54 protein-coding genes (1 of these 54 cut by a window edge) are annotated in these 55015 nt (G+C 68.4%); 34 read left to right on the top strand and 20 right to left on the bottom strand.

Going from position 1 to position 55015, the window contains the following annotated elements:
* On the top strand, positions 1-1005 hold the 3' portion of the coding sequence (locus AVMA1855_RS07065; protein WP_284425155.1) for a carboxylesterase family protein. It extends 996 nt beyond the left edge of the window; only the last 1005 of its 2001 coding nucleotides appear in the window; its start codon lies beyond the left edge, outside the window; its stop codon occupies positions 1003-1005.
* Between the two features lie 88 nt (positions 1006-1093).
* Here AVMA1855_RS07065 and AVMA1855_RS07060 read toward each other — a convergent pair whose 3' ends face one another.
* Complete coding sequence (locus AVMA1855_RS07060; protein ID WP_284397188.1) at positions 1094-2167, bottom strand: peptidoglycan-binding domain-containing protein; 1074 nt, start codon at positions 2165-2167, stop codon at positions 1094-1096.
* A 105-nt stretch (positions 2168-2272) separates the two neighbouring features.
* Entirely contained in the window at positions 2273-3028 is a 756-nt protein-coding gene (locus tag AVMA1855_RS07055) for a class I SAM-dependent methyltransferase (protein WP_284425154.1), read from the bottom strand.
* A 222-nt stretch (positions 3029-3250) separates the two neighbouring features.
* On the opposite strand from AVMA1855_RS07055, the gene AVMA1855_RS07050 reads away from it, so the two are divergent.
* From AVMA1855_RS07050 to AVMA1855_RS06970, 17 genes are all read left to right on the top strand, one after another.
* Complete coding sequence (locus AVMA1855_RS07050) at positions 3251-4219, top strand: Bug family tripartite tricarboxylate transporter substrate binding protein (protein ID WP_284410125.1); 969 nt, start codon at positions 3251-3253, stop codon at positions 4217-4219.
* Positions 4220-4234: 15 nt separating this feature from the next.
* The gene (locus AVMA1855_RS07045) at positions 4235-5281 is read left to right on the top strand and encodes a 4-hydroxythreonine-4-phosphate dehydrogenase PdxA (RefSeq protein ID WP_284425153.1); all 1047 of its coding nucleotides are present in this window, start codon (positions 4235-4237) and stop codon (positions 5279-5281) included.
* A gap of 29 nt (positions 5282-5310) precedes the next feature.
* Positions 5311-6483 carry an L-rhamnonate dehydratase gene (locus tag AVMA1855_RS07040; RefSeq protein WP_284425152.1) on the top strand — a complete coding sequence of 391 codons (1173 nt, stop codon included), beginning with the start codon at positions 5311-5313 and terminating at the stop codon, positions 6481-6483.
* 11 nt (positions 6484-6494) lie between these two features.
* Positions 6495-7424 (top strand): dihydrodipicolinate synthase family protein, encoded by a 930-nt coding sequence (locus AVMA1855_RS07035; protein WP_284405576.1) that lies wholly within the window; start codon positions 6495-6497, stop codon positions 7422-7424.
* Between the two features lie 81 nt (positions 7425-7505).
* The gene (locus tag AVMA1855_RS07030; protein ID WP_284425151.1) at positions 7506-8531 is read left to right on the top strand and encodes a YncE family protein; all 1026 of its coding nucleotides are present in this window, start codon (positions 7506-7508) and stop codon (positions 8529-8531) included.
* 183 nt (positions 8532-8714) lie between these two features.
* The gene (locus tag AVMA1855_RS07025) at positions 8715-10190 is read left to right on the top strand and encodes a UbiA family prenyltransferase (protein ID WP_284425150.1); all 1476 of its coding nucleotides are present in this window, start codon (positions 8715-8717) and stop codon (positions 10188-10190) included.
* Positions 10184-11497, top strand: coding sequence for an FAD-binding oxidoreductase (locus AVMA1855_RS07020; protein WP_284425149.1), 1314 nt, complete (start codon positions 10184-10186; stop codon positions 11495-11497). The genes AVMA1855_RS07025 and AVMA1855_RS07020 overlap by 7 nt, the downstream gene beginning before the upstream one ends.
* Before the next feature lie 43 nt (positions 11498-11540).
* On the top strand, positions 11541-12317 hold the full coding sequence (locus AVMA1855_RS07015) for an SDR family NAD(P)-dependent oxidoreductase (RefSeq protein WP_284425148.1): 777 nt from the start codon (positions 11541-11543) through the stop codon (positions 12315-12317).
* A gap of 3 nt (positions 12318-12320) precedes the next feature.
* On the top strand, positions 12321-14030 hold the full coding sequence (locus AVMA1855_RS07010) for a hypothetical protein (RefSeq protein ID WP_284425147.1): 1710 nt from the start codon (positions 12321-12323) through the stop codon (positions 14028-14030).
* A 32-nt stretch (positions 14031-14062) separates the two neighbouring features.
* Complete coding sequence (locus AVMA1855_RS07005) at positions 14063-15001, top strand: NAD-dependent epimerase/dehydratase family protein (RefSeq protein ID WP_284425146.1); 939 nt, start codon at positions 14063-14065, stop codon at positions 14999-15001.
* On the top strand, positions 15001-16341 hold the full coding sequence (locus tag AVMA1855_RS07000; RefSeq protein ID WP_284425145.1) for an NAD(P)/FAD-dependent oxidoreductase: 1341 nt from the start codon (positions 15001-15003) through the stop codon (positions 16339-16341). Before AVMA1855_RS07005 ends, AVMA1855_RS07000 begins: the two co-directional genes overlap by 1 nt.
* A 114-nt stretch (positions 16342-16455) precedes the next feature.
* A complete protein-coding gene (locus AVMA1855_RS06995; protein WP_284425144.1) occupies positions 16456-17484 on the top strand; it encodes a DUF2169 family type VI secretion system accessory protein in 1029 nt (342 codons plus the stop codon).
* On the top strand, positions 17484-17828 hold the full coding sequence (locus AVMA1855_RS06990; protein WP_284425143.1) for a PAAR-like domain-containing protein: 345 nt from the start codon (positions 17484-17486) through the stop codon (positions 17826-17828). The genes AVMA1855_RS06995 and AVMA1855_RS06990 overlap by 1 nt, the downstream gene beginning before the upstream one ends.
* A complete protein-coding gene (locus AVMA1855_RS06985; protein ID WP_284425142.1) occupies positions 17828-18676 on the top strand; it encodes a hypothetical protein in 849 nt (282 codons plus the stop codon). Before AVMA1855_RS06990 ends, AVMA1855_RS06985 begins: the two co-directional genes overlap by 1 nt.
* Before the next feature lie 3 nt (positions 18677-18679).
* Positions 18680-19114, top strand: a complete 435-nt coding sequence (locus AVMA1855_RS06980; RefSeq protein WP_284425141.1) for a hypothetical protein — start codon at positions 18680-18682, stop codon at positions 19112-19114.
* Positions 19115-19250: 136 nt separating this feature from the next.
* Entirely contained in the window at positions 19251-19661 is a 411-nt protein-coding gene (locus AVMA1855_RS06975; protein WP_272566270.1) for a GtrA family protein, read from the top strand.
* A complete protein-coding gene (locus AVMA1855_RS06970; protein ID WP_284425140.1) occupies positions 19658-20602 on the top strand; it encodes a lysylphosphatidylglycerol synthase transmembrane domain-containing protein in 945 nt (314 codons plus the stop codon). Before AVMA1855_RS06975 ends, AVMA1855_RS06970 begins: the two co-directional genes overlap by 4 nt.
* A gap of 18 nt (positions 20603-20620) precedes the next feature.
* On the opposite strand, the gene AVMA1855_RS06965 is transcribed toward AVMA1855_RS06970, so the two are convergent.
* The 8 genes from AVMA1855_RS06965 to mnmG form a co-directional block, all read right to left on the bottom strand.
* On the bottom strand, positions 20621-22597 hold the full coding sequence (locus AVMA1855_RS06965) for a gamma-glutamyl-gamma-aminobutyrate hydrolase family protein (protein ID WP_284425139.1): 1977 nt from the start codon (positions 22595-22597) through the stop codon (positions 20621-20623).
* Between the two features lie 163 nt (positions 22598-22760).
* The gene (locus AVMA1855_RS06960) at positions 22761-23681 is read right to left on the bottom strand and encodes a ParB/RepB/Spo0J family partition protein (RefSeq protein WP_284397235.1); all 921 of its coding nucleotides are present in this window, start codon (positions 23679-23681) and stop codon (positions 22761-22763) included.
* A 20-nt stretch (positions 23682-23701) separates the two neighbouring features.
* A complete protein-coding gene (locus tag AVMA1855_RS06955; protein ID WP_284425138.1) occupies positions 23702-24172 on the bottom strand; it encodes a hypothetical protein in 471 nt (156 codons plus the stop codon).
* A 70-nt stretch (positions 24173-24242) separates the two neighbouring features.
* Complete coding sequence (locus tag AVMA1855_RS06950; RefSeq protein WP_284397241.1) at positions 24243-24779, bottom strand: RBBP9/YdeN family alpha/beta hydrolase; 537 nt, start codon at positions 24777-24779, stop codon at positions 24243-24245.
* 75 nt (positions 24780-24854) lie between these two features.
* Positions 24855-25625 carry a ParA family protein gene (locus tag AVMA1855_RS06945; protein ID WP_284397247.1) on the bottom strand — a complete coding sequence of 257 codons (771 nt, stop codon included), beginning with the start codon at positions 25623-25625 and terminating at the stop codon, positions 24855-24857.
* A 22-nt stretch (positions 25626-25647) separates the two neighbouring features.
* The gene (locus tag AVMA1855_RS06940) at positions 25648-26262 is read right to left on the bottom strand and encodes a LysE family transporter (RefSeq protein ID WP_284410096.1); all 615 of its coding nucleotides are present in this window, start codon (positions 26260-26262) and stop codon (positions 25648-25650) included.
* A gap of 30 nt (positions 26263-26292) precedes the next feature.
* Positions 26293-26991, bottom strand: a complete 699-nt coding sequence (gene rsmG / locus AVMA1855_RS06935) for a 16S rRNA (guanine(527)-N(7))-methyltransferase RsmG (RefSeq protein ID WP_284425137.1) — start codon at positions 26989-26991, stop codon at positions 26293-26295.
* Positions 26988-28994, bottom strand: coding sequence for a tRNA uridine-5-carboxymethylaminomethyl(34) synthesis enzyme MnmG (gene mnmG / locus AVMA1855_RS06930; protein ID WP_284425136.1), 2007 nt, complete (start codon positions 28992-28994; stop codon positions 26988-26990). Before mnmG ends, rsmG begins: the two co-directional genes overlap by 4 nt.
* 233 nt (positions 28995-29227) lie before the next feature.
* On the opposite strand from mnmG, the gene AVMA1855_RS06925 reads away from it, so the two are divergent.
* From AVMA1855_RS06925 to AVMA1855_RS06905, 5 genes are all read left to right on the top strand, one after another.
* Entirely contained in the window at positions 29228-29824 is a 597-nt protein-coding gene (locus tag AVMA1855_RS06925) for an NADPH-dependent FMN reductase (RefSeq protein WP_284425135.1), read from the top strand.
* A gap of 181 nt (positions 29825-30005) precedes the next feature.
* Positions 30006-30272 carry a YkgJ family cysteine cluster protein gene (locus tag AVMA1855_RS06920; RefSeq protein ID WP_284425288.1) on the top strand — a complete coding sequence of 89 codons (267 nt, stop codon included), beginning with the start codon at positions 30006-30008 and terminating at the stop codon, positions 30270-30272.
* Between the two features lie 353 nt (positions 30273-30625).
* A complete protein-coding gene (locus tag AVMA1855_RS06915) occupies positions 30626-31939 on the top strand; it encodes a DNA cytosine methyltransferase (RefSeq protein WP_284425134.1) in 1314 nt (437 codons plus the stop codon).
* Entirely contained in the window at positions 31936-32703 is a 768-nt protein-coding gene (locus AVMA1855_RS06910) for an ApaLI family restriction endonuclease (protein WP_284425133.1), read from the top strand. Before AVMA1855_RS06915 ends, AVMA1855_RS06910 begins: the two co-directional genes overlap by 4 nt.
* Positions 32664-33167 (top strand): ApaLI family restriction endonuclease, encoded by a 504-nt coding sequence (locus AVMA1855_RS06905; protein ID WP_502870284.1) that lies wholly within the window; start codon positions 32664-32666, stop codon positions 33165-33167. The genes AVMA1855_RS06910 and AVMA1855_RS06905 overlap by 40 nt, the downstream gene beginning before the upstream one ends.
* 194 nt (positions 33168-33361) lie before the next feature.
* Here AVMA1855_RS06905 and AVMA1855_RS06900 read toward each other — a convergent pair whose 3' ends face one another.
* From AVMA1855_RS06900 to AVMA1855_RS26605, 3 genes are all read right to left on the bottom strand, one after another.
* Positions 33362-33541, bottom strand: coding sequence for a hypothetical protein (locus AVMA1855_RS06900; RefSeq protein WP_284425131.1), 180 nt, complete (start codon positions 33539-33541; stop codon positions 33362-33364).
* 187 nt (positions 33542-33728) lie between these two features.
* A complete protein-coding gene (locus tag AVMA1855_RS06895) occupies positions 33729-33989 on the bottom strand; it encodes a hypothetical protein (protein WP_284425130.1) in 261 nt (86 codons plus the stop codon).
* Positions 33990-34092: 103 nt separating this feature from the next.
* Entirely contained in the window at positions 34093-34245 is a 153-nt protein-coding gene (locus AVMA1855_RS26605; RefSeq protein WP_349817096.1) for a helix-turn-helix transcriptional regulator, read from the bottom strand.
* Between the two features lie 154 nt (positions 34246-34399).
* On the opposite strand from AVMA1855_RS26605, the gene gstA reads away from it, so the two are divergent.
* Positions 34400-35008 carry a glutathione transferase GstA gene (gstA, locus tag AVMA1855_RS06890; protein WP_284425129.1) on the top strand — a complete coding sequence of 203 codons (609 nt, stop codon included), beginning with the start codon at positions 34400-34402 and terminating at the stop codon, positions 35006-35008.
* A 44-nt stretch (positions 35009-35052) separates the two neighbouring features.
* Here the strand turns inward: gstA and AVMA1855_RS06885 are convergent, their stop codons facing one another.
* Genes AVMA1855_RS06885 through tauA form a run of 3 tightly spaced genes read right to left on the bottom strand, consistent with a single transcriptional unit; the run spans position 35053 to position 37830 of the window.
* A complete protein-coding gene (locus tag AVMA1855_RS06885) occupies positions 35053-35922 on the bottom strand; it encodes an ABC transporter permease subunit (protein ID WP_284425128.1) in 870 nt (289 codons plus the stop codon).
* 8 nt (positions 35923-35930) lie between these two features.
* Positions 35931-36755, bottom strand: coding sequence for a taurine ABC transporter ATP-binding protein (locus tag AVMA1855_RS06880; RefSeq protein WP_502870296.1), 825 nt, complete (start codon positions 36753-36755; stop codon positions 35931-35933).
* A gap of 40 nt (positions 36756-36795) precedes the next feature.
* Positions 36796-37830, bottom strand: a complete 1035-nt coding sequence (gene tauA, locus AVMA1855_RS06875) for a taurine ABC transporter substrate-binding protein (protein ID WP_284425127.1) — start codon at positions 37828-37830, stop codon at positions 36796-36798.
* Between the two features lie 365 nt (positions 37831-38195).
* On the opposite strand from tauA, the gene AVMA1855_RS06870 reads away from it, so the two are divergent.
* From AVMA1855_RS06870 to AVMA1855_RS06855, 4 genes are all read left to right on the top strand, one after another.
* Positions 38196-39320 carry an alkene reductase gene (locus tag AVMA1855_RS06870; RefSeq protein ID WP_284397273.1) on the top strand — a complete coding sequence of 375 codons (1125 nt, stop codon included), beginning with the start codon at positions 38196-38198 and terminating at the stop codon, positions 39318-39320.
* Positions 39321-39415: 95 nt separating this feature from the next.
* Entirely contained in the window at positions 39416-39721 is a 306-nt protein-coding gene (locus tag AVMA1855_RS06865; RefSeq protein ID WP_284425126.1) for an NIPSNAP family protein, read from the top strand.
* Positions 39722-39843: 122 nt separating this feature from the next.
* Positions 39844-40221 carry a hypothetical protein gene (locus AVMA1855_RS06860; RefSeq protein WP_284407815.1) on the top strand — a complete coding sequence of 126 codons (378 nt, stop codon included), beginning with the start codon at positions 39844-39846 and terminating at the stop codon, positions 40219-40221.
* Positions 40212-40832, top strand: a complete 621-nt coding sequence (locus tag AVMA1855_RS06855; protein ID WP_284407814.1) for a hypothetical protein — start codon at positions 40212-40214, stop codon at positions 40830-40832. The genes AVMA1855_RS06860 and AVMA1855_RS06855 overlap by 10 nt, the downstream gene beginning before the upstream one ends.
* 43 nt (positions 40833-40875) lie before the next feature.
* Here AVMA1855_RS06855 and AVMA1855_RS06850 read toward each other — a convergent pair whose 3' ends face one another.
* Positions 40876-42312 carry a sensor histidine kinase gene (locus tag AVMA1855_RS06850; RefSeq protein WP_284425125.1) on the bottom strand — a complete coding sequence of 479 codons (1437 nt, stop codon included), beginning with the start codon at positions 42310-42312 and terminating at the stop codon, positions 40876-40878.
* A complete protein-coding gene (locus AVMA1855_RS06845; RefSeq protein ID WP_284397288.1) occupies positions 42309-43028 on the bottom strand; it encodes a response regulator transcription factor in 720 nt (239 codons plus the stop codon). The genes AVMA1855_RS06850 and AVMA1855_RS06845 overlap by 4 nt, the downstream gene beginning before the upstream one ends.
* Positions 43029-43140: 112 nt before the next feature.
* On the opposite strand from AVMA1855_RS06845, the gene AVMA1855_RS06840 reads away from it, so the two are divergent.
* The 3 genes from AVMA1855_RS06840 (at position 43141) to AVMA1855_RS06830 (ending at position 48928) form a co-directional block, all read left to right on the top strand.
* Positions 43141-44499: a TolC family protein gene (locus AVMA1855_RS06840; RefSeq protein ID WP_284425124.1), complete on the top strand. Its 1359-nt coding sequence runs from the start codon at positions 43141-43143 to the stop codon at positions 44497-44499.
* A gap of 77 nt (positions 44500-44576) precedes the next feature.
* Positions 44577-45821, top strand: coding sequence for an efflux RND transporter periplasmic adaptor subunit (locus tag AVMA1855_RS06835; protein WP_502870295.1), 1245 nt, complete (start codon positions 44577-44579; stop codon positions 45819-45821).
* Entirely contained in the window at positions 45818-48928 is a 3111-nt protein-coding gene (locus tag AVMA1855_RS06830; protein WP_284410071.1) for an efflux RND transporter permease subunit, read from the top strand. The genes AVMA1855_RS06835 and AVMA1855_RS06830 overlap by 4 nt, the downstream gene beginning before the upstream one ends.
* A gap of 83 nt (positions 48929-49011) precedes the next feature.
* Here AVMA1855_RS06830 and AVMA1855_RS06825 read toward each other — a convergent pair whose 3' ends face one another.
* Both AVMA1855_RS06825 and AVMA1855_RS06820 read right to left on the bottom strand, forming a co-directional pair.
* Positions 49012-50667 carry a methyl-accepting chemotaxis protein gene (locus AVMA1855_RS06825; protein ID WP_284425122.1) on the bottom strand — a complete coding sequence of 552 codons (1656 nt, stop codon included), beginning with the start codon at positions 50665-50667 and terminating at the stop codon, positions 49012-49014.
* Between the two features lie 106 nt (positions 50668-50773).
* The gene (locus tag AVMA1855_RS06820; protein WP_284425121.1) at positions 50774-53119 is read right to left on the bottom strand and encodes a heavy metal translocating P-type ATPase; all 2346 of its coding nucleotides are present in this window, start codon (positions 53117-53119) and stop codon (positions 50774-50776) included.
* 143 nt (positions 53120-53262) lie between these two features.
* Between AVMA1855_RS06820 and AVMA1855_RS06815 the strand changes: the two genes are divergently transcribed.
* The 3 genes from AVMA1855_RS06815 to AVMA1855_RS06805 all read left to right on the top strand — a co-directional run bounded on the left by AVMA1855_RS06815 (position 53263) and on the right by AVMA1855_RS06805 (position 54901).
* Positions 53263-53460 carry a heavy-metal-associated domain-containing protein gene (locus AVMA1855_RS06815; protein WP_272566301.1) on the top strand — a complete coding sequence of 66 codons (198 nt, stop codon included), beginning with the start codon at positions 53263-53265 and terminating at the stop codon, positions 53458-53460.
* Complete coding sequence (gene cueR / locus AVMA1855_RS06810) at positions 53457-53888, top strand: Cu(I)-responsive transcriptional regulator (RefSeq protein WP_284425120.1); 432 nt, start codon at positions 53457-53459, stop codon at positions 53886-53888. The genes AVMA1855_RS06815 and cueR overlap by 4 nt, the downstream gene beginning before the upstream one ends.
* 254 nt (positions 53889-54142) lie before the next feature.
* Positions 54143-54901 (top strand): AlbA family DNA-binding domain-containing protein, encoded by a 759-nt coding sequence (locus AVMA1855_RS06805; protein ID WP_284425119.1) that lies wholly within the window; start codon positions 54143-54145, stop codon positions 54899-54901.
* Positions 54902-55015: the final 114 nt, after the last annotated feature.

Below are 55015 nucleotides of genomic sequence, written 5' to 3'. Positions count from 1 at the left end.
CTGTTCGGCACCCGGGGCAAGGCCGGCAACCCCAAGGCCCTCGCCGCCGCCGAACGCGAGGCCGCCACGCGCCCGCTGGTGGGGCTTCTGGCCCAGGCGTCGCCCCAGGTCAACGATGGCCTGCCCTGGTCGCCCACCGTGGACGGCAAGGTCATCGTGGGCCAGCCCCTGGCCGGCTACAACGCGGTGTCCGCCACGGCCTCGATGCCGCCCAAGCCCTTCGTCTTCGGCGTGAACCGCGACGAGGGCGCCGTCTTCGCCAACCTGGCCTTCCTGAAGCTGGGGGTGGGGCTCAATCCCGTGGTCTTCAACGAGGGGCTGGTGCCGAAGGTCTGGCCGGACGACGCCAAGACCATTCTGGGCTACAGCACCACGGCACAAGGCCAGCCGGTCTTCCCGTACCGCGCGCCCACCCGGCCCGCGCCGAGCTACATGAACGGCACGGCGGCGACGCTGTCCGGCGTGATCAACGACTTCGCGTTCCGCTGCGGCAACCTGGCCATGGCGAACCGGGCGGCCGCCCGCAACGCGCAGGCGAGCCCCGCGCTGCCGGCCTTCGGCTACCTGTTCGCCCAGCCGCCGCTGATCGACCTCTACAGCGCCGGCAAGCCGCCCACGGAAGTCGCGGCCTGCGCACCGGGCCAGGACGGCAACGTCTGCCACGGCAACGAACTGCCCTATGTGTTCAACACCCTGGGAACGGCCTACGCGGTGTACACCCGGGGCAGCCAGCCGCCGCCGCCCGCCGACCAGGCCCTGGCCCAGACCATGGCCGCCGCCTGGGCGAGCTTCGTGAACAGCCCCGCCAGCCCGGCGCCATGGACGCCGGTGGCCGCCAGCGGCGCGCAGCTGCCGACGGCCTGGACGCCCTATGCCGGCCTGTCCTCGTCGCTTTCGCAATGGAGCACCGCGGGCAGCCCCAGCAGCCTCCCGGCATCGTCCATCGATTCGGCGGCCCACTGCACCGCGCTGTGGAACACGGTGGCGCCCATCGGGGGGCAGTGACCGGGGTGGCATGGCGGCGCCGGGGCCCGGCGCCGCGCAAAAGGGGACGGGCAGGCGCGGGCCTGCGGTCCCCTTCGCGCTTTTGGCCTCAGCGCGAGAGCGCGTCGGCCGTGGCGGCGTCCACGCGGCCCGTGATCGGCAGGCCCTTCGATTTTTGGAAGTTGCGCAGCGCGGTGGCCGTGCGGGCGCCGGCAGCGCCATCGGGCGTGCCCACGTTGTAGCCCAGGGCGTTCAAGCGCTCCTGCGCCTCGCGCACCGACATGGCAGGGGCGCCAGCCGGGGCCCCGGCGGGCGCGGGAACGCCGGCACGGGTCTGCGACGGTGCGGCACCGCCGTCCACGCCCAGGCGGCCGCCGCCGCCCAGGCCCTGGCCCTGCACGCTTTGCGCCTTGTAGTTGCGCAGCGCCACGACCATCTGGTTGTACGCGTCCATGAACGCGGCGGTGAGCACCTTGCCCTGCGCCGTGTTCTGGTAGCCGCCCAGCGAGCCGCCGGCCGAGCCGCCGAACAGGCTGCCGAAGCCGGCGAAATCGCTCTTGGAGGCGCTGCCTTCGGAGGCCGAGATCTGCACGCCCGAGCGGTTGTCCACGAGGGTCAGCATGGCGCTGGCCTCGCGCGTCTTGAGCCCGCCGCCCAGGGCGCCGATGGCCCGGCCGCTGCCGCCGCCGATGAGCCCGCCCAGCACGCCGCCGATGCCGCCGGCATCGCTGTTGGAGAACACGATCTCGGGCGACAGGCCGTAGTCGGAGGCGACCATCTGGCCCTTGCCGAAGTTGCTGCCGCCGCGCATTTCGCCGGACTGCATGAGCGCGCGCTCGCGGTCCATGGCCGTCATGCCCGAGGCGCTGCGCTCCACCACGATGAAGCAGTTCGATTGCTGGATCAGCAGGCGCAGCAGGTTGGCCGTGGGCGGCAGGCGGTATTCGTTGCGCAGGATGGTGTACCAGCCGGCCTGCTGGTTTTCCACCAGCGACACGGTGCCCAGGGGCGAGGCGCACTTTTGCAGGTCGCTGCTTTCATTGGCCGTGGCACCGCCGGCGGCCGCGCCGGTGGCGACCGTCTTGGACTCGGCGCTGCCCATTTTCATGTTGGTGGTTTCGCAGCCCGTCAGCAGGACGGCGGCACAGGCGGCGGCCAGCAGTGGCAAGGTCTTCTTGGACATTGGAGGGTACCTCTCAGGGAAAAGGGTGGAGACGCCACCTTGCGGCGAAAGGGCGCGAGCAAGGGCGTCGGCCGGAACGCCCGGCCTGCCAGGGGCGGCGACGGATCATAGCGCCGCGGCCGGTCGGCTGGCCAACGGCGCGGGCCCCATGCGGTAGATCCACACCGCATGCCCGCCGTCCGGCTGCAGGCGGGCATGCGGCGTCGCCCCCGGCACCTCGAACGCCAGGCTGACCAGCCAGGTGCCCGGCGCCATTTCCGCCTGCGCCTTGGCCGCGGCGCGGGCCATGCTCTCGGGGCGCTGGAACAAATACACCATCGTGCAGCCGCTCCAGTCGGCACGCCACAGGTCGCCCCGCCGCACCTCGGCCCACGGGCAGCGCAGCGCGCACAGCAGTCGCAGCGGCAGGCTCCATTCCACGCCCGCCAGCCGCGCCTGCGGGTAGGCCCGGCGCAGGGCGAGCAGGCCGTCGCCCAGGCCGCAGCCGGCGTCCAGCACCCGCGCGCCCGCCGGCAGCGCCACCGCGCGGGCCAGGCCGAGCAGCGCATCGTGCGGCGTGGGAAACAGGGGTGCATCGCGCCAGGCGTTGAGCGGGTACACCAGCAGCAGCAGCGCGAGCGGCACCAGCCAGGCCCAGGCCGGCACGCTGGCCGCGCCGGACAGCGCCAGCGACAGCGGAAACCCCGCCGCGATCAGCCCGCGGCGCCACCAGCCCGTGCCCAGCACGCTGGCCGCGGTGCCCACGGCACAGGCCGCGATCAGCGCCGCCACCGGCGCCACCCGGCCCTGCAGGCCCAGGTACGCCAGCCATGCGGCGGCCCAGGCCAGGAGGGCGGGCAGGGGCCAGGGCAGTCGGTGCATGGAGGGTGGGATCCGGTGGGGAGGGAGCAGCGCCGAGTTTAGTGAGCCGCGCGCGGGGCGTTCAACCGCAGGCCCCCATTCCGGCGGCATCAAGACGCGACCGGAAACGATAACCAATGGGTATCAATCCATCATTTCATTTCAATTTACGGCCCGCAGGCTGCGCCCTAGGATGCCCCTCAATGCCCGGTCCATGGGCATGCATACAACAGGAGACAAACCATGTGGTGCCGCATCCCCCTGCCCGGCCTGGCCTTGGCCGCCGCCGTCCTCATCCCCCTGGGCGCCAGCGCCCAGGATTGGCCGACCCGGCCCGTCCGCATCCTGGTGGGCTCGGCCCCCGGCGGCGGCACCGATGCCATGGCCCGCGCCGTGGCCGACCGGCTGGGCCCGCTGCTCAAGCAGCCCACGGTGGTGGAAAACCGCCCGGGAGCCTCCAACACGCTGGCGGCCGATGCCACCGCCAAGTCCACCGACGGCCACACGATGGTGATGGGCGTGGTCACCGCGCACGCCATCGCCCCGCACCTCTTGAAGCTGGCCTACGACAACAACCGCGACCTGGTGCCGGTGGCGTTCGTGGGCGCGGTGCCCAACGTGCTGGTGGTGACCAACGCCCTGCCCGCGCAGTCGGTCAAGGAGCTGGTGGCCCTGGCGAAGAAAGCGCCCGGCACCATCAACTTCGCCAGCAGCGGCGCGGGCAGCACGCAGCACATCGCGGCCGAGATGTTCAAGGACGCGGCCGGCATCGACCTGATGCACGTGCCGTACAAGGGCAGCGGCACCGCGCTGGTCGACCTGGTGGGCGGCCAGGTGCAGATGAGCTTCGACACCATGCCCTCGGTGCTGGGCCAGATCAAGTCCGCCAAGATGCGCGCCCTGGCCGTGACCACGCCGCAGCGCAACCCGCAGCTGCCGCAGGTGCCCACCATGGCCGAGGCCGGCCTGCCGCAGGTGGACATCAGCGCCTGGTACGGCATCTACATGCCCGCCGCCACGCCCAAGGCGGTGCAGCAGAAGGTGCACGACGCGGTGAACGAGGTGCTGGCCATGCCCGAGACGCAGACCCGCCTGGGCGCCGTCGGGGCCGAACTCAAGCCGATCTCGCAGGCCGAGTTCATCGCCTTCCAGAACGCCGAGTTCAAGCGCTACGGCGACCTCATCCGCAAGAACAACATCCGCATCGACTAGCAGGACAAGCCGCCCATGAACACGCAAGACCGCCCCGTGGTGGCCCTCACGCTCGGCGACCCCGCCGGCATCGGCCCCGAACTCATCGCCCGCCTGCTGGCCAGGCCCGAAACCGCGCAGCGGGCCAACACCGTGCTGGTGGGCGACCCCTGGCTGTGGGAAGACGGCCAGCGCATCGCCGGCGTGCAGGTGGCGACCGATGCCGTGGGCGCGCTGGCCGATGTGCGGGGCCGCGCCGGCACCACCCGGCCTGCCTTCCTGGCCCTGGACACGGTGGCCCCGGCCGACGTGCAGCGCAGCCGCGCCGGGGCGGCCGGGGGCCGCTCGGTGCTGCAGGTGCTGGACCGCTGCATGGACGCGGCGCTGGCCGGCGACATCGACGCCATCTGCTTTGCGCCGCTGAACAAGCAGGCCATGAAGATCGGCGGCATGCAGCACGAGGACGAGCTGCACCACTTCGCCCGGCACCTGGGCGTGACCGGCTACTTCTGCGAGTTCAACACGCTGGGCGACCTGTGGACCTCGCGCATCTCCTCGCACGTGCCGCTCAAGGACGTGGCGAGCTACCTGAGCGTGGAGCGCATCCAGCAGGCGGCTGAGCTGATCTACCGCTCGCTGCTCGCCAGCGGCGTGGCGGCACCGAAGGTGGCGGTGGCCGCCTTCAACCCGCACGGCGGCGACGGCGGCGTGTGCGGCCGCGAAGAGATCGACACCATCGCGCCCGCCGTGCAGGCGCTGCAGGCGCGCGACTGGCCCACGCCGGCGCCTTTTCACGGCCCGTTTCCGGCCGACACCATCTTCCTGAAGGCGCAGGCCGGCGAGTACCAGGCCATCGTGACCATGTACCACGACCAGGGCCAGATCGCGATCAAGCTGCTGGGTTTCTCGCGCGGGGTCACGGTGCAGGGCGGCCTGCCGATCCCGATCACCACGCCCGCGCACGGCACGGCCTACGACATCGCCGGCCAGGGCCGGGCCAGCGCCGAGGCGACCTGGCAGGCCTTCCAGATCGCTTGCCGCATGGGCAGCGCGCAGCGCGCCAAGGCGCTGGCCGCCGCCTGACCCCCTTCCCACCATTCAGAGACACCGCCATGAAAATCCAATCCGTCCGCGCCCGTGTGTTCCAGTGGAAGGGCCAGACCGTGCCGCCGCAGGGCCACTTCTGCTCCAACGCCATGGACCTGCTGTATTCGCCATCCGAGAGCATGAGCACCTTCCGTTTCCATTCATGGACGGTGGTCGAGATCGAGACCGACGACGGGATCGTGGGCCTCGGCAACGTGGCACTGGCGCCGAAGATCGCCAAGGCCATCATCGACGAGTACCTCGCGCCCCTGGTCATCGGGCACGACCCGTGGGACTACGAGTACCTGTGGCAGCGCATGTACCGCAGCACGCACGCCTGGGGCCGCAAGGGCGTGGCCATGGCGGCGATCTCGGCGGTGGACCTGGCGATCTGGGACATCCTGGGCAAGAGCGTGGACAAGCCCGTGTTCAAGCTGCTGGGCGGCCGCACCAAGGAGAAGATCCCCTGCTACTACAGCAAGCTCTACCGCACCGACCTGAAGGCGATGCAGGACGAGGCGCAAACCTTCCTCGACCAGGGCTTCAAGGCCTTCAAGATGCGTTTCGGCTACGGCCCCGCGCACCTGCAGCACGGCGTGCAGGAGAACCTGAAATCGGTCGAAGCCATCCGCGAAGTCATCGGCTACGACACCGACCTGATGCTCGAGTGCTACATGGGCTGGAACCTCGAATACGCCAAGCGCATGCTGCCCAAGCTCGCGAAGTTCGAGCCGCGCTGGCTGGAAGAACCCGTGATCGCCGACGACATCGATGGCTATGCCGAACTGAACGCGATGAACATCATCCCCATCTCGGGCGGCGAGCACGAGTTCGGCCTGTACGGCTTCAAGCAGCTGCTGGACAAAAAAGCCGTGAGCGTCGTGCAGTACGACACCAACCGGGTGGGCGGCATCACCGCCGCGCACAAGATCAACGCGCTGTGCGAGGCGCATTCCGTGCCGGTGATTCCGCACGCGGGCCAGATGCACAACTACCACCTGACCATGAGCACGCTGGCCTCGCCCATGGCGGAGTACTTTCCGATCTTCGACGTGGAGGTGGGCAACGAACTGTTCTGGTACCTCTTCGACGGCGAGCCCATCGCCGAGAACGGCTTCCTGCAGCTCCAGGACGACGTGCCGGGCCTGGGCCTTTCGCTCAAGACCGAGTACCTCGACCAGTTCGACATCATCGAGTAAGGCGGCGTCCCATGGCCAGTCTCTCCCACCCCCGCTACCGCGGCATCTTCCCCGTCGCGCCCACCCCGTTCCACGAAGACGGCACGCTGGACCTGGCCAGCCAGAGGCGCTGCCTGGACTTCATGATCGACTCGGGCGTGGACGGCCTGTGCATCCTGGCCAATTTCTCCGAGCAGTTCCTGCTGTCGGACGACGAACGCGAGGTGCTGACGCGCACCGCGCTGGAACACGTCGCCGGCCGCGTTCCGGTGATCGTCACCACCACGCACACCAGCACCGCCGTCTGCGCCGCCCGCAGCCGTCGCGCGCAGGACATGGGCGCGGCGATGGTCATGGTCATGCCGCCCTACCACGGCGCCACCTTCCGCTTCGGCGAGGCGCCGGTGCGCGCCTTCTACCAGGGCGTGTCGGACGCCATCGGCATTCCCATCATGGTCCAGGACGCACCGGCGGCCGGCACGCCGCTGTCGCCCGCCTTCCTGGCCGACATGGCGACGACGATCGAGCAGGTGTGCTACTTCAAGATGGAGACGGCCGGCGCCGCAACGAAGCTGCGCGAGCTGATCGCCCTGGGCGGCGAGGCCATCGAAGGCCCGTGGGACGGCGAGGAAGCCATCACCCTGCTGGCCGACCTGGAGGCCGGCGCCACCGGCGCCATGACCGGCGCGGGCTTTGCCGACGGCATCCGCCCCATCCTGGAGGCGCACCGCCAGGGCGATGCGGACGCGGCCTTCGCCCACTACCAGCGCTGGCTGCCGCTCATCAACCACGAGAACCGCCAGGCGGGCTTCCTGGCCGCCAAGGCGCTCATGAAGGAAGGCGGCGTGATCGCCTGCGAGGCGCCGCGCGCGCCCTGGCCGCCGATGCACCCCGAGGTGCGCCGCCAGCTCATCGGCATCGCGCGGCGGCTCGATCCGCTGGTGCTGCGCTGGGGGCGCTGAAAGCGCGCAAGAAAAGCGGCGATGCGCCCGCCGCGCGACCGCCAGGGCGCTATTCGATCCACACCAAGGGAGACCACCACCATGCAACGTCGGGAGCTTCTGAAGACCGCCGGCCTTTCGCTGGCCGCATCCACCCTGGGGCCGGCCACGGTCCTCGCCCAGGCCCCGGCGGGGCGCGCGCCGCGCGAGGTGCTGCTGCTGATCGAGAAATCGAGCCACTGCATCAGCCACTACGACATCGCCAGCGGCGAGCGGCTGCACACCATCGCCCTGCCCCCGTTCCCGCACGAATTCGTGGTGGACGCGGCGCAGCGGTACGCCTACGTGGGCCACTACGGCGTGGAGACCTCGGGGCACCCGGGCCCGGGCGGCACCAGCGTGCTGCAGATCGACCTGGCCACGCGCACGCTGGCGCGCACCATCGACCTGGCGCCCTTCAACCGCCTGCACGGCATCCAGATGGACCAGTCGGGCCGCCTCTACGTGCTGAGCGAGGACCGCGCGCAGCTGGCCGTGCTGGACCGGCCCGAGACCGACACCGCCGTGCGGCGCGCGGTGCCGGTGGGCGGCATCAAGAGCCACCTGTTCGCGCTCACCCGGGACGGCCAGACGGCCTACGCGATGAACCTGCTCACGCACTCGGTGACGCAGTTCAGGCCGCACGACGCCGCGTTCGCGCCCGTGGCCTGCGTGCCCGGCGACAAGCCCGAAGGCAATGCGCTCAGCGCGGACGAGCGCACGCTGTACGTCACCTGCCGCTGGAGCAACACGCTGTGCGCCATCGACACGGCCACCATGAAGGTCGTGCGCAGCGCGCCCGCGCGCAACGACCCCACGCGCATCTACCGCTGCCGCGACGGTCGGCTGCTGGTGTCCCACTATGGCGACCGCAGCCTGTCCATCGTGGACCCGGCGACGCTCTCCGAGCAGGCCCACATTCCCATGGATGCGCGCCCCATCGCGGTCAGCCTGCATCCCACCCGGCCCTGGGCCTTCGTGAGCCAGGACGACGACCGGGTCGGGATCTTCCACCTGGAATCGCGCCGGTTCGAGCGCTTCATCGCCACGCAGCGCGAACCGGACGTGTCGTACACGCTGCAGGGCTGAGCGCGGCGAGGGTGGCGGGCGGGCTGCGGCATCTTCGCCACACCCGTGCGGGCAGGGTGTAACGCCGGGGCGGCGGTGCCGGCGGCGTGGATGGCGGCTTTTACAATGTCCTGTTGCCATTGCGCACAGAGCGTTACCAATGCGCCGCGCCTTCCCATCACGCCATTCCACCAAAGGTTCCTTTTGCGCCCGCCCCTCGATTCGTCCCGGCCCACCCCGGGCCCGTCCTCGGAACCGCCCCTGGTGGTGGACCTGGACGGCACGCTCATCCTGACGGACATGCTGCACGAATCGTCGCTGCAGCTGCTGCGGGACGGGCCGTGGCGCGCGCTGGCCCTGCCCGTGTGGCTGGCGCGGGGCAAGGCGGCGCTCAAGCAGGAGATCGGGCAGCGGGTGCAGATGGACGTGGCCACGCTGCCCTACAACGTGCCTTTCGTGCAGTGGCTGCGCAACCAGCACGCGGCCGGGCGGCGCACCGTGCTGTGCACGGCCTCCGACCGCTCGGTGGCGCAGGCCATCGCCGCCCACCTGGGGTGCTTCGACCAAGTGATGGCCAGCGATGGCGCCACCAACCTCGCCGGGCGGGCCAAGGCCGCCGCGCTGGTGCAGGCCTTTGGCGAGCGCGGCTTCGACTACGCCGGCAACTCGCAGGCGGACGTGCCGGTATGGCAGGCCGCGCGCTCGGCCATCGTGGTCAATGCCTCGGGCGCCGTCACCCGGCGGGCCGAGGCGCACGGCAACGTGGCCGAACGCTTTCCCCGCGAGCCCGCGGGCCTCAAGCCCTGGCGCAAGGCCCTGCGACTGCACCAGTGGCTCAAGAACCTGCTGCTGTTCGTTCCGCTGGTGGCCGCCCACCGCGTGGCCGACGGCGAGGCCTGGGGCCTGCTGCTGGTGGCCTTCCTGGCCTTCAGCCTGTGCGCCTCGTCGGTCTACGTGGCCAACGACCTGCTCGATCTGGAAAGCGACCGCCGGCACCCGCGCAAGCGCCTGCGACCCTTCGCCTCGGGCGCGCTGGCTGCCTGGCAGGGCGTGGCCCTGGTGCCGGTGCTCACGGCGGCGAGCTTCGCGCTGGCCTGGCAGGTGGGCCAGGGGTTCTTCGGCTGGCTGCTGGGGTACTTCGCCATCACCTGGGCGTATTCGCTCGCGCTCAAGCGCTGGGTGCTGGTCGATTGCATCGCGCTGGCGGTGCTCTACACGCTGCGCATCGTGGCGGGCGCCTACGCCATCACGCAGCCGCTGTCGTTCTGGCTGCTGGCGTTCTCGGGCTTTCTCTTCCTGTCGCTGGCCTTCGTCAAGCGCTATGCCGAGCTGATGGTGCAGCAGGCCGCGGGCAAGACGCAGGCGCACGGGCGCGGCTACCTCACCTCGGACGCACCCATCGTGCAGAACCTGGGCATCGCCGCCGGCTACACGGCCGTGGTGGTGCTGGCGCTGTACCTCAACAGCGAATCGGTGCTGCTGATGTACCGCGCGCCGGAGATGATCTGGGCCGCCGTGCCCGTGATGGTGTTCTGGGTCAGCTGGATGTGGCTGCGCGCGGTGCGCGGGCAGATGCACGACGACCCGCTGGTCTTCGCCTTCAAGGACCGCGCCAGCCTGGCCGCGGGCGCGCTGTTCAGCCTGGCGATGGTCGCCGCCGCCCTGGGACTGCCGTGGTAGCCGTGCGCTCCTGGGGCCGCCTGAGCGCCGACGACCACGATCTGCGCATCCTGGCCGAGCGCCCGCTCGCGCACCTGCCGCGCGAGCCCGGTCAGCACGGGCTGGCGTTCGGCATGGGCCGCAGCTACGGCGACGTGTGCCTGAACCCCGGCGGGGCGCTGTGGTCGCTGCGCGGGCTGGACCGCTTCATCGCCTGGGACGAGGCCACCGGCGACCTGACCTGCGAGGCCGGCATGCTGCTGCGCGACATCCAGCGCACCTTCGCGCCGCGCGGCTGGATGCTGCCCGTGACCCCGGGCACCCAGTTGGCCACCGTGGGCGGCGCCATCGCCAACGACGTGCACGGCAAGAACCACCACGTACATGGCTCCTTCGGCGACCACGTGCAGGAACTGCGGCTGCTGCGCACCGACGGGCTGTCGATCCGCTGCGGCCCGCAGTTGCACCCCGACTGGTTCGCCGCCACGGTGGGCGGCCTGGGCCTGACCGGCGTGGTCACCCAGGCCACGCTGCGGCTGCGGCGGGTGCCCGGCCCCTGGCTCGACACCGAGACCCTGCCCTACGGCTCGCTGGGCGAGTTCTTCGCCCTCGCCGATGCCTCCGAGGCCGGCTGGGAGCACACCGTCTCGTGGATCGACTGCCTCTCGGGCGCCCGGGCCGGCGCCACGCGCGGCATCTTCCTGCGCGCCAATGCCGCCGCGCCCGAATCCCAGCACGGCCCCGCCCCGAAGGACCGCCAGCGCACCGTGCCGTTCGCGCCGCCCGTCTCGCTCGTCAACCGCCTGAGCCTGCGCCCCTTCAACGCGGCGTACTACCACCTGAACCGCCGCCGCGCCGGCCGCGCGCTGCAGCACTACGAGCCGTTCTCCTACCCGCTGGACAACCTGCAGGAATGGAACCGCATCTACGGCCGCCGGGGCTTCTACCAGTACCAGTGCGTGGTGCCCCGCCCGCACGGCCCCGATGCCGTCGGCGCCCTGCTGCGCGAGATCACCGCGTCGGGCCAGGGCAGCTTCCTGGGCGTGCTCAAGACCTTCGGCGACCGCGAATCGGTGGGCCTGCTGAGCTTTCCGCAGCCGGGCGTCACGCTGGCGCTCGACTTTCCCAACCTCGGCGAGCGCACGCTGCGGCTGTTCGAGCGGCTCGATGCCGTCGTGGCCGAGGCCGGCGGGCGCCTGTACCCCGCCAAGGACGCGCGCATGCCACGCGCCCTGTTCGAGGCCGGCTACCCGAAGCTCGCCCAATTCCTTCCGTACCGCGACCCGAACATCCGGTCCGCGATGTCGCGGCGCTTGATGGGCGACTGACCTGCGGCTTTTTCTCCAAGACAAGAACGAACTCACCGCCAACATGCACAACAACAACAACGCCAGCAACGCACCGCAGACCCTCGTGATCGTCGGCGCCACCTCGCTGATCGCGCAGCACTGCGCGCGCCAATGGCTGCAGGCCGGCGGCATCGGCCGCGTGGTGCTCGTGGGTCGCGACGCGGCCCGTCTGCAGGGCGTGGCCGACGACCTGCAGGTGCGCCAGCCCCAGGCCCGCATCGACGTGATGGCCGGCGACGTGACGCAGGCGGCCTCCATCGCCGCGCTGGTGCAGCACCTGGTGGCGCAGGGTGTGCCGGACACCGTGCTCATCGCCCACGGCAGCCTGCCCGACCAGGCCCGGTGCCAGGGCGACCTGGCCAGCGCCGAGCAGGCCATGGCCGTCAACGGCCTGTCGCCCGCGCTGTGCGCGGAGGCGTTCGCCGGCGCGATGCAGGTGGCGGGGCGGGGCACGATCGGCATCATCGGTTCGGTGGCCGGCGACCGCGGCCGCAAATCCAACTACGTGTACGGCGCCGCCAAGGGCCTGGTGGAGCGCTACGCCGAAGGCCTGCAGCACCGCTTGGCGGGCTCGGGCGTGAAGGTGGTGCTCATCAAGCCGGGCCCCACCGACACGCCGATGACGGCGCACCTCAAGGCGCGCGGCGCCAAGCTCGCCAGCGTGGAGCAGGTGGCCCAGGCGGTGGTGCGCGGCATGGCCCGCGGCACGCCCGTGGTCTATGCCCCGGCGAAATGGGCGCTCATCATGGCCGTGATCCGCAACCTGCCGCGCGCGGTCTTCCACAAGATGGACATCTGACCCATGCCATGGATCCCTGAACGCCGCCGCCTCTGGGCGGCGGTGGCCCTTGCGGGCTATGCCACGCTCTTTGCCCTGGCGACGGCCGTGGCGGCCTGGCGCACCTTCACGTCCGTGCCGATCTGGGACATGTGGGGCGCACTGGAGTTCTATGCCGATGTGCGCGATGGCGCCGGCTGGCAGGCCTGGTGGCGGCTCTTCAACGAGCATCGCATCGTGCTGTCCAAGGCCTTGTTCTGGATGGAATACCGCTGGTTCGGCGGCACCCAGGCCTTCCTGATCGCGGTCAACTACCTGCTGGTGGCGGGCAGCATCGCCACCTTCTGGGCCTTCCTGAAGGCGCGCCTGGGGCCGATGACCCGCACGGCGTCGGTGGCGGCCCTGGCGCTGCTGTCCGTCTGGCTGCTGTCGTGGGTGCAGCAGGAAAACCTCACCTGGGCGTTCCAGAGCCAGTTCTTCCTGGCCCAGTGGCTGCCGCTGGCCGGGCTGTACTGCCTGTACCGCGCCACGCAGGCGCCGCAGGACGTGGGCTGGTTCGCCGGCGGCTGCGCCCTGGGCGTGCTGAGCATCGGCAGCATGGCCAACGGCATCATGGCGCTGCCCATGATGGCGCTCTACGCCGCCGTGGCGCGCATGGGCTGGCGCCGCGTGGCGCTGCTGGCGCTGCTGGGCGCCGCGGGCATCGGCGTGTACATGGCGGACTTCGCCGCGCCCACGCCCCGCCCCGGCCTGCTGGCCATGCTGCAGAGCCGGCCGCTGGGCCTGCTGCAGTACACGCTGCAGTACCTGGGCAGCCCGTTCCAGCACCTGGCGCGCAAGATGGAGACGATGTGGATCAGCCAGGCCTTCGGCGTGCTGTTCACCGTGCTGGCGCTGGCCCGCCTGGTGCCCGCGCTGCGCGCCCCGCGCACGCACGCGCTGGAGCTGTCGCTGCTCACCTTCGTGGCCTTCGTGGCGGGCATCGCCTTCGCCACCGCCAGCGGCCGGCTGCAGTTCAGCATGGAGGGCTCGCTGGCCAGCCGCTACACCACGCCCACGATGATGGCCTGGGTCGCCCTGGGCGTGCTGTACGCCCCGCGCGTGCTGGCCCTGCGCGGCCTCGCGCGCGCCGGCGCCGCCGTGCTGCTGGTGATCGTGCTGGTGCAGATGCTGTCGGTGCAGCTGCGCGAGACCCGGCGCAGCGATGTCGCGCACCTGCGCATGACCGGCGCGCTGGCGCTGGCGATGGGCGTGCACGACGAACGGCGCATCGGCATGCTGATCTGGGACCGGGCCCTGGGCGAGCGCATCGTCGCCAAGGCCCGCCAGCACGGCCACTCGATCTTCGGCCGGCCGCCGCTCGCCGACGCCGCCACGGCCCTGGGCTCGCACACGGACGTGCCGCCCGCCCGCTGCACGGCCTTCGTGGACTGGGTGCAGCGCGTGCCCGGCGACCCGCGCTTCGTCTCGGTGAGTGGCGCGCTGCTGCCCTCCGAAGGCGACGCGCCGCCGCCATCGATGCGCCTCGTCGCGCCCGATGGCACCGTGGTGGGCCTGGGCGTTCCCCACCGCTGGCGCAAGCTGAGCGCGCCGGGCGGCCCCCATGCGCCCGCACGCTACCTGACCTTCACCGCCTACCTGCAGGCCGCGCCCGAGGCGCTGCCCACCGCCGTGACCCTGACCGCACCCGGCACCGACTGCTCGGTGGCCCTGCAGATACCGGCGCCGCAATGAGCGCCCCGAACCCGACGAGAAAAACCAACACCATGAAGAACGCCAAAATCATCCTGCCGGGAGGCGCCGGCCTCGTGGGCCAGAACCTCGTGGCCCACCTGAAGCTGCACGGCTATCACAACCTCGTCGTGCTGGACAAGCACGCGAGCAACCTCGCCATCCTGCGCCAGGTGCACCCCGACATCGTGGCCGAGGACGCCGACCTGGCCGAGCCCGGCACATGGGAGCGCCACTTCGAAGGCGCGGACGTGGTGGTCATGCTGCAGGCGCAGATCGGCGCGCCGCAGGCCGACCCGTTCGTGCGCAACAACCTCACCTCCACCGGCCGCATCCTCGATCTGATCCAGCGCCACCGCATCGCGCAGACGGTGCACATCAGCTCCTCGGTGGTCGAGTCGGTCGCCCAGGACCACTACACCGAGACCAAGCGCGCGCAGGAAAAGATGGTGCTGGACAGCGGCATTCCCTGCGTAGTGCTGCGGCCCACGCTGATGTTCGGCTGGTTCGACCGCAAGCACCTGGGCTGGCTGTCGCGTTTCATGCGCAAGGTGCCGGTGTTCCCCATTCCGGGCAGCGGCCGCTACATGCGCCAGCCGCTGTACGCGGCGGACTTCTGCCGCATCATCGTGCGATGCATCGAGGAGCGCCGCGTGGGCGGCGTGTTCAACATCACGGGGCTGGAGAAGGTGGACTACATCGACATCATTCGCCAGATCAAGGCCGCCACGGGCGCGGGCGCCTGGATCGTGAAGATCCCCTACGGCCTTTTCTACCTGCTGCTCAAGGTGTGGGCGCTGTTCGACAAGGACCCGCCGTTCACCGCCGACCAGCTCAAGGCGCTGGTGGCCCACGACGAGTTCGAGGTGATCGACTGGCCCGGCATCTTCGGCGTGCGCGCCACGCCCTTCGCCGAGGCCATCCACGAAACCTTCAACCACCCGGAATACAGCCGCGTGGTGCTGGAGTTCTGATGAGCGCGCAGACCCCCTCTCCTTCCGCATCCACGGCCGCCGCGCCGGGCCAGCGCATCGCCGTGCTGGGCGCCGGCCCCATGGGCCTGGCGGTGGCCTACCAGCTCGCGCGCGACGGCCACCGGCCCGTGGTCTTCGAGGCCGCCGACCGCGTGGGCGGCATGACCGCGATGTTCGACTTCGACGGCCTGCCCATCGAGCGCTACTACCACTTCCACTGCACCTCCGACCACGCCTTCCTGCAGATGCTCGACGAGCTGGGGCTCTCGGACAAGATGCGCTGGCGCGCCACGCGCATGGGCTACTGGTTCCAAAAGCGCCTGCAGCCCTGGGGCAATCCGGTGGCGCTGCTGCGCTTTCAGGGTTTGGGGCTGGTCGCCAAGTTCCGCTACGGCCTGCACGCCTTCCTGTCCACGAAGCGCACCGACTGGAAGCCCCTGGACGGCGAAGAGGCCACGGGCTGGATCCGCCGCTGGGTGGGCAAGGAGGCCTACGAGGTGCTGTGGCGGCGCCTGTTCGACTACAAGTTCTACGACCATGCCGGCAACCTGTCGGCCGCGTGGATCTGGAGCCGCATCCGCCGCATCGGCCGCTCGCGCTACAGCCTGATGCGCGAAAAGCTCGGCCACCTCGATGGCGGCTCGGCCACGCTGCTGGACGGCATGGTGGCCGACATCCAGCGCCACGGCGGCGAGATCCGCCTGTCCACGCCCGTCACCCGCGTGCGCATGGACGCCACGCGCGTGCAGGGCGTGGAAACGGCGCAGGGCTTCGAGGCCTTCGACAAGGTGGTGAGCACCATTCCCCTGCCCTACGTGCCGCGCACCATGCCCGACCTGCCGCCCGCGCTGCTGGCGCAGTACGGCGCGCTGCAGAACATCGCCGTGGTCTGCGTGATCGCCAAGCTGCGCCAGCCGCTGACCGAGAACTTCTGGCTCAACGTGAACGATCCGGACATGGACATTCCCGGCCTGGTCGAATACAGCAACCTGCGCCCGCTGGCGGAGTCGGTGGTGTACGTGCCGTTCTACATGCCCGGCGAGCATCCCAAGTTCGCAGAGCCCGACGCGGCCTTCCTCGACAAGGTGCGCCGCTACCTGAAGGCCATCAACCCGAAGCTGCAGGACAGCGATTTCCTGGCCCTGCGCGCCAGCCGCTACCGCTACGCCCAGCCCATCTGCCCGCCCAACTACCTGGACAGCCTGCCGCCCGTGCAGCTGCCCGTGCGCGGCCTGTGGGTGGCCGACACGTCCTACTACTACCCCGAGGACCGCGGCATCTCCGAGAGCATCGGCTTCGGGCGCCAGATGGCCGCGCAGGCGGCGGCGGCGCAGGGGTAGCCCATTTCGTTGCCCCCCCCTTCTTACTGGTAAAAACATTCACTGAACACAAAATACCCTCATATGGCCTTACTTCCCGAGCCGCGACTCAGGCGCCTCGACGATCAAACTGGCTTGACCGTCTTCCAGTTCGACAAGATGGCACCTGGCCTTGTGTTTTGCGACGTGGTGGTGATCAAAGCCAGCTTTGCACTGACGACGCAAGGCATTGATCCACGACCCGCGCCAGGCCAGCTCAGCCTCGCCGACACGTACCGTGTGGCCGACAGCCCCATGGGGACCTCGCTGGCGCAAGCGGGCGATTTGATTTTGGGCAAGCCTGGAGCGGACATCTACGTCACCGGCCATGCCCGCCACTATTGCCCTAGTAAATGGTGGCGGGTGAGCGTTCAGGTGAATCACCACGCAGGACCGCATGACAAACCATTGGCGCTCTACGAATGTGCGGCCACTGGGCCCAGGGTGTGGCAATACACCTTGCTCAAAGGTTGGCACTTGAGCGACACCGAAGCCACTCAAGCGGTGCCAGTGCAGTATGAATTGAGTTACGGCGGCAGAACGCCGGACCGCCAAAAACCCGAAGCCCAGTGGGACTGCTTCGAACCCAATCCCAGCGGCAGCGGCTACAGCTTTGCCGGCCACAGCAAATCCGACACGCCTGCCGGGCCGCAATGGGAACGTGCGGGTCTTTTGGGCTCATGGAAATCCAAAGAACTGGTGGGCTTGGGGCCCGTGGCACGCTTCTGGGCCACGCGCTCGCGTTACGCGGGCACCTATGACGATGCATGGAAAAGCCAGCACAAGCCGGGCAAGATTTCTGATTACGCGGCTGATTTTGATTTGCGTTTTTTCCAGTGCGCCCATCCCTCACTGCAAACGCAAAAGCCGTTGCATGGGGACGAGGCCCTGCAACTCGAAGGGTTGCTGCCCATCAACGACCCCGCCATGCCCTGGGACACAAGACTGCGCACCGAGTTGCCCGGCTGGGCCGTGGTGGCTTCATGGGGCAATCAACGCATTCCCTTGCCGCTGGACACGGTTCACATCGACCTGGACAACCATCGGGTTCAACTGGTGTGGCGCTTGACCTTGCCACAATCGCTCGGCGTGGAAAGCGCGCACCTCACCTTGGAGAAGCTGTAGTGGCTGAGAAACACATCGCCGATGCGGAAAGCCAGTTCATCGTGGTCAATGTCAGTCCGGATTTTTGTCAAGTGGGGAAGAAGGTCATCCCGTTCGACATCATGCAAGTGCTACAGCCAGAAAAAATGGCCTACGCCAAAACCGTGTTCGCCCGAGGCAAGCAAGTGCTCATGATGGACAGCATCATCAAAGCCGTCCATGGCAATGCAGGGGAAGGTGTGGCGTCTGGGGTATCGCTGGCCCTGGGAGATAACCAAATCATTCAGGGCTCCGGCGCTGTGCACACCGAAGGCCGACTCACTGCACGGCACTGGGATGAAGTCCTCATGAACGGGGTGTTCTGATGGCTGATAACGGCACTGTGGGGCGCGTGCAAACCATGATGTGCACCCCAGCAGATCCTAAAGGCCAGGGTGACCCCACCCAGGACAGGCTCGAAGAACTGAGCCAACGGTACGCTAACCACGCCAGTGGCAAAGTGCCGCTGCCCCCTGAAGAGTCACTCTGGTTGCGAGGCGAAATTGATCGCCTGAGCCAACTTGTCACTCCAGGTCAGCCAAACATCTGGGGAGATTACTCGGCTGCTGAAAAACACTACATGACCCAACAGGCAGAGCAGCAGCAACGCAACGCCAACAACATAGGCATGGCTTTCCTGGGGCCTTTTTTCGGGGCTCCTATGGCGGCAGCGCGGGCAGTCGGCGCCCCAGAGCCCGTGGTGGAAAAATTGGGAGAACTGGGGATCAATCTGGCCAGTGCGGTTTCGCTCAGAGGGATCGGCGGCGGACGAGTCATCGAGCCAGTTGCGCAACGAAATGGAAACCCTGTCTTGATGTCTGGGCCTATGGGGGGACGCAATGGGGTTGTCGTGCGCAAGAGAACTTACGATGCAAAGGATTTTTTATCTGAGCATGCGTATAAGCGGCATGGAAATGATCCCGACAAACCTTCAAAACCCAATCACACAAGGTATTCGGAAAACGTAGATCCAAAGAAAATAGCGAACGAGACAATAAATAATCCAGACAAAGTGGAAAAATTATATGATGCCAATGGCAATCATTATGCAACGAAATATTCAAAAGACATGGGTTACAACATATCCCAACCCCCAGTAAATAGCTCTCAATCCAGAGTTTTTATCAACCACGTAGATCCAACCAGATCAACGCAGTTCCCATTTGGAAAGTAATTCATGGATACTTTGAATTTCAAGATCATAAAGAATGATAATTTGATAATTGATGGAATCAATTTTTCCAAATCCATATTTATCAAGCCCCTTATAAACGAAGAAGATTTCATCGAAAAAAAACTAACTCAAGAATCATTGGCACCTTTTTTTGAATGGGAAAAGTGCGCAAAAAATTCAGGAAGATATTTATTATTTACTTCATTAATTGGAATAGCTGATGACGGGGGATGGGAGCTATGCAAGGCGAACCATAGCGAAGACAAAATTTCAGTCGCCATGAACTTCGATAATAATATATTTCTCTACAAATTTGACAAAGAGAATTTCAAAACCGCAATTCTGGAAACAAGATTGAAGATAGATTCGTTTCTAAAAAATAATCCGTCTTTTGTTCTAGAGCCATCCAATATTGTTTTTCCAGAGTCGGAAAACTAGAGCGGAATAAAATCTGAAATGCGTCACCATCCACACTGCAATACATCCCGTTACAAGCTATTCAATGCGCCAAAGGGGCTTCGTTGATCAAAAGATGCACGTAATGGGATGGCTGCGGCACAGGTTGATGCCCCGCATGCTCGCGCAGTTCCGCTCCCGGCAGTTCGTGGCCTTCCTGGTGACCGGCGGCCTGGCCGCGCTCGCCAACTTCATCGCGCGCATCGTGCTCAACCAGTGGATGCCGTTTTCCTACGCCGTGGTGCTGGCCTACGGCGTGGGCATGGTCACGGCCTTCCTGCTGGCGCGCGCCTTCGTGTTCCAGGGCAGCCAGCAGTCGGTGCGCAAGTCCGCCGCGTTCTTCGTGCTGGTCAACCTCGTGGCGGTGGCGCAGACCTGGGCCGTGAGCCTGCTGCTGGCGCGCCAGGTGCTGCCGGCGCTGGGCGTGACCGCCTTCGTGCCCGAGATCGCCCATGCCGTGGGCGTGGCCGTGCCGGTGTTCACGAGCTACCTGGGCCACAAGCGCTGGTCCTTCGCCGACCGCGCATGAAGCCCGGCCACGCCGTCGCTGCGGCCGGGGCCTGCACGGCGGCCTACGTGGCCGCCCTGGTGTGGGCCGACGCGCGCAACCAGGTCTTCGCGCAGCTGCCGCAGGTGCTCGCGTGGATGCCATCGATGGCGGCGATCGCATTCGCCTCGTACCTGCTGCGCTACCTGCGCTGGCGCTGGCTGCTGGCCCGCGCGGGGCACGCCGTGCCCTGGGGTGCGGGCTTTCTGGCCTACCTCTCGGGCTTCGCCTTCACCGCCACCCCCGGCAAGGTGGGCGAGCTGGTGCGCGTGCGCTACTTCGCGCACGGCGGCGTGCCGGCGGCGCGCACCGTCTCGGCCTTCGTGTACGAGCGTGCATTCGACCTGCTGTGCGTGGTGCTGCTGGCGGCGCTGGCCATTCCCGCGCTGCCGCTGTTCGCGGTGCTGGTGGCGTTCGTGGCGGGCATGATCGGCGCCGTCGTGCTGGTGGCGGCACGGCCCGCATGGCTGCTGCGCGGTGCCGCCCGGCTGCGCCGCCGCGGCTGGCCGCGCCTGTCACGCGCGGTGCGGGCCCTGGCGCTGGGATTGGCCGGCTGCAAGGCGTGGCTGCACCCGCTGGACCTGGGGATTTCGCTGGGCCTGGGCCTGGCCGCGTGGGGCCTGGTGGCGCTGTCGTTCGCCTGGCTGCTGCGCGGGCTGGGCATCGACCTGCCCTGGCGCGATGCCGCCTCCCTCTACCCCACCGCCATGCTGGCCGGCGCCGCGTCCATGCTGCCGGCCGGCATCGGCACCACCGAGGCCACCCTGGTCGCCCTGTTGGCACTGCACGCCGTGCCGCTGGGCCTGGCCACGCTGGCGGCCGTGGGCATCCGCGTGGCCACGCTGTGGTTCGCTGTGCTGTGCGGCTTCGTGGCCATCGGGGTGCTGGAGCGCCGGCGCGCGGGGGGCGAAGCCGTCAGGTGAGCGCGCTGGCGCGGTGCGTCAGCCAATGGCCGGCTCTACTGCCAGCGCCGCAGGCCGCAGCTTCGCCCGGCCCTCCGCCAGCGCCTCGGCCGTGATGGCGGCCTTGTGGCGGTGCGCGGTCGCCGCGTCCGACAGGATCTTCCACAGCGCATCGTTGCCAGGCGACATGTGGTCCAGGATGCCGCTGGCGATCAGGTCGGCCGGGTTCTGCAAGCCCGACGTCTGCGCTCCAGGCCGCGTATAGCCCGCCCCCAGTTGCTCCAGTTCCGTGTTGGACAACGGCCGGGCCTCGCCGCCCCGGGCCGTCGATCCGTCGAAGAACTCGGGGTGGAACTGCAAGCCGATCAGCGGCGCGCGCGGCTGGGACGATTCGACCGCCATGATGGCCCGCCAGGCGGTCTCGCCCCCTTCCGAGGGAATGGTCCGGCGCAGCGAGGTGCTCAGGTGCGGCCGGCCCTCCGGTGGGTCGATCACGGCCTGGTGGTGATAGACGGCCGCGCGGATGCCTTGCAGCGCTGTGCCGAAGACGCCGACGCCGTTTTCCGCGACCTCGGTGGCCCGCGCCTGCCCGGCTTCTTCGCCCTGGTCGTTGCCGAGCGTGCGGACGCCGACCTGGTGCCCCACGTGCTGCTGCAGCGCCGCGCCGAAAAATACATTGGTCATCTGAAAGCCCCGGCAGATCGCCATCAAGGGCACGCCGCGGTGAAAGCACTGGTGCAGCAGACCCATTTCGAGCACGGACCGGCGGTAGTCGCCCTTCCAGTCCGTCTGCGGCTCGGCCTGCTGGTTGTACAGGCGGGGCGAAATATCTTCGCCGCCAGGCAGCACGACGGAGTCCACGTGCCGGGCCAGGATCTCGGCCTTGGCCAGTATCTGCGCGATCTTCGGCAGGGCTTCGGGGTTCGCCAGGGCATCGATCACGAGGCGCTGCGGCAAGGATTGGTCGCTGCCCGGCTGCGAGGCCAGATGTTCGAGGTGCGCCTCGACCTCCGCATCCACCGCCTTCGCCTGCAGCGAGGCGGCCCGCATCTCGACCCGCAGAGGCAAGGTGCCCGCCACCGCCTCGAGCTTGGCAACCACGCGCGGGACGGTGATGCCCCGCGAGTCATGGGAGACCAGCGTGGCCGTGGTGGGCCGGGTGAGGCCGACGGTCGCGTCGGACACCGCGTCGATGGTGAAGCGCCCCTTCGTGCCCAGGAACAAGGTGTCGGTCAGGACGGCCGGTCCTTGGGTGGCGGACGCTTCGATCCGCGTCCCCTCGGCCACCGAGGTGCTGAGGAAGTGCGTGCCGGGCATCTTCACGCCCGCGAATACGCAATCGCCCGTCAGTTGCGCATCCTCGAAACTGCAGAGGTGCAGCTCGCTGTCTTCGAAGCGAACGCCGCTCAGTTCCGCGTGCAGGAACATCGTCTCCTTGAATTCGCAGCGCTTGAAAGCGGTGTTGCGCAGCGAGGCGCCCGCCAATGACACGCTTTCGAACCGGCAGCTTTCGAACCGGCTGCCTTCGATGTGCGTGTCGGCCAGGGAGCTGGCATCGAACTGGCAGCGCTTGAAATCCACGCCCGAGAGATCCCACCCCCGCAGGGCCGGATCACCCTCGGCCCACTGCACGCCTTCCAACACGTGGGAATGGCCCGCGGCGGCCAATGCGGCCGCGAGCGACGGCTTGCTGCGGCCGGCCGCATCCGAGGCGCCCGCCGGTGCATCGGCCACGGCCTGCAGGAGCCGGTGCAGCAAGGCGGTGTCCGCCGTGCCCACGGCGAGCGGGGCCTTTGGCGGCACGGACGGGCCCGCGCCGGTCGGCAGCGCCGACAGCGGCACGCGCGATCGCACGGTCTCGGCGCCTGGGGAACGGGGTTGCCTGGCCGCCAGGTCCGGATGGCCCGAGGGCCCCGCCGCAGCGGGCCCGCTTTTGCCGATGGCCGGCGCGCCATCGGCCCCGGTGGATTCGGGCTGCCGGTGTTTCACCTCGGCAGCGTTCACTGTCACTTTCATTGGTATGCACCTCCCTGTCCGCCGGCCTCCCTGCGCGGCCCAACGCCACCAGTGGAGCCATGCCGACGGGGCGCCGATTCTGAACAGGGATCGCGCCCGCGCAAAGCGCGGATTTCGCATATCGACCAACGCAATGCGCAGATGCCCCTGCGGGGAGGGCCGGTCAGCCCCGCAGGCGCTCGATCAGGCCGTTGAGCGCCTCGATCGAGCCGAACTGGATCGCCAGCTCGCCCATCTCTTCGGTGCGGCTGCCACGCTTGACGCGCTTTTTGACACGCACCTCGACCTCGGCCATGAGCAGGTCGGACAGTTCCTCCTCCACCCGCTTGAGGTCGCGCGACTTGGCGTCCTTCTTGGGCTTTTGCGGCACCAGGCTGAACTCGGCGCCGATCTTCTTGACCAGGGCCTCGGCCTCGCGCACCGACAGTTTCTTGGCCGCGATCTGGTTGCCCGCCGTGATCTGCGCCGCCCGGTCCAGCGACAGCAGCGCGCGCGCATGGCCCATGTCAATGTCGCCGGCCATCAGCATCGTCTGCACCGGGTCGGCCAGGTTCAGCAGGCGCAGCAGGTTGCTGGCGGCGCTGCGCGAGCGGCCCACGGCCTGCGCGGCCTGCTCGTGCGTGAGGCCGAACTCCTTGACCAGCCGCGACAGGCCCTGCGCCTCTTCGAGCGGGTTCAGGTCCTCGCGCTGGATGTTCTCGATGAGGGCCATGGCGGCGGCCGACTCGTCGGGCACGTCGCGCACCAGCACCGGCACCTCGGCCAGGCCCGCCAGCCGCGCGGCCCGAAAGCGCCGCTCGCCGGCGATGATCTCGTAGCGGCCCGCGTGGTCGCCCTGCGCCAGCCGGCGCACCAGGATCGGCTGCATGATGCCCTGCGCCTTGATCGACTCGGCCAGCTCGTACAGCGCGCCCTCGTCCATGCGCGTGCGGGGCTGGTACATGCCGGGCACCATGTCGGCCAGGGCCAGCGTGGTGGGAGTGCCTTCGGGCGGCGGCGGGGCGGCATCGCCCTTTTCCGCGACCTTGGGGCCCAGCAATGCTTCCAGGCCGCGGCCGAGGCCCTTGGGTTTCTTGGTGACCATGTTGTCGTTCCTCGTACAAATCAAAAAGGGTGGCGGGTGCCGTGCGGATCGGACCCGCGGCGGCGGGCAAGGCGCCGGTTCAGCCAGCGCCGCTGGCCCCAGAAAAGCCCTGCGAACGCCAGCAGCACCCACAGCCAGTTCCCCTGCGAAAACCCTGGCTGGCCGTGACGAACCGGCAGGCCCGTGGCCTCTACCGCCAGGGCCACTTCGAGCGCCGTGAGCAGGGCCACCGCCGCAGACAGCCACAGCGGTGCAGGCGGTGTGGCGGCCGACCCGGGCGTTCCCCGCCGCGCCGCGAACCGCAGGAACACCCCGAGCGCGATCACGGCCAGCACGGCGGCGGCGAACAGCTTGCCGGTGAACACCATGACCGGAACCCCGGCCAGGCTCAGCAGGCCCACGCCGCACTCCGCGGCCACCTGCAGGCTGGACGCCGCGCCCGCCTTGAGCCGTGCGATCCAGGAAAGCGGCGTGGCACGGGCCTGAGGCACGGGCCTGAGGCACGGGCCTGAGGCACGGGCCTCGGCCCCTCGGCCGAGGCGCCCGGGGGCTGTCGCCGCATCACCGCGACAGGGCCTCCAGCCAGCCGTGGCCTTGCGCCCAGTCGCCGAGGCCCGACTCGGCATTGATGTGGCCGAGCGCGCCCGCATCGACGAAGCGCGCGCCCCAGTCGCGGCCCAGCCCCTGCACGCGCTCGAAGCTGCAATAGGGGTCGTTGCGGCTGCCCACCAGCACGGCGGGAAACGGCAGCGGCTGGCGCGCGATGGGGGCCCAGCCGGGCAGCAGGGGCGCGATGTCGGGGTGCTCCACGTCGCCGGGGGCCACCAGCAGCGCGCCGTGCACCCGGTGGGCGTTCTTCGAATGCGCCGCCCACCAGGCGGTGAGGATGCAGCCCAGGCTGTGCGCCACCAGCACCACGGGGCCGTCGGCGTCCACCACCACCTCTTCCAGGCGGGCGGACCAGTCGCCGCGCAGCGGGTGCATCCAGTCGTGCTGCTCCACGCGCCGGTAGCCGTGCAGGCGCTCCCAGCGGCTTTGCCAGTGGTCTTCCCCGGAGTTCTGCCAACCGGGCAGCAGCAGCACGTTGTCTGGTTTCATACTATGTTTTTGATAGCAAAGAGGGCAATGAATCCGCCGGCATGAGGGCGATCTGGCTCTAAAACCCGCTGCGGCCTACATGCGCTTGACGCGCTTGACCATCTCGCGGGCGAAGTCCACGAACGCCTGACTGCCCTTGGCGGACGGGTCGAACACCACGCCGGGCAGGCCGTAGCTCGGCGCCTCGGCCAGGCGCACGTTGCGCGGGATCACCGTGTTGAACACCTTGTCGCCGAAGTGGTCCTTGAGCTGCTCGCTCACCTGGCTTTGCAGCGTGATGCGCGGGTCGAACATCACGCGCAGCAGGCCGATGATCTGCAGGTCCTTGTTCAGGTTGGCGTGCACCTGCTTGATGGTGTTGACCAGGTCGGTCAGCCCCTCCAGCGCGAAATACTCGCACTGCATGGGCACGATGACGCCGTGGGCGCAGCACAGGCCATTCAGGGTCAGCATGCTCAAGGACGGCGGGCAGTCGATGAGGATGAAATCGTAGTCCGCGTCCACCTCGGCGAGGGCGGCCTTCAGGCGGCGCTCGCGGTGCTCCAGGGCCACCAGTTCGACCTCGGCGCCGGCCAGTTCGCGGTTGGCGCCCAGCACATGGTAGCCGCACTTTTCCGACAGCACCGCCGCCTCCTTGACGGAAGACGACTCCAGCAGCACGTCGTACACCGTCAGCTCCAGCGCGCGTTTGTCCACGCCCGAGCCCATGGTGGCATTGCCCTGCGGGTCCAGATCGACCATCAGCACCCGCTGGCCGATCTTGGCCAGCCCCGCGGCCAGGTTGACGGAGGTCGTGGTCTTGCCCACCCCGCCCTTCTGATTGGCAATGCAAAAAATCTTGGCCATGACTGCTTTCGTTTCGCGGAAATTATTTGGAGAGGGCCAGCTTGATGCCGAAGCCGATGAGGAAGACGCCGGCGATCTTTTCCAGCCCGCGCGCGATCTTCGGGTTGGCGCGCATGCGCTCGGCCAGGCGGTGGGTCAGCAGCACGACGACGAGGCCGTACAGGAAGGTGAGCACCGCGATGGTGGCCGCCATGGCGCCGAAGGTCAGCAGGCCCTGGTGGCGCGCCGGGTCCACGAACAACGGGAAGAACGCCATGTAGAACACGATGGCCTTGGGATTGAGCAGCGTGATCCACGCCGCCTGCTGGAAGTAGTGCCGGGGCTCGATGTGGAGTACCGGCTGACCGCCGGGCCGGGCGGTCAGCATCTTGAAGCCCAGCCACGCCAGGTAGGCCGCGCCCAACCACTGCACGGCATGGAAGGCCGCCGGGTACGAGGCCAGCAGCGCGGCGACGCCCGCCACCGCCATCCACATCAGCACCTGATCGCCAGCCATCACGCCCAGCGTGGCGGCCAGGCCGGCGCGCACGCCGCCCTTGCTGGTGGAGGTGATGAGCGCCAGGTTGCCGGGGCCGGGAATGGCGAGGAACAACACGATGGCTGCGACGAACGCGCCGTAATCTGCTACGCCAAACATGAAAGCCCCCCGAAAACTGGAGGAGCGAGTTTAAGCGACGGCCGGCGGCGCACCCGCCGGGCGTCGCATCCAGACGATGCAGCGCTCGGCATCCAGGCCGGGCACGGCGAGAGGTTCCACGTGAAACACCTGCACGCCCGTCGGCAGCGCGGCGATCTCGTCATCGGGCCGCTTGCCCTTCATGGCCAGCCACACGGCGTGCCCTGCCATGGCGCCGCTCGACCAGGTGGTGAAGTCCGGCAGCGAGGCGAAGGCGCGGCAGCTCACCAGATCGTACGGCCCGGCCAGGGTCTCGACCCGGGCGTGGATGCCGTGCAGGTTGGGCAGGCGCAGCGTCACGGCGGCCTGCTGGATGAACGCCGCCTTCTTGGCCACGGTGTCCACGCAACTCACGTCCAGGCCCGGGCAGCAGATGGCGAACACCACGCCAGGCAACCCGCCGCCCGAGCCCACGTCCAGCAGCCGGGGCGGCAGCGCGGGGTTGGCATCCATGTCCGCCGGCACCTGCGCCAGCTGGCGGCGCAGCGGCGGCACCGCCGCCAGGCTGTCCAGCAGGTGGTGGGTGAGCATTTCCTGCGGGTCACGCACGGCCGTCAGGTTGTAGACCTTGTTCCACTTCTGCAGCAGCGCCAGGAACTCCATCAACTGGCCGATCTGGGCGCTGCCGAGCCCCAGCCCCAGGGCCTGCGCGCCTTCGGCCAGCGTGTCCTGCAACGCCTGCGCGGTCATGCGGGCACCTCGGCTGTGGCAGGCGTGGCGCTGAAGCCCTTGAAACCGCCCTTCTTCAAATGCACCAGCAGCAGCGAGATCGCGGCGGGCGTCACGCCCGAGATGCGCGAGGCCTGGCCCAGGGTTTCCGGACGGTGCTTCTGCAGCTTCTGGCGCACCTCGATGGACAAGGCCGGCACCTGGAGATAGTCCAACTCGGCGGGCAGGCGCAGGGTTTCGAAATGGGCGGCGCGCTGCACTTCGTCCTTTTGTCGGTCGATGTAGCCGGAGTATTTGGCGGCGATCTCCACCTGCTCCACCACCGGGTCGGCCAGCTCACCGAGTGTTTCACGTGAAACGTCCGGCGACGCCAGCCGGCCACCGTCCATGCCCATGAGCGTGGCGTAGTCCACTTCCGGACGCCGCAACAGGTCGAACAGGTTGTATTCGTGCTCGATGGCTTTGCCCAGCACCCGCGCCGACTCCTCGGCCGGCAGGCTGCGGGGATTCACCCAGGTGGCCTTGAGACGCTCTGTTTCACGTGAAACCGCGTCTCGCTTGCGGCTGAAGGCATCCCACCGCGCATCGTCCACCAGGCCCAGCTGGCGGCCGGCCTCGGTCAGGCGCATGTCGGCGTTGTCCTCGCGCAGCTGCAGGCGGAACTCGGCCCGGCTGGTGAACATGCGGTAGGGCTCGGTCACGCCCTTGATGATGAGGTCGTCCACCATCACGCCCAGGTAGGCCTCGTCCCGGCGCGGCAGCCAGGCGCCGCCGAAATCGTTGGCCTCGCCCTTGATCTGGCGGCACTGCAGCGCGGCATTGATGCCGGCGAACAACCCCTGCGCCGCGGCCTCTTCGTAGCCCGTGGTGCCGTTGATCTGACCGGCGAAGAACAATCCCTGCACCTGCCGCGTCTCGAACGTGCTCTTGAGCGAGCGCGGGTCGAAATAGTCGTACTCGATGGCGTAGCCGGGGCGCAGGATGTGCGCGTTCTGCAGCCCCGCCATGCTGCGCACCAGGTCGTATTGAATGTCGAACGGCAGGCTGGTGCTGATGCCGTTGGGGTAGAACTCGTGCGTGGTCAGGCCTTCGGGCTCCAGGAAGATCTGGTGACTGTCCTTGTCGGCGAACCGGTTGATCTTGTCTTCCACGCTCGGGCAGTAGCGCGGGCCGACGCCCTCGATCTTGCCGGTGAACATCGGGCTGCGGTCGAAGCCGCTGCGGATGATGTCGTGCGTGCGCTCGTTGGTGTGGGTCATCCAGCACGGCACCTGGCGCGGGTGCATCGCCGCCCCGCCGTGCGCATGCGCCATGAAGCTGAACACCGGCACCGTGCCCTCGTTCACGCCGCCGGGCATGCCGTCGCCGGGCTGCTCCTCGCATTGGGAAAAGTCGATGCTGCGGCCATCGATGCGCGGCGGCGTGCCGGTTTTCAGGCGCCCCTGCGGCAGCTTCAGTTCCTTCAAGCGGGCCGACAGGCTCGCGGCCGGCGGGTCGCCCGCGCGGCCGGCGGCGTAGTTGTTCAGGCCCACATGGATCTTGCCGTCCAGGAAGGTGCCGGCCGTGAGCACCACGGTGCGGCTGCGAAACCGCAGGCCCACCTGCGTGACGGCGCCCACCACGCGGTCGCCCTCGACCATCAGGTCGTCCACCGCCTGCTGGAACAGCCACAGGTTGGGCTGGTTCTCCAGCATGCGGCGGATGGCGGCCTTGTACAGGATGCGGTCGGCCTGTGCGCGCGTGGCCCGCACGGCCGGTCCTTTGGAACTGTTGAGGATGCGGAACTGGATGCCGCCCTCGTCCGTGGCCAGCGCCATGGCGCCGCCCAGCGCATCCACTTCCTTGACCAGATGGCCCTTGCCGATGCCGCCGATGGAGGGGTTGCAGCTCATCTGCCCCAGCGTCTCGATGTTGTGCGTGAGCAGCAGCGTGCGCTGGCCCATGCGCGCGGCGGCCAGCGCGGCCTCGGTGCCGGCATGGCCGCCACCGACGACGATGACATCAAATTCCTGGGTGTACAACATGGGACTGCTCCGGGGCCCCGCGGGGCCGTTCATCGATTCGATCGCCGCCGCAGGGCGCGGGGCGTGCCCGGCAGGAACGGCGCCGAAGGCCGGCCCTGGCAGGCTGGAAAACCCGTGATTTTCCCACTTCGGGCCCGCCCCTGCCACCGGTGCTGTTTCACGTGGAACAGGTGCCTTGCAACAACGGGTTTCTTGCAGGTTTCCTGCCCCCCCGGTGTGCTTCAATCGCGGCCATGCAAAAACTCCTCGTCTTCGCGGGCAGTACCCGCCAGCAATCGTTCAACCGCCGTCTCGCCCGCGCCACCGCCGACATCGCGCGCGATGCCGGGGCCGACGTGACGCTGCTCGAACTGTCGGACTTCGACATCCCCATGTACAACGCCGACCTGGAAGCCGCCGGCACCCCGCCCGACGTGCTGCGCCTGAAGGCCGTGCTGGATGCCCACCCGGGCTGGATCATCTGCTCGCCCGAGTACAACGGCAGCTACACCGCCCTGCTCAAGAACACCATCGACTGGGCCTCCAGCCCCGTGGCCGGCCACCCGGTGTGGAGCGATGGCACCCGCCCCTTCCGCGGCAAGGTGGTGGGCATGCTGAGCGCCTCCAACGGCGGCCTGGGCGGCCTGCGCTCGCAGAGCCACCTGGCGCCCCTGCTCATCAACCTGGAGTGCTGGGTGGCCCCCCAGGCCTTCGCCCTGGGCCTGGCGGCCAGCGCCCTGGACGACCAGGGCGTCCTGGCACACGAGCCGCACCGCCAGCGCGTGCGCGCCGTGGTGGACCAGGTGCTGTGGGCGGCCGACCGGCTGGCCATTCCGGGCCTGCCCGCTTGAGGCAGGCCACCCAGGGATATGGCCCGAGCGGTGCCGCACCTCAATATCCACTATGGTATATAGCTATTATTTCAATAGCGAACAGATGTGGGGGTTGGTTGTGACCACTTGCCGGCCCGGCGGCCTCGATCACCACCCCGATCCCGGCATGCCTCAGGGCCAGCCGGTTGTCAGCCAAGCGATGTTAATGCAGTGCCGTGACCTTTGTGGCGCCTGCTGCACGGCACCGTCCATTTCCAGTCCCATCCCAGGAATGCCCGAGGGAAAACCGGCGGGTGTGAGATGTGTGCAGCTTGATGAGCAAGAGCGGTGCAAGATTTTCGGTCACCCCGAGAGGCCGGCTGTCTGCGCATCTCTCAAGCCGTGCCCCGACATGTGCGGCAATAGCCGCGAGCAGGCCATGCGCTGGCTTGGGCAGGTCGAGGCCGAGACGGCGCCAAAGCGCTGAGTGTGGCTCGAGGTCGCTGGCGACACGCCACCTTGCGGGCTGGACGTCCTCATCCACCCCAACACGCGCGCCAACGGAGGTGCCTTGCGGCCCCTCCATCGGCTCGGGCTGGACGCCCGTCCCGTACAGGGTGCCCGACCGCTTTCAGCGGCCGGGGGCGGGGGCGGGGCTAAGCCCCCGGGCGTCACCGGCCGTGGGCGGCCTGATTTCGCTGGGGCGAAATCTTCCTTCGGCTCCCCGGCTTCAAGTCGGCCGTGTGGGCACGGCGCTCCTTGAAGGGCTGCGACTGGACACCTTGGCCCCACCGCTTCGCGGCGGCACCTAAAGACGTGCCCTGCCGGTAAACTGGCTAGATGCACAGCTCCCACGCGCAATCCGACGACGTTCTCTCGTTCTTCTCCGGTGCCGGAGGCTTTTCTTATGGATTTGCTCTGGCTGGGTTGAAGCCGCTTTGTGGCGCAGAGATTGACCAGTATGCGTGCGCAACCTATGAGCGAAACGTTGGTAGCGACTGCCATAACGTTGACCTTTCGTCCATCGACCCTGAATACTTCCGAAAAATAGCCGGTGGGCGTGCCCCCTTTGCCGTCATCGGCGGACCTCCTTGTCAAGGGTTTAGCACGGCCGGGTCGCGTGACTCAAGCGACCCTCGCAATCGCCTGATATTCAATTATCTGAACATCGTTGACCGCCTGCGTCCGCGCTGGTTCATATTCGAGAATGTCGAAGGTCTACTTACATCCGGGCATGGCGCTGCTGTTTACGCCCTTGTGAAAGAGTTTCTTCGGATTGGGTATTCTGTTCGGGTTCAGAAGGTCAATCTGGCCGCCTACGGTGTTCCTCAAACACGAAAGCGCGTCTTGATAATCGGGAATTGCTTGGGAATTGACTTTGAGTTCCCGGAAGAAACGCAGTCGTATGCCTCTGGGAAGTCAAAGAAGCATAGCGGTAAGCCTTTTGCGCCTACGCTTGACGAAGCACTGGCTGGGTTGCCGGCAGCGGGAAAATCTCGGCAGGAAAAAATAAACTATTCGTCCGAAGTTCCAGTTAATGACTTCGACGCAAGAATGAGGTTAGGCAACAAAGGCGGCTCTTTGACCGAGCATTTTCAAAATGTTGATGTCAAGGATGACGAAATGTATTCGCTCCTTCGACCCGGTCAGACTATGAAGGACTTGCCTCAAGAGTATTGGCACGAGAGCTTCAGGCGTAGAGCCTTCCGACGTGTGCAAGACGGGACCCCAACCGATAAACGGGGTGGCGCTCCGTCGGGCGTGAAGCGCTTGAATGGTGACCTGCAGAGCCTGACTATCACTGGAGCGGCATCCCGAGAATTTATTCATCCTCATGAGAATAGGCCATTGACTATTCGCGAGTGCGCAAGAATTCAAACTTTTCCGGATTTATATTCATTTTCTGGTAACGCTGCGAGCGTTATTCAGCAGATTGGAAATGCTGTTCCGCCATTGGCGGCATCTGTTTTTGCTAGGCACCTTGAGATGCTTGACGGGAGATTTGGCTCAGGGGTCGCGTCGCCGCGCAAGGGTGATGCGCGACTTCTTGGATACATGCTTACGGAAGCATTCGGAATGAGTGAGGCACTTCAGAAGACCGAGTTGCTTCTGCGGGGTATTCAACAACAACAACTTGAATTTGGCGAATTATGAGTGAAACCCCATTGCGACTTTCTGCGGAAGAGTCGAAGTTTCTGACCAAGGTCACAACATTAGGTTCTGCGACAGCTCTGCCGGTAGTCATGAGTGCAGGTGAGTTTGCGAAACTCATCGGCATGGTCTACTACGATACAGAGCGTTTTTCGAAACTTGAGAAGATACACCCTGGCTTGGCTGCAAAGATAAATCCCGGGTTTGATTACTATTGCGTTCCCGATGGATGGTTTGAAGCCCCCATTCAGTTGGGTGAACTTGAGCATGTGGCGTTGATGCGCCAAGCCGCAATTGATATACCTGATTTTTTTACTTACCTTAGGTGTTTATCGGAGTTGCACAAGCGTCGGAAGAAATACACCAAGATTTTGTCCGCTCAACCAATGCCGACAATGGTTCAGGTGTCTCCACGCTCACTCATGGAATATGGTCACGTCGAACCTGAAGCACTTGCTTCATGGTTGACCTGGCGAAAATTCTTCTATGACCTAGATAACAGATCGGCGCAGGAGACAGGCTACCTTTTCGAACCTATTCTTGCAGCCGCTATAGGCGGGGAGCCTAAAGGGAACCTCTCAAAACCCCTGTCTCAGCCACTTGGCGCGCTTACAAATCACGAGTTACGGCGTTCAAGCCTTGCAAATTCGGAAGTTTTGAGAGGTTCCCTAAAGGCTCACGGGCCAAGGTTGTCAAGCGCACCGACGACCCTTCGAAGGGACGTCAGGTGGACTGCTGGAAGGCAGTGCCGGGCAGGCCACCGCTAGCTTATGAATTTAAACTGCGAGTGACCATTGCAGCGAGTGGCCAAGGGCGCATTGGTGAAGAACATCAGTTTGCCGTTGATTGCAAAACCTCAGGCGCCGTCCCAGTTCTGGTGATATTGGACCCAACTCCAAATCCGACTATGGCGGGTCTGAAAGCTGTGTATGAAGCTAATGGTGGGCATGCCTACATCGGCGATGAAGCTTGGGCGCATTTGGAGGCCGAGGCAGGTGCAGTGATGGCGCGGTTCATTGAAAAGTATGTGAGAGCGCCAGTAACCGAGATATCTGCGTTTGAGAAGACGATTAACGGCGACCCAGCGAAGCGTCGTATTCAGCTGCTGGATTTTGGCGCTCGCGCCTCTGCCGGTGAAATAAGGATTAGTCTCGGTTCACACAAGCGCGTGATTGTCCGCAACGAGGACCAATCTCTAGCAGATGACTCCGAGGATGGGGAAGAAGACTAATCGTACCCAGCGGTGGCACCCGGGTGCTGCGTCCACAACGCTGTAACCAGGTAACGACTGCAGGGGTAGTTTTGCCGGATGACTGTTACCCGGATTGGTCTGCCGCCATGCTGTTCACCACGAATAAAAAGCATTCTCCAAAGAAGCAGGTGCGGGTTTAATTTTCTTCGAAGAACACCCAAAAAGAAGCGTGTTCAGAGAAGTCGTTCCTTGCGCCAGAACCCCTTGGCAAAAACCAAAGAAGAAGTCGCCCAACGGGCGACAATCACCCGCATGCGGTGCTTGCCCGGGTTGGCTTGGCTGCTGCGGGTGATGAGGGGAAAGGGTCGCTGCGCGCCCCACAGCCAAAGGTCAGGAGCATGGGGTGCCGGCATGGGCTGGCGTGCTTGCTGAAAAAGCGCCGGCCAGGGGTAAGACTGGCCGGCGTGCGCGGGTGAGCGCCGTGTTTCATCAGTCGCCGCACCAGAGGTCGCCCATGTCCGGCATGTCGTCGTCGAACCGTTGCGCAGGCGGCGCTTTGGGCGCGGGAGCTGCTTTGCTGGCCTTGGTCTGTTTGCGCCGCTACAGCGCCTCACGCTTCTTCTGCTCCAGCACGGCGGCGCCTTGCTTGATGCGCGCCCGCGTCCGGCACTCGAACAGGATTTTGGAACCACGCCCGAAGGGTTCCCGCTTGATGGGGCCCAGCGTTTCGAGGTCGGCCAGGTAGCCGCGGCACGGCGCTTTCATCCTTTCCTGTCCGGCGAACGTCGTGTTGTCCTCGTAGTGGCACGAGGCCAGTGCGACATGGGCATACAAGGTGACGTTGTCGATGAGATCCACCATGGCGAAGAGCAGTGCGCGCGGCAGGCAGAAGTAGCTGTGTCTTTGCCGTAGCGCTCATACCAGCGGTTGTTCAGCGCGTACGGGATGCGGGTGCCGCGGCGCTTCATTGCTGCCCCCCCGTTTCGAGGGCCTGTTCCAGCCAGGCTTCAACCTCAGCAGCGTTGAAGAAGACGAGGCGGCTACCAGTCAGGCTGCGGGCCTTCGGGAAGTCGCGGTGGGCGCACCAGTTTTCAAGGGTGCGGGTGGAAACGCCCAGGGCCCTCGACCAGGGCGGCTTTGTGAATGTAGTTGCCCTGCACTACTCGAGCCAGCTGGAGGCGGTCACGCGCCCGGCGCCCCCGCCTTCAGCGGCCTCGGCCGCTTCCGGCTAGCATGCGGAGCTTGTCCAACACCACACCTTCGGGTCATCCATGAAGCTCTACTACAGCCCCGGCGCCTGCTCGCTCTCCCCCCACATCGCCCTGAACGAAGCGGGCCTGGCCTTCACCCCCGTGCTGGCCAGCACCAAGAGCCACAAGCTGCAAGACGGCACGGACTACTACACGATCAACCCGCTGGGCTACGTGCCCCTGCTGGAGTTGGACGACGGCACCCGCCTGCGCGAAGGCCCGGCCATCGTGCAATACATCGCCGACCAAGCCCCCCTCAAGAACCTGGCCCCCGCCAATGGCACCCTGGCCCGCTACCGCCTGCAGGAATGGCTGACCTTCATCGGCACCGAACTGCACAAGGGCTTCAGCCCGCTATTCGGTTCGTCCACGCCCGAGGAATACAAGACCACCGTGCGCGAAAAGCTCCTGTCGCGCCTGCAGTGGGTGGACAGCCAGCTCGACGGCAAGGAATGGCTCATGGGCGAGCATTTCTCGGTGGCCGACGGCTACCTGTTCACCGTCGTCGGCTGGGGCAAGGTGGTGGGCCTGGACACGTCCCACCTGACCCACCTGTCGGCCCACCATGCCCGCGTGGGCGCCCGCCCTGCGGTGCAGGCGGCCCTCAAGGCCGAAGGCCTGCTCAAGTAAGCCAGACCAACGGCGGGGGTCGGGCGTGCCTTCGGTGCCTGGATTCAGGCACGCCCCTTCCACGGCACCAGCCGCGCCTCGGCCCAGCGCACGGCCAGGTCGAAGGACCAGGCCACCAGGCCGATCACCAGAATGCCCATCACCACCAGGTCAGTGCGCAGGAAGTTCGAGGCGTTGAGCACCATCTGCCCCACGCCCACGGTGGCGGCCACCATCTCGGCCGCCACCAGCGTCGTCCAGCCAAAGCCCAGGGCGATGCGCAGGCCCACCAGGATCTCCGGCAGCGCCGCCGGCACCACCACATGCCACACCACCTGCAGGCGGCTCGCGCCCAGCGAAGCCGCGGCATTGAGCTGCTCGGTGCTGGCGCTGCGCACGCCGGCCTTGGCCGCCAGGGCGATGGGCGCGAAGCACGCCAGGTAGATCAGCAGCACCTTCGACGCCTCGTCGATGCCCAGCCAGATCACGATGAGCGGCAGGTAGGCCAGGGGCGGCAGGGGCCGGTAGAACTCGATCGGCGGGTCAAACACCCCGCGCGCGGTGCGGCTCACCCCCATGGCGATGCCCACGGGCACGGCCGTCACGGCGGCCAGCGCGAACGCGCCGAACACGCGCAGGGCGCTCCACTGCAGGTGCACCCACAGCGGCTCGCCGCCCTGGATCCGCCCGTGCCAGGCATCGGAGAACGCCCGCGCCACGGCGCTCGGCGCAGGCAGGAACAGCGGCGGCACCCAGCGCCAGTGCGTGGCGGCCCACCACAGGGCCAGCAGCGCCACGACGCACAGGGCGCTCAAGGCCCGGCTGCTGCCCGCACCGGGCCGCAGGAAGGGCGACACGGGGCGCACCGTGGCCGGATCAGGCTCCGTGGCCAGGGGCCGCAGCGCCGCGTCCTGCGGGGCCGTCGGCTGACCCATCCCCCCACTCATGCGCCCGCCCCCACGGGCCGCCCGGGCACCCCGGCCTGCGGCCCGACCCAGTCGAGCACCCGCTCGCGCCAGGCGATGAAGTCCGGGCTGGATTTCACAGCGCGCGCCGCCTGGCCGCCCAAATGGGCGCGGTTGAACGCCAGGGCCTGCTCGCGCACGATGCGGCCCGGGCGGGGCGACATCACCACCAGGCGCGAGGCGAGGAACAGCGCCTCCTCCACGTCGTGGGTGATGAAGAAAATGGTCTTGCCCGTGCGCTGCCACAGCCGCAGCACCAGTTCCTGCAGCGATTCGCGCGTGAAGGCGTCGAGCGCGCCCAGCGGCTCGTCCATCAGCATCACGTCCGGGTCGCTGGCCAGCACGCGGGCAATGCCCACGCGCTGCTGCATGCCGCCCGACAGCTGCCACACGGGCGCCTGGGCGAACGCCTCCAGCCCCACCAGGGCCAGCGTCTCGGCCGCCACCGTCCGGCGCGTTCCACGTGGAACACCGCGCAGCCGCAGGCCCAGCGCCACGTTGTCGATCACGTTGAGCCAGGGCATCAGCGCATGCTTTTGGAACACCACGCCGCGCTCGGCCCCCGGCCCGCGCACCACGCGCCCGCCCAGCGCGATGTGTCCCGCCGAGGCCGGCGTGAATCCGGCAATGCAGTTGAGCAGCGTGGTCTTGCCGCAGCCCGATGCGCCCAGGGCGACGACGAGTTCGCCCGCGGCGATGTCCAGGTCCACGCCGGCGAGCGCCAGCACCGGCGCGGCCCCGCGCGCGCCGGCGTAGCGCACGCTCAGGCCGCGGATGACCAGATCGCCCGCGCCATGGGCCACGGGCGGCAAGGCCGCAGGGTCTTCGCCCGCGGCCAGCAGGCTACTTCGCACGCTGCACCCAGGTGGGGTTCACGCCCACCGAATAGTCGGGCAGCACGGTCTGGATGGTGCCCTGCTCTTTCAGGAAGGCGGCCGTGGCGGCCAGCGACTGGGCCGCCACCGACTGCGCGCCGCCGCCCAGCCATTTCGGCGAGGCCTGCTCGGCCGGCGGCACGAAGGCATACAGCGCCAGGCTGGCAGGCACCGTGGGCGCCTCGGCGCCGGTCCACTTCGCCACCGCCTTGACCTGGGGCGAATCGGCCGTCCAGGCGGCCTTCTGGGCCGTGTACGCGCGGTCGGCATCGGCCAGCACCTGCACGAACTGGGTCAGGAAGGCATCGTGCTCGCGCGCGAACGGCTTGGACACAGCCAGCGCATCGAACGTGGCCTTGCCGGTCTGCGCGGCGATCTGGCCCGAGGTGGCGATCACCGTGCCGCTTTGCTTGGCCTTGGCCAGCACCGGGTCCCACACGAACGTGGCGTCGATGTCACCGCGCTCCCACGCCGCCAGGATCTCGGGCGGGCGCAGGTTCACGATCTTCACGCCCTTGGGGTCCACGCCCGCCGCCTGCAGTGCCACCAGCGTGTGGAAGTGCGTGGTCGAGACGAACGGCAGGCCGATCTTCTTGCCCTTCAAGTCCGCCAGCTGCCTCACGCCCGAGCCGTTGCGGGCCACCAGGGCCTCGGCCTCGTGGATGTCGTCCAGGATCCAGAACACCTCGATGGGCACGCCCTGCGACAGCGCCGAGGCGAACGGCGAAGACCCCGCCTCGCCGATGTGGATCGCACCGGGGGCCAGTGCGCGAACCACCTCGGCCCCACTGCCCAGCTTGCGGTAGGTGACCTGGTAGCCCGTGCGCTTTTCGACCTCCCGGGTCTCCTGCGCATAGCGCCACGGCACGACCATGTCCTGGTAGCCGATCACCACCTCCTTCTTGCCCTGCGCCCCGGCCGCCGCGCAGAACAAGGTGGCGCCCAGCAGGGCGGAAAGGCCGCGCACGGCGGCCCTGCGGGTGGCGGAGAACGGGGATTGCATGGGGGGTTCCTTGGAGCAAAAGAGAGGGGCACCCGCGACGGGCAGCCCCTGGGGCGCAGGGTGCGCGGGCCGGGCCGTCGATGGGCCCTTGCGCAAAATTCTAGGAACCGGCCCCCGCGCCGCATGCGCCCGTTTCGCGCATCGATATCCGGAAAACGCATCAGCGCGCCGCAGCACGCCAGCGGCGCGCGGGGGGGCACCGCCGCCGCTAGCACAGTCGGCAAATCCTTGGGGTCGCCAGTGCACTGCAGCCTTCGGGAAATGGCGGTAAGTTCGTGTCCCTGGCTTGGAACGGGCCCGGCCCCGCGCCACCCCGGAGCCCAGGCCCCGTTTTTTTCCTGTCCCTCCAAAGAAAGCACCCTGTCATGACGACTCTCTTCGATCCGGTCCAGGCCGGCGATCTGCACCTGGCCAACCGCATTGCCATGGCGCCGCTCACGCGCAACCGCTCGCCCGAGGCCATCCCGAAGGACATCACGGCCACCTACTACGCCCAGCGCGCCACCGCCGGCCTGCTCATCACCGAAGCCACCGCCATCAGCCACCAGGGCCAGGGCTATGCCGACGTGCCGGGCCTGTACGGCACCGAGCAGCTCGATGGCTGGAAGCGCGTGACCGAGGCCGTGCACGCACGCGGCGGCAAGATCGTGACCCAGCTGTGGCACGTGGGCCGCATCTCGCACAACGACCTGCAGCCGGACGGCGGCAAGCCCGTGGCCCCATCGGCCATCACCGCCAAGTCCAAGACCTACCTGGTGGACCGCGCGACCGGCAAGGGCCAGTTCGTGCCCACGTCCGAGCCCCGCGCGCTCGATGCGGGCGAGCTGCCCGGCATCGTGCACGACTACGCCGCCGCCGCGCGCAACGCGGTCGAGACGGCGGGCTTCGACGGCGTGGAGATCCACGGGGCCAACGGCTACCTGCTGGACCAGTTCCTCAAGACCGGCGCCAACCAGCGCACGGACGACTACGGCGGCAGCATCGAAAACCGCGCCCGCCTGCTGCTGGAGGCCACGCGCGCCGCGGTCGATGCCATCGGCGGCGGCAAGGTGGGCATCCGCCTGTCGCCCGTGACGCCGGCCAACGACATCGCCGATGCCGACCCGCAACCCCTGTTCGACTACGTGATCCGCCAGCTCGCACCACTGGGCCTGGCCTACATCCATGTGATCGAAGGCGCCACCGGCGGCCCGCGCGAAGTGGAAGGCCGCCCCTTCGACTACGCCGCGCTCAAGGCCGCCTACCGCGCGGCCGGCGGCAAGGGCGCGTGGATGGTGAACAACGCCTACGACGGCGCCCTCGCCACCCAGGCGGTGGCCAGCGGCGATGCCGACATCGTCGCCTTCGGCAAGCCCTTCATCTCCAACCCGGACCTGGTCGAGCGCCTGCGCCAGAACGCACCGCTCAACGCATGGGACCAAAGCACGTTCTACGGCGGCGGCGAGAAGGGCTACACCGACTACCCCACGCTGGCGGAAAAGGCCGCCTGACGCGCGCCGCAGCGTAAAGTGCCCGCTGGCACGGCCCGCCACGGCTCCGAAGGCCCGGCGGGCTTTTTTCGTCCCCCTCTTTTCACGGCACCCCCATGATCACCTGCTACCTGCGCTACGTCATCGACCCCCACCAGCTCGCCGAATTCGAGCACTACGGCAAGCTCTGGATCCCGCTGGTGGAGAAATTCGGCGGCCAGCACCACGGCTATTTCCTGCCGTCCGAAGGCGCGAACAACATCGCGCTGGCGCTGTTCACCTTTCCCTCGCTGGCGGCGTACGAGACCTACCGCGCGCAGTCGATGCAGGACCCGGAATGCCTCGCCGCCTTCCGCTACGCGCAGGAAACGCGCTGCATCCTGAGCTACGAGCGCAGCTTCTTCCGGCCCGTTTTCGAATGATGGGTACGGAGCTTGATATTTAGTTACGTCATCTTGCAATTTTGAAGGCTGCGTGCATCCGAACCTCTTTATATTTCGTTCCGCTTGACAGAATTCAAACGCATTCAAAAAGGAGGTTCTCCATGTCCAATCCCGTTGCCAAGGGCGACGCTGCCGACAAATCGCAGGATGAACTCAGAGCGATGATCGAATCGTTCTTCCGGTTCGCCCATGTCCAAGTGCCGTGGGACGGCACCGTGAACGACAGCGTGGCCCTCGTGTTCCACCAGATGCTGTTGGAAACCGCCAAATGTTCCAAGGCCATGTCTTTCGTTCCCCGCCCCGCAGGCGGGCCGCCTTCCGTGCTGTGGCTTGCTACGCAGTTGGCGACCACAGGCTATCGGAACATCGAAAACAAATTCACCGTTTCCTGCGCCAAGAAAGTCATTGGCAATTTCCGCTCCCCTTTCGAACTGGCAGCCACGGGCATCGCGGCCCTGAGGTTCATGCCATGCGCCTGAAGCCGCTGCTTTTCTGCGCCCTGCTGCACGCATCGCTGGTAGGCTCCGCCTTCGCCGGCGAGAAGGGCATGCTGGAAAACCGCGATTGGCCGCCGTACCAGCGTTGCTCCGGATGCGTGGCCTTGCAGTACGGCTGGTTGGAACTGAAAGTCCCCCGGCATCTGGTGGGCAAGTTCTTCGTGCCGCCAGGGGGGGATCCCTTCGTCATCCTCGCGCCCACCGAGAACAACATGCCCGACGGCCTCGTGGACGGCCCCATTATTCAACTGAAGGATTTCGCCAAGCTGCAAGAGCTTTACCAAAAGCTAGGCGTGCTGGAAAAGCATGGCATCCAGACGCCGCTGGCGTTCTACGAGTTGCTGGGGCAGGCCAATTTGGGCGATCCCGTGATCGACCGGGCCCGCAAGGTCGAGGGCATTGCGAATTCGGTGCACTACGAGAAATTCTCCAAGGGCCCCTTCACCGCCATCCGCATCCAGGACATAGAGCCCAGCCGGGATCTTCTGTACATCTTCACCCCCGATCCCGAGCACTACTACATGGTGTCCGGGCGCCTGTCGCCCGCGCTGTTCAGGCAACTGATGTCGCATCTGAAATTGGTCAAGTTCTGACCCGCAGCCGTGCATGCTGCACATCCCGACGCGGGCACTGCACTCACCCAGCGAACACCAGTCGCACGCACAGGCCTTCGCCCTGCGGGCCCGGCTCCAGCGCCAGGCGCACGCCCAGCAGTTCGGCATAGCGCGCCACGATGGCGAGCCCCAGGCCCGCGCCCTGCCCCAGGCGCTCGCCCTCGCGGCCCTGGGCCCAGCGCTGCAGCAGGTTGGTGCGCTGCGCGGCCGACAGGCCCGGGCCGTTGTCGACCACGGCCAGCACGGTGGCTTCGCGGCCATCGGCCGTGGCCTCGCGCGAGATTTCCACGGTCACGCGGGGCCGCGTGCCGGCGCCCGGGCGGCCGTAGCGCAGGGCGTTGTCGATCAGGTTGCCCAGCACCCCCTCGATGAGCAGCGGCTGGCCCTGCACGACCACGGGCTGGTCCAGGCCGGTGGCGCCCAGGTCCACGCCCGCCGCATCGGCGCGGGGCAGAAAGCGCAGCACGGCGTCGCGCGCCAGCTCGTCCAGGGCCACGGGCTGGCGGGGCATGGCGCCGCGGGCCTCGTCGGCCAGGGCCAGCGCGAGCAGCTGGTCCACCAAGTGGCTGGCGCGGGCCTCGCTGTCGGCAATGCCGGCCAGCTGCTCGCGCCACACGGCGGGGTCCCTGTGGGCCAGGCCGTAGCCCGCCAGCGCGCGGATGCCCGCCAGCGGGGTGCGCAGTTCGTGCGCCACGTTGCCGGCGAACTCGCGCTGCGCGCGCACCCCCTGGGCCACGCGCGCGAGCAGGTCGTTCACCGCAGCGCCCAGGTGCTGCACGTCGCGGGTGGAGGCCTCCACGGGCACGGGGGCCAGGTCGCGCGCGTCGCGCCGGTCCAGCGCCTGCTGGAACGCGGCCAGGGGCTGCAGGTCGCGCTGGATGGCGCGGCGCAGCCACACGGCCAGCGCCACCAGCAGCAGCAGTTGCGACACGCCCGAGTACAGCAGCACGCTGCGCAGCATGGCGCTGCGGCTGTGCACCGTCTGCGCGGTGACGACCTCGAACGGCAGGGGCTCGCGCACATCGAGCCGCACCGCGCGCAGCGCCCGGCCATGGAACTGGATGTCGGAGAACCGGTAGGCCTCGTCGCCGCGCGGCGGCGGCACCGGCATGCCGCCGGCGTTGCCCGCCAGCATGGAGCCATCGGGCCGCAACACCGCGAAGTACACCGTCTCCACCTGGTCGAACAGCACGGCCTTGACCTCGCGCGAGGTGAGCGCGAAATCGAGCCCATCACCCTTGGCGCGCACGTTGGCGGCCACCGCGTAGGCATCGTCGAGCAGCGAGCGGTCGAACGCGCGCTGGGTGAAGGCATTGGCCAGCAGCACCGAGCCGGCCGTGCCCACCAGCCACGTGAGGCCCAGCGGCACCAGCACGTGGCGCAGCAGCCGCGCCTGCAGCGAGCGGGGCTCGCGCTGCGCGGGCGCCGGCGGGGGCGAGGGGGGGTTGGTGGCGGTCATGGCGCGCCGGGCCCGCCCGCCTCGGGCTCCACCATGTAGCCCAGGCCGCGCAGCGTGCGGATGCCCGCGCCGCTGCCCTGCAGCTTCTTGCGCAGGCGGGAAATGAAGGCCTCCAGCGCGTTGTCGCCCAGGGCCTCGTCGAAGTCGGAGAGCTTGTCCGACAGGGTGCGCTTGCTCACCACGCGCCCGGGCGGCGTCATCAGCTCCCACAGCACCTCGAATTCGCGCGCGGGCAGTTCGGCCGGCGCGCCGTGCAGGGTGAAGCGGCGCGCCCGGCGGTCCAGCACCAGGGCGCCGACGGCGGCGCGGTCGTCCGCGCCCAGCGTGCGCCGGGCCAGGGCGCGCAGGCGGGCCTCCACCTCGGCCAGATCGAAAGGCTTGCCCAGGTAGTCGTCGGCGCCGGCATCCAGGCCGGCGATGCGCTCCTCGGTGCGGTCGCGCGCGGTGAGCACCAGCACCGGCGTGCGGTCGCCCCGGGCCCGCGCCGCGCGCAGCACCGTGAGGCCGCTGGCCGTTGCACTGGTGAGGGCACTGCCCGGCGGGCCGCCCTGCGGCAGGTTCAGGTCCAGCAGCACGGCATCGAAGGGCTGCACGCTCCAGAAGTGGTGCGCCTCGGCCACGCTGGCGGCGGCATCCACGCGGTGGCCCGCATCGGTCAGGCTGCGCAGCATCACGCCGCGCAGCACGTCATCGTCTTCCACGACCAGGATTCGCATGGGTTGGGGCTGGGTTGTTGGGCGGCTGTGCGGTGCGCCGGGGCAAGGGGTACGCAGTTTCCGCAGTCCCGAGGTCAGGTAGCGGTCAGGCACCCCCGCCGATAAACGCGGCATGAGCATACGACACCCCTGCATCCTCCTTTGCGCCCTGGCCTGCGCACTGCCGGGCTGGAGCCAGACCCGCGCCTCCGACAGCACCGCAGCGCCGGTCGCCACGGCCCCTGCCGCTGCCCCCCTGGCGCCACAGTGGACGCTGGCGCAGGCCCTGGCCGCCGCCCGCGACAACAGCGACGTGATCCAGTCCCGCCAGGCCCTGGCCGCGGCGCGCGCCGACGTGCTGAGCGCCGACCATGCCCCCTTGCCGGTGTTCAGTTCCAAGGCCACCTCCATGGACCTGCAGCACGGCCTGGGGCCCGGCAACATGCTCACGCGCAAGCGCATCGACAAGTCGGTGGGCATCGACTGGACCTGGGAGCGCGGCAACAAGCGCGAGCTGCGCACGCAGGCCGCCCAGCGCGCCGCCGATGCGGCCCAGGCGGATGTGGAAGACACGCAGACCCAGCAGCTGCAGGCCGCACTCGCCGCCTACTACGATCTGCTGGCCGCGCAGGAGCGGGTGCGCGAAACCGCCGAGATCGAACGCAGCGTGGCCGAGCTGGCCCGCCTGGACGACCGCCGCGTGAAGGCGGGCGACCTGTCCGCGCAGGACGCGTCGCGCACCCGCATCGAGGCCGAACGCGCCCGTGCCGACACGCAAGCTGCCACGCAGCTGCAGGAGCAAGCCGCGCTGGCGCTGGCGCAGGTCACGGCCAGCAGCCTGGCGGTGCAGGCCGGCGGCACCGACTGGCCCGCCCTGCCCCCGGCCGCAGTCTCGGGCGCGGTCCCCGGCAGCGGCCCGCTGGACGGCGGCGGCGACCTGGGCGCATGGGCCGAGGCCCGGGCCGACGTGCGCGCCGCCATCGCCCGCGTGCAGTCCGCCCAGGCGGCGCTGGACAACGCCAGCGCCCTGCGCAAGTCCGACTGGACGGTGGGTGCCTCGGTGGACCACTACCCCGGCACCTCCAACCGCCTGCTGGAAGTGCGCGTGCAGATCCCGCTGCAATGGGGCTACCAGTTCCAGGGCGAGATCGGCCGCGCCCAGGCCGAGCTGACCCGCGCGCAGGACGCGCTGGACAACACGCGCCGCCTGGCCCTGCTGGACCTGCAGCACCTGCAGCAGGCCGCGCTGAGCGCCGCGCGCCGTGCCGCCAGCTACGACGAAGGCGTGCTGCCGCGCGCCCGCCAGGTGGCGCAGAGCGCCGAGCTGGCCTACCGCAAGGGCGCCATGCCGCTGACCGACCTGCTGGACGCCCAGCGCACCCTGCGCGCCACGGCGCTGGAGGCGCTCTCGGCCCGTGCCGACTATGCCAAGGCCCAGGGCGCCTGGCTGCTGCGCACGCAGCCGCAAGCCCTGCTGGGCAGCCTGCCCTGAACGCCCCGCCCCAAGTCCAGCCACACCAATCCATGCCCCGCCGTTCCCCTTCCACCTCTCGTATCGCGAAGTCCACCATGGTGCACCCTGCCCTCTCCCTCCCGCGCCTGACCACCTGCGGCCTGCTCGTCCTCGCCCTGGGCGGTGGCGCGCTGCTGCAAGGCTGCAGCAAGGCCGCCGAACCCGCCGCGGCGCCGGAAGCCGCACCGCCCATCGCCCAGTCGGGGCAGTTGCGCTTTCCGCCCGGCCACCCGCAACTGGCGCTGCTGACCGTGGCCCCCGCGCGCGCAAGCAAGGACATCGCCGTGGACCTGCCCGCACGCCTGGTGTGGAACGAGGAACGCACCCAGCGCGTATACCCCGCGTTCGCCGGCCGCGTCACGGCCATCCGCGCCGACCTGGGCCAGTCGGTCAAGGCGGGCGCGCCGCTGGCGCTGCTGGCCTCGCCCGACTTCGGCCAGGCCCAGGCGGACACGGCCAAGGCCCGCGCAGACCAGTCGTTCGCCCAGCAGGGCCTGCGCCGCCAGCGTGAACTGTTCGAAGCCGGCATCGTGGCCCGCAAGGACCTGGAGCAGGCCGAGGCCGACGCCGCGCGCGCCCAGGCCGAAGTGGCCCGCGCCGCCGCGCGCACCAGCCTCTACGGCGGCGGCAACGCCGTGAACCAGCAGCTCGCGCTCACGGCCGGCATGGCGGGGGTGGTGGTGGAGCGCAACCTCAATCCCGGCCAGGAGGTGCGGCCCGACCAGTCCGGCCCCGGCAACCCGGCGCTGTTCGTGGTGACCGACCCCGCCTCGCTGTGGGTGCAGATCGACGCGCGCGAGGGCGACCTGGCCTCGCTGCGCCCCGGCGACAGCTTCACCCTGCAGGTGCCCGCCTACCCCGAGGCCACCTTCACCGGCCGCGTGACCGCCGCGGCCGACGCGATCGACCCCGGCACGCGCACGCTCAAGGTGCGCGGCGTGGTGCCCAATGCCGACCGGCGCCTGAAGGCCGAGATGCTGGCCACCGTGCACGTGCAGGAAAGCCGCGAGGGCGGGGTCGTCATCCCCGCCGCCGCCGTGACCCTGAACGGCACGCAGCACACCGTTTATGTGCAGCGCGAGCCCGGCGTGTTCGAGCCGCGCAAGGTGGTGCTGGGCTACGAAGGCCCGCGCGAGGTGGTCGTCTCCCGCGGGCTGGAAGCCGGCGAGAAGGTGGTGGCCGAGAACGTGCTGCTGCTGGCCCGCCAGTTCCAGGCCGCCGAGGAAGATGCGCCCGCACCGGCGCCCGGCGCGCCCGCCAGCCAAGCGGGCGGCAAGGCGGAAGGGACGGCCAAGCCATGAGGCGCCTCATCCACTACGCGCTGCACCAGCCGCTGTTCATCGTGCTGGGCACGGTGCTGTTCGCCCTGGCGGGATTCATCTCGTTCAAGAACCTGTCCGTCGAGGCCTTTCCCGACGTGACGGACACCCAGGTGACGGTGATCGCCCTGTACCCGGGCCGCGCGCCCGAGGAAGTCGAAAAGCAGGTCACCCTGCCCATCGAGACGGCCCTGGCAGGCCTGCCCAATTCGATCCGCGTGTTCTCGCACACGCAGTTCGGCCTGTCGTTCAGCGTGGTCACGTACGACGACGCGGCCAACACGAACATCGTGCGCCAGCAGGTGGCCGAGCGGCTGTCCAGCATCGACCTGCCGCCCGGCGTGCAGGCCGAGATCGCGCCGAACGCCACGCCGGTGGGCGAGATCATGCGCTATCGCCTCAAGGGCGACGGCCTGTCGACCACCGACATCCGCACCGTGGAGGACTGGACGGTGGAGCGCGCGCTGCGCCAGGTGCCCGGCGTGGCCGATGTGGTGGCCATGGGCGGCTCGATCAAGCAGTACGAGGTGCAGCCCGACATGGACCGGCTGCGCGCCTACAAGGTCACGTTCCAGAACCTGCTGGACGCGCTGGGCCGGGGCAACGCCAACGCCGGCGGCAGCTACGTCGCGCAGGGCGCGCAGCAGTACACCATCCGCGGGCTGGGCCTGCTGCGCTCGGCCGACGACATCGGCCGCATCGTGGTGGCCTCACGCAACGGCACGCCCGTGCTGATCCGCGACATCGGCCAGGTCAAGATCGGCGCCGTGCCGCGCCTGGGCGTGGTCGGCCAGGACCTGGACGACGACGTGGTCACCGGCATCGTCGTGATGCGCAAGGGCGAGAACCCGAGCGTGGTGCTCAAGGGCGTGAAGGACCGCATCGCCGAACTGAACGCGCGCGGCCTGCCGCCGGGCGTGCAGATCGTGCCGTTCTACGACCGCACCTGGCTCATGGACAAGACGCTCACCACGGTGTTCCACAACCTCGTGGAAGGCGCGCTGCTGGTGGCGCTGGTGCTGTACATCTTCCTGTCCAACCTGCGCGCCAGCCTGGCCGTGGTGGTGGTCATTCCGCTGGCCCTGCTCTCGACCTTCATGGGCCTCAAGATCATGGGCGTGCCGGCCAACCTGCTGAGCCTGGGCGCCATGGACTTCGGCATCATCGTGGACGGCGCGGTGATCGTGATCGAGAACATCATGCACCGCCTGGCCGAGCGCGGCGAGGACATGGACGACCGCGACCGGCGCGACACCATCATCGAGGCCGCCGGCGAAGTGGGCCGGCCCACGCTGTTTTCGATGCTCATCATCATCGCGGCGCACATCCCCATCTTCGCGTTGCAGCGCCACGAAGGCCGCATCTTCCAGCCCATGGCGCTGTCGGTCTCGGCCGCGCTCGTCGGCTCGCTGATCTTCTCGCTCACCCTGGTGCCACTGCTGGCCTACTGGATGCTGCGCAAGAAGCTGCCGCACGGCGACAACCGCGTGGTCACCTTCGCCAAGCGCGCCTACGCCCCGGTGCTGGACTGGGCCCTGGCCCGCCGCCGCACGGTGGTGGTGATCGCGCTGGCCGTGTTCGGCCTGGCGCTGGTGGCCGCCTCGCGCCTGGGCTCGGAGTTCCTGCCCGAGCTGGACGAGGGCACCACCTGGGTCAACTTCACCCTCTCGCCCAACGTCTCCACCGACGAGGCGGCGCGCGTGCTGCGCATGGCCCGCAAGGCCCTGCTGAGCGTGCCCGAGGTGCGCACCACGGTCTCCAAGGCCGGTCAGCCCGAGGACGGCACCGACCCCAAGACCATCTCCATGGCCGAGATCTTCGTGGACGTGAAGCCCGAGGACCAATGGCGCCCCGGCATGACGCGCGAGAAGATCACCGAGGAGATGGGCCGCGCGCTGTCGGCCATCCCCGGCATCGACCCCGCGTTCTCGCAGCCCATCCGCGACAACGTGCTGGAGTCGATCTCGCAGATCAAGGGCCAGATCGTCATCAAGCTCGCGGGCGACGACCTGGTGGAGATGAAGCGCATCACCGACGAGATCGCACGCGAGATCAAGCAGGTGCAGGGCGTGGCTCGCGCCGAGATCGACCGCGACGGCCAGGTGCCGCAGCTGCTGCTGGACATCGACCGCGACCGCGCCGCGCGCTACGGTCTGAACGTGGGCGACATCCAGGACGTGATCGAGGCCGCCCTGGCGGGCAAGGCCGCCACCAGCCTGTGGGAGGGCGAGCGCAAGTTCGCCGTGGCCGTGCGCCTGCCCAAGGACGAGCGCGTGATCTCCAACCTGCCGCGCACCCCCATCGCCACGCCCGACGGCGGCTACGTGCAGTTGGGCGACGTGGTGCACATCCGCGAGGGCACGGGCGCCATGAACATCGCCCGCGAGGCCGGGCGCCGCACCACGGCCATCGGCATCTTCATCGCGGGCCGCGACATGGGCTCGGTGGTGGCCGACATGAAGGCCCGCGTGGAAAAGAACGTCAAGATCCCGTCCAACTACCAGGTCAACTGGTCGGGCGAGTTCGAGAACCAGGAACGCGCGATGAAGCGCCTGTCGGTGGTGGTGCCCATCTCGCTGCTGCTGATCTTCGTGCTGCTGTTCGATGCCTTCAAGTCGTTCAAGATGGCCTCGCTGATCCTCATCAACGTGCCGCTGGCGCTCATCGGCGGGTTCATCGCGCTGTGGGTGTTCGGCATCCCGCTGTCGGTGTCGGCCGCCATCGGCTTCATCGCGCTGTCGGGCCAGGCGGTGCTCAACGGGGTGGTGATGCTGTCGGTGTTCCAGCAGCTGCAGTCGGGCGGCATGGCCGTGGTCGATGCCGTGCGCCAGGGCTCCATGCAGCGCCTGCGCACCGTGCTGATGACCGCCATGCTGGCCATGCTGGGCCTCCTGCCCATGGCCCTGTCGCACGAGATCGGCTCGGAGACGCAGCGGCCCCTGGCCATCGTGGTGATCGGCGGGCTGGTGACGGCGACGCTGCTGACGCTGGTGGTGCTGCCGGCACTGTATGTGGCGTGGTTCGGGCCGCGCAAGGGCCGTGCCGATGAACCCTCGCCCGGCGGTGAGCCCCCCAGGGCGTTGACCTGAAAGCCCCCCGGCCCGCGCCGCCACGGCGCCGGTCGGGGAAACAGGGAACAGGAAAGGCCGGGAGAACCGGCCCTCCCGCCGGGTCAGCCCCCGGTGAGCTGCGGCCGCACCGGGCCGCTGGAGGCAGGCAGGCCCTGCAGCGCCGCACCAGCGTGCACGGACGCGTAGGCCTGCCCGTCGGCCAGATGGAACTGCTGCACCACCTGCGACAGGCGCGCGGCCTGCTCGCGCAGCGATTCGGCGGCGGCGGCGGATTGCTCCACCAGCGCGGCGTTCTGCTGCGTCATGCGGTCGATCTCGCCCACCGAGCCGTTGACCTGGCCGATGCCGGCGGTCTGCTCGGCCGAGGCGGAATTGATCTCACCGATGATGTCGGACACGCGCTGCACGCTGTCCACGATTTCCTTCATGGCCGCGCCGGCGTCCTCGACATGGCGCACGCCGCCGTCCACCGCGGTCACGCTGGAGCTGATCAGCGCCTTGATTTCCTTGGCCGCTTCGGCCGAGCGCTGGGCCAGGCTGCGCACCTCGCCGGCCACCACGGCGAAGCCGCGGCCCTGTTCGCCCGCGCGGGCCGCTTCCACGGCCGCGTTCAGCGCCAGGATGTTGGTCTGGAAGGCGATGCCGTCGATCACGCCGATGATGTCGCTGATCTTGCGGCTGGAGCTGGAGATCTCGTGCATGCTGGCCACGGCCTGCTGGACCACGCTGCCGCCGCGCGTGGCGATGCCCGAGGCGGACGACGCCAGCTGGTTGGCCACCTGCGAGGAGGATGCCGTCTGCTGCACTGTGGTGGTGAGCTCCGCCAGCGAGGCCACGGCCTCCTGGGCGTTGCTGGCCGTCTGCTCGGTGCGGCCGGACAGGTCCTGGTTGCCGGTGGCGATCTCGGCGCTGGCGGTGGCGATGCTGCCGCTCGCATCGCGCACCTGCGAGACCAGCGCCCCCAGGCCCTGCTGCATGTCGTCCAGCGCGCGCTGCAGGTCGGCCACTTCGTCGCGGCCCTCCACCTGCACGCGCTGCGAGAGGTCGCCGCCGGCGATGGCCTGCGCCATGCGCCGGGCCTCGGCCAGCGGACGGCAGATGGACACCATGTTGAGCAAGGTCAGCGGCACCACCACCACGATGGTGATGAGCACCGCCAGCACGAACAGCCACTGGGTTTCGCCGGACACCTGCTTTTGCCGGGCGGCCACCTCGGCCACCTCGTTGCGCAGGCTGGTATCGAGCTGGACCATGAGCTTGTCGGCCTCGGCGAACTCGGCCACGGCCTTGCCGCTCATGCGGTTGGCGATGGTGGCCGTGTCGTAGCCGCCGGCCTCCAGCTGCCGCGCCACGTGCGCGAACTGCTCACGGTAGCTGTCCAGCCGCTTGACGATGTCGCGCACCAGGGCGTTGTCCGGGTCTTCGGGGCCTTCGAGGAAACGGGCCGCGACCTTCTTGGCGCGGTCCAGGCTGGCCAGCCAGGCCGTGTGCGCCTGCTTGACGCCTTCGGGCTTCTCGTACTGGATGATCATGTCCTTCTCGAACTGGCGGATGGCCCCCATCTCGCCGCGCAGCTCGGCCATGTAGCCCACCTCGGAGAAGGAATTCGCCATGAATTCCTCGCTCATCGCGTGGATGCGGAACATGCCCAGCATGCCTGCGCCCCCCAGCAATCCCAGCAATCCCAGCACCACGCCGATCGCACCCAGCATGCGTACCCGGATGGAAAAACCCCGCATGAGCGAAAAGAAATTCATAGTTGTCGTCCTCTAATCTCTTCGGTGACCAGCAAAAGGATGCCCACCATATGCAACCAAACGTTGCAGTGTGCCAGACCTGCCGACTTTTAACCGAATGTAACTATCAAACGCGCCAGCGCTTCAATAGCAAAGCGTTCGCCATCACACTCACCGAGCTGAGAGCCATGGCCGCGCCCGCCACCACGGGGCTCAGGTAGCCCAGTGCGGCCAGGGGAATGCCGGCCACGTTGTAGGCAAACGCCCAGAACAGGTTCTGCCGGATCTTGGCGACCGTGCGGTGCGAAATGTCCAGCGCCGCAGCCACCAGCCGGGGGTCGCCGCGCATCAGGGTGATGCCCGCGGCCTGCATGGCCACATCGGTGCCGTTGCCCATGGCCATGCCCACGTCGGCGGCGGCCAGGGCCGGCGCGTCGTTCACGCCGTCGCCCACCATGGCCACCGCGTGGCCTGCCGGTCGGTGAGCGCCCGGCCCCGCCAAGGCCTCGGACCGCAGGCGCGCCACGCACGCCGCCTTGTCGCCGGGCAGCACCTCGGCCATCACCTCGCCGGCATCCGGGTCCAGCCCCAGGCGGCGCGCCATGGCCTCGGCCGCGCCCCGGTGGTCGCCCGACACCATCACCACGCGCAGGCCGCGCGCCCGCAGCGCCGCCAGGGCCTCGCGCGCGCCGGGCTTGGGCTCGTCGCCGAAGGCCAGCAGCGCCCGCAGCACCCACGCCGGGCCGGCCGTACCCTCGCCCGTTGGCACTTCGCCCGGCGGTGCCTCGGCCACCGCCGACACGGTGGCGCCAGCCGATTGCAGCGCGGCGGCGGGTCCGGCCAGGGCGCCCAGCGGCACGCCCAGTTCCTCCATCCAGCGCAGGCTGCCCACGCGGAAATGGCGCCCGGCCGCCGTGCCCTCGGTGCCGCGGCCCGGCACGGCGCTCACGGCCTGCGGCGCGGGTAGCTGCAAGCCGCGGCGGCGGGCCTCCTGCACCACGGCGCGGGCCAGCGGGTGTTCGCTGCCGCCCTGCACGCCGGCCACCGCCGCGAGCAACGCGTCACCGTCCTGCCCGGGCGCCACTTCGAAGGCCGTCAGCCGGGGCTGGCCCACCGTCAGCGTGCCCGTCTTGTCGAAGGCGACCGTGCCCACGCGGTGCGCGCGCTCCAGCGCCTCGGCGTCCCGGATCAGGATGCCGTGCCGGGCCGCCACGCCCGTACCCGCCATGATGGCCGCCGGCGTCGCCAGGCCCAAAGCGCAGGGGCAGGCGATCACCAGCACCGCCACGGCGTGGATCACCGCCGCCTCGCCGCCGGCGCCCACCCAGAGCCAGCCCAGCAGCGTGGCCAGCGCGATGCCCAGCACCACCGGCACGAACACCGCCGACACCCGGTCCACCAGCCGCTGGATCGGCGCCTTGCCGGCCTGCGCGTCTTCCACCAGCCGGATGATGCGGGCCAGCACCGTCTCGGCCCCCACGGCCGACACCTGCACCACCACCCGCCCGTCGCCGTTGATCGAGCCGCCCGTGAGCGCCTCGCCCGCGGTGCGCGGCACCGGCAGTGGCTCGCCGGTCAGCATGGATTCATCCACCTGCGTGTGCCCCTCCAGCACCGTGCCGTCCACGGGGATGCGCTCGCCCGGGCGCACCACGATCCGGTCGCCGGCCATCACCTCGGCCACGGGCACGTCCACCTCGCCATCGGCACCCACCAGGTGCGCCACGTCGGGCCGCAGGGCGTGCAGCGCCCGGATGGCCGCCGTGGTCTGGCGCTTGGCCCGCGCCTCCAGCCACTTGCCCAGCAGCACCAGCGTGATCACCACGGCCGAGGCCTCGAAGTACAGGTGCGGGGCGTGGCCGGCGGGCGCGGTCAGCCACAGCCAGAGCGACAGCCCGTAGCCCGCGCTGGTGCCGATCGCCACCAGCAGGTCCATGTTGCCGGCGCGCGCCTTGAGGGCGTGCCACCCCGCCTTGTAAAAGCGCGCGCCCAGCCAGAACTGCACGGGCGTCGCCAGCAGCCACTGCAGCCATGCCGGCAGCATGCCGTGCGGGCCGAGCAGCGCGCCGAAGCGCTCCGGTAAGAGGCCCAGCAGCATCGGCAGCACCAGCGGCGCCGACAGCGCCAGCCCCAGGGCCACCGGCCCGAAGCCCGCCCAGGGCGACTGGCCGCGCGCCTCGGCGTCCTGCGCCTGCGGGGCGCGGGGCTCGTAGCCCGCGTTGCGCACCGCCCGGCGCAGTTGCGCCTCCATCGCCGCGCCCGCACCGGCCACACCGGCAGCACTGGCCGCATAGACCACATGGGCCCGCTCGGTCGCCAGGTTGACCGTGGCCTCCTGCACGCCCGGCACCTTGCGCAGTGCGCGCTCCACCCGGCCCGAGCAGCTCGCGCAGGTCATGCCGCCGATGCCCAGGTCGAGCGTGCCCGGGGCGGAATCGGAGGGGGATGGCGGGGCGGTGGGTGTCGGGTTCATGGGGGGCACCTTAAACCTTGACGCGATGGCAAGGTCAAGCGCCCCGCGGAAAGCACGGGGCCGCTTGACTCTGCCACCATGTCAGGGTTCATGATGCAGGCACCCTTCTCCCTTTTTCCTCCACCCACTGAACGGAGCACCCCATGCAACACCATCTCCAAGTCACCGGCATGACCTGCGGCCACTGCGAACGCGCCGTCGTCCACGCCGTCCGCCAGGTCGATCCCGACGCCACCGTGCAGGTGGATCTGGCCCAGGGCAAGGTGGTCGTCGAGAGCGACCGGGCGCGCGACGCGCTGGCCGCCGCGATCACCGAAGAGGGCTACACGGTCGCCGCATGAGCGCCACGGCCGCACCGCAGGGCGGCCCGGTGCCCATCGGCACCGCGGCCGAGCGGGCCGGGGTCTCGCCGCGCATGGTGCGCCACTACGAGGCCCTGAGCCTGCTGGCCGGCGTGGCGCGCACCGGCAGCGGCTACCGCCAGTACACCGAGGCCGACGTGCACACCCTGCGCTTCATCCGCCGCAGCCGCGACCTGGGGTTCTCGATGCAGGAGATCGCCACCCTGCTCGGCCTGTGGCAGGACAAGCGCCGCGCCAGCGCCCACGTCAAGCAGATCGCCCAAGCCCACATCGACGACCTCGCCCAGCGCATCGCCGCCATGCAGGCCATGCAGCGCACGCTGCAGTCGCTGGTGGGCTGCTGCCAGGGGGACGAGCGGCCAGACTGCCCGATCCTGGACGACCTGGCGGGACCGACGGGAAGTTAGCTCATCTTTTGATAGCTAACTGCGCTAGGTGGATATGCGCTGAAGGCAAAACCAGGCCGAATTTTTTAGGAGCACTCAACGGCATGCCGTGGCAGACTTGCCGCTTTGCTTGCAACGCCCCGCGCGCAGTCCCATGCTCACCGGTGAATGGAGGAACAAGGTCGATCCGGTGGAACGCCCTCAATCCGCAGGCATCACTCGAAGCACGCCAATGCCACTGAAATCTTCAGCCTCACCGCACCCCATCCACTGCCATGCCCACTTCCGTCGCCCAGCTTGAACAATGGTTGCTTGAACCCGAAGGCCAGCGCCTGGAGTTCAAAGAGGCCAAGCAGCGCTACGATTTTGAAAAGCTGCTCAAGTACTGCGTGGCCCTGGCCAACGAAGGCGGCGGCACCATGGTTCTGGGCGTGACGGACAAGCGGCCTCGGCGCATCGTCGGTTCGCTGGCCTTTGATGCGCCAGAGCGCACGGAGGCGGGCTTGCACCAGCGGCTAGGGCATCGCATCCCGGTCGAAGAGCTCCGTCTGCCTGAGGGACGGGTGGTGATCGTGCATGTCCCTGCCCGGCTACCGGGCACGGCGTGGGAGATCGACGGCCAATACTTCAAACGCGCAGGCGACGACCTCGCAGCATTGAGCAGCCAGGAACTGCGCGACATCTTTGCCGAGACTGGCCCGGACTTTTCTGCCCAGCCCTGTCCTGGCGCCACGCTGGCGGATCTGGACTCTGAATCCATAGCGCTCTTTCGCGAGCGCTGGGCGCGCAAGAGCGGCGACATCCGCAGGCACGACTTGAGTGACCAGCAAACCCTGCGCGATGCCGAGCTATTGGTGGATGGCGACCGTGTGAGCTATGCGGCGCTCATCCTGTTTGGCACGCGCGCGGGCCTCACACGGTGGCTGGCCCAGGCTGAGCTGGTGTTTGAATACCGCTCATCCGAAGCCGCTGGCCCGGCTGCGGACAGGGAGGAATACCGCGCAGGCTTTTTTGCTTGGCATGACCCGTCCTGAATGAGGTTGACACCTTTCTGTTCATCAGAAAGGAAAGTCAAGTGGATCAATGGGTTAAGAGAACGCAGAAGGACTACACACTGGCCTTTAAGCTGGCGGTGGTGGATCAGGTAG

The organism is Acidovorax sp. SUPP1855, assembly GCF_030158955.1.
Classification (GTDB): Bacteria; Pseudomonadota; Gammaproteobacteria; order Burkholderiales; family Burkholderiaceae_C; genus Paracidovorax.
Note: the sequence above shows the minus strand (reverse complement) of the source record. Positions and strands in the feature narration are given on the sequence as shown.

Excerpts from the sequence above, each read along its gene's own strand:
- AVMA1855_RS06885 (WP_284425128.1), bottom strand. The coding sequence starts at position 35,922 with ATGGGTCAGCCGACGGCCCCGCAGGACGCGGCGCTGCGGCCCCTGGCC.
- AVMA1855_RS06975 (WP_272566270.1), top strand. The coding sequence starts at position 19,251 with ATGCTCGCGCAGTTCCGCTCCCGGCAGTTCGTGGCCTTCCTGGTGACC.
- AVMA1855_RS06985 (WP_284425142.1), top strand. The coding sequence starts at position 17,828 with ATGGCTGATAACGGCACTGTGGGGCGCGTGCAAACCATGATGTGCACC.
- tauA (WP_284425127.1), bottom strand. The coding sequence starts at position 37,830 with ATGCAATCCCCGTTCTCCGCCACCCGCAGGGCCGCCGTGCGCGGCCTT.
- AVMA1855_RS06860 (WP_284407815.1), top strand. The coding sequence starts at position 39,844 with ATGTCCAATCCCGTTGCCAAGGGCGACGCTGCCGACAAATCGCAGGAT.
- AVMA1855_RS07035 (WP_284405576.1), top strand. The coding sequence starts at position 6,495 with ATGGCCAGTCTCTCCCACCCCCGCTACCGCGGCATCTTCCCCGTCGCG.
- AVMA1855_RS06950 (WP_284397241.1), bottom strand. The coding sequence starts at position 24,779 with ATGAAACCAGACAACGTGCTGCTGCTGCCCGGTTGGCAGAACTCCGGG.
- AVMA1855_RS06855 (WP_284407814.1), top strand. The coding sequence starts at position 40,212 with ATGCGCCTGAAGCCGCTGCTTTTCTGCGCCCTGCTGCACGCATCGCTG.
- AVMA1855_RS06820 (WP_284425121.1), bottom strand. The coding sequence starts at position 53,119 with ATGAACCCGACACCCACCGCCCCGCCATCCCCCTCCGATTCCGCCCCG.
- AVMA1855_RS06965 (WP_284425139.1), bottom strand. The coding sequence starts at position 22,597 with ATGAAAGTGACAGTGAACGCTGCCGAGGTGAAACACCGGCAGCCCGAA.
- AVMA1855_RS06805 (WP_284425119.1), top strand. The coding sequence starts at position 54,143 with ATGCCCACTTCCGTCGCCCAGCTTGAACAATGGTTGCTTGAACCCGAA.
- rsmG (WP_284425137.1), bottom strand. The coding sequence starts at position 26,991 with ATGACCGCGCAGGCGTTGCAGGACACGCTGGCCGAAGGCGCGCAGGCC.
- AVMA1855_RS06830 (WP_284410071.1), top strand. The coding sequence starts at position 45,818 with ATGAGGCGCCTCATCCACTACGCGCTGCACCAGCCGCTGTTCATCGTG.
- AVMA1855_RS07045 (WP_284425153.1), top strand. The coding sequence starts at position 4,235 with ATGAACACGCAAGACCGCCCCGTGGTGGCCCTCACGCTCGGCGACCCC.
- AVMA1855_RS06940 (WP_284410096.1), bottom strand. The coding sequence starts at position 26,262 with ATGTTTGGCGTAGCAGATTACGGCGCGTTCGTCGCAGCCATCGTGTTG.
- AVMA1855_RS06980 (WP_284425141.1), top strand. The coding sequence starts at position 18,680 with ATGGATACTTTGAATTTCAAGATCATAAAGAATGATAATTTGATAATT.
- AVMA1855_RS06825 (WP_284425122.1), bottom strand. The coding sequence starts at position 50,667 with ATGAATTTCTTTTCGCTCATGCGGGGTTTTTCCATCCGGGTACGCATG.
- mnmG (WP_284425136.1), bottom strand. The coding sequence starts at position 28,994 with ATGTTGTACACCCAGGAATTTGATGTCATCGTCGTCGGTGGCGGCCAT.
- AVMA1855_RS06970 (WP_284425140.1), top strand. The coding sequence starts at position 19,658 with ATGAAGCCCGGCCACGCCGTCGCTGCGGCCGGGGCCTGCACGGCGGCC.
- AVMA1855_RS07010 (WP_284425147.1), top strand. The coding sequence starts at position 12,321 with ATGCCATGGATCCCTGAACGCCGCCGCCTCTGGGCGGCGGTGGCCCTT.
- AVMA1855_RS06900 (WP_284425131.1), bottom strand. The coding sequence starts at position 33,541 with ATGCCGGCACCCCATGCTCCTGACCTTTGGCTGTGGGGCGCGCAGCGA.
- cueR (WP_284425120.1), top strand. The coding sequence starts at position 53,457 with ATGAGCGCCACGGCCGCACCGCAGGGCGGCCCGGTGCCCATCGGCACC.
- AVMA1855_RS06865 (WP_284425126.1), top strand. The coding sequence starts at position 39,416 with ATGATCACCTGCTACCTGCGCTACGTCATCGACCCCCACCAGCTCGCC.
- AVMA1855_RS06840 (WP_284425124.1), top strand. The coding sequence starts at position 43,141 with ATGAGCATACGACACCCCTGCATCCTCCTTTGCGCCCTGGCCTGCGCA.
- AVMA1855_RS07000 (WP_284425145.1), top strand. The coding sequence starts at position 15,001 with ATGAGCGCGCAGACCCCCTCTCCTTCCGCATCCACGGCCGCCGCGCCG.
- AVMA1855_RS07050 (WP_284410125.1), top strand. The coding sequence starts at position 3,251 with ATGTGGTGCCGCATCCCCCTGCCCGGCCTGGCCTTGGCCGCCGCCGTC.
- AVMA1855_RS06945 (WP_284397247.1), bottom strand. The coding sequence starts at position 25,625 with ATGGCCAAGATTTTTTGCATTGCCAATCAGAAGGGCGGGGTGGGCAAG.
- AVMA1855_RS06910 (WP_284425133.1), top strand. The coding sequence starts at position 31,936 with ATGAGTGAAACCCCATTGCGACTTTCTGCGGAAGAGTCGAAGTTTCTG.
- AVMA1855_RS06835 (WP_502870295.1), top strand. The coding sequence starts at position 44,577 with ATGGTGCACCCTGCCCTCTCCCTCCCGCGCCTGACCACCTGCGGCCTG.
- AVMA1855_RS07015 (WP_284425148.1), top strand. The coding sequence starts at position 11,541 with ATGCACAACAACAACAACGCCAGCAACGCACCGCAGACCCTCGTGATC.
- AVMA1855_RS06815 (WP_272566301.1), top strand. The coding sequence starts at position 53,263 with ATGCAACACCATCTCCAAGTCACCGGCATGACCTGCGGCCACTGCGAA.
- gstA (WP_284425129.1), top strand. The coding sequence starts at position 34,400 with ATGAAGCTCTACTACAGCCCCGGCGCCTGCTCGCTCTCCCCCCACATC.
- AVMA1855_RS07055 (WP_284425154.1), bottom strand. The coding sequence starts at position 3,028 with ATGCACCGACTGCCCTGGCCCCTGCCCGCCCTCCTGGCCTGGGCCGCC.
- AVMA1855_RS06920 (WP_284425288.1), top strand. The coding sequence starts at position 30,006 with ATGTTAATGCAGTGCCGTGACCTTTGTGGCGCCTGCTGCACGGCACCG.
- AVMA1855_RS06895 (WP_284425130.1), bottom strand. The coding sequence starts at position 33,989 with ATGGTGGATCTCATCGACAACGTCACCTTGTATGCCCATGTCGCACTG.
- AVMA1855_RS07060 (WP_284397188.1), bottom strand. The coding sequence starts at position 2,167 with ATGTCCAAGAAGACCTTGCCACTGCTGGCCGCCGCCTGTGCCGCCGTC.
- AVMA1855_RS06960 (WP_284397235.1), bottom strand. The coding sequence starts at position 23,681 with ATGGTCACCAAGAAACCCAAGGGCCTCGGCCGCGGCCTGGAAGCATTG.
- AVMA1855_RS06850 (WP_284425125.1), bottom strand. The coding sequence starts at position 42,312 with ATGACCGCCACCAACCCCCCCTCGCCCCCGCCGGCGCCCGCGCAGCGC.
- AVMA1855_RS06915 (WP_284425134.1), top strand. The coding sequence starts at position 30,626 with ATGCACAGCTCCCACGCGCAATCCGACGACGTTCTCTCGTTCTTCTCC.
- AVMA1855_RS07030 (WP_284425151.1), top strand. The coding sequence starts at position 7,506 with ATGCAACGTCGGGAGCTTCTGAAGACCGCCGGCCTTTCGCTGGCCGCA.
- AVMA1855_RS06845 (WP_284397288.1), bottom strand. The coding sequence starts at position 43,028 with ATGCGAATCCTGGTCGTGGAAGACGATGACGTGCTGCGCGGCGTGATG.
- AVMA1855_RS06870 (WP_284397273.1), top strand. The coding sequence starts at position 38,196 with ATGACGACTCTCTTCGATCCGGTCCAGGCCGGCGATCTGCACCTGGCC.
- AVMA1855_RS07040 (WP_284425152.1), top strand. The coding sequence starts at position 5,311 with ATGAAAATCCAATCCGTCCGCGCCCGTGTGTTCCAGTGGAAGGGCCAG.
- AVMA1855_RS06925 (WP_284425135.1), top strand. The coding sequence starts at position 29,228 with ATGCAAAAACTCCTCGTCTTCGCGGGCAGTACCCGCCAGCAATCGTTC.
- AVMA1855_RS07005 (WP_284425146.1), top strand. The coding sequence starts at position 14,063 with ATGAAGAACGCCAAAATCATCCTGCCGGGAGGCGCCGGCCTCGTGGGC.